This window comes from Burkholderia sp. B21-005 (assembly GCF_020843965.1).
In the GTDB taxonomy this organism is placed as follows: domain Bacteria; phylum Pseudomonadota; class Gammaproteobacteria; order Burkholderiales; family Burkholderiaceae; genus Burkholderia; species Burkholderia ambifaria.
Map to the genome: position 1 here is coordinate 973,561 of NZ_CP086303.1, position 57,671 is coordinate 1,031,231.

The 57,671-nt window shown below is 65.2% G+C and carries 46 protein-coding genes, 2 tRNA genes, 2 rRNA genes and 1 pseudogene (2 of these 51 only partly in view); 36 read left to right on the top strand and 15 right to left on the bottom strand.

Annotated elements, in window-relative coordinates:
• Together LMA02_RS34865 and LMA02_RS34870 are read left to right on the top strand one after the other, a co-directional pair.
• Positions 1–862, top strand: the 3' portion of a protein-coding gene (locus LMA02_RS34865) for an AMP-binding protein (protein WP_228910398.1). 791 nt of this gene lie to the left of the window's left edge; only the last 862 of its 1,653 coding nucleotides appear in the window; the start codon falls outside the window, past its left edge; it ends in the stop codon at positions 860–862.
• A gap of 392 nt (positions 863–1,254) precedes the next feature.
• Positions 1,255–2,187, top strand: a complete 933-nt coding sequence (locus LMA02_RS34870; protein ID WP_228910399.1) for an MBL fold metallo-hydrolase — start codon at positions 1,255–1,257, stop codon at positions 2,185–2,187.
• Between the two features lie 207 nt (positions 2,188–2,394).
• Here LMA02_RS34870 and LMA02_RS34875 read toward each other — a convergent pair.
• A pseudogene (locus tag LMA02_RS34875) lies at positions 2,395–2,622 on the bottom strand (PLP-dependent aminotransferase family protein); the annotation flags it as partial.
• A gap of 427 nt (positions 2,623–3,049) precedes the next feature.
• Between LMA02_RS34875 and LMA02_RS34880 the strand changes: the two are divergent.
• From LMA02_RS34880 to LMA02_RS34915, 8 genes are all read left to right on the top strand, one after another.
• On the top strand, positions 3,050–3,529 hold the full coding sequence (locus LMA02_RS34880) for a MarR family winged helix-turn-helix transcriptional regulator (protein WP_006755464.1): 480 nt from the start codon (positions 3,050–3,052) through the stop codon (positions 3,527–3,529).
• A complete protein-coding gene (locus LMA02_RS34885) occupies positions 3,526–5,685 on the top strand; it encodes an FUSC family protein (RefSeq protein ID WP_228910400.1) in 2,160 nt (719 codons plus the stop codon). Before LMA02_RS34880 ends, LMA02_RS34885 begins: the two co-directional genes overlap by 4 nt.
• Positions 5,686–5,719: 34 nt before the next feature.
• Positions 5,720–5,932 carry a DUF1656 domain-containing protein gene (locus LMA02_RS34890; RefSeq protein WP_006755496.1) on the top strand — a complete coding sequence of 71 codons (213 nt, stop codon included), beginning with the start codon at positions 5,720–5,722 and terminating at the stop codon, positions 5,930–5,932.
• A 2-nt stretch (positions 5,933–5,934) separates the two neighbouring features.
• Entirely contained in the window at positions 5,935–6,918 is a 984-nt protein-coding gene (locus LMA02_RS34895) for an HlyD family secretion protein (protein ID WP_228910401.1), read from the top strand.
• On the top strand, positions 6,915–8,414 hold the full coding sequence (locus tag LMA02_RS34900) for an efflux transporter outer membrane subunit (protein ID WP_228910402.1): 1,500 nt from the start codon (positions 6,915–6,917) through the stop codon (positions 8,412–8,414). The genes LMA02_RS34895 and LMA02_RS34900 overlap by 4 nt, the downstream gene beginning before the upstream one ends.
• Before the next feature lie 183 nt (positions 8,415–8,597).
• Positions 8,598–9,023 carry a TOBE domain-containing protein gene (locus LMA02_RS34905; protein WP_228910403.1) on the top strand — a complete coding sequence of 142 codons (426 nt, stop codon included), beginning with the start codon at positions 8,598–8,600 and terminating at the stop codon, positions 9,021–9,023.
• Positions 9,024–9,116: 93 nt separating this feature from the next.
• Positions 9,117–9,707, top strand: a complete 591-nt coding sequence (locus LMA02_RS34910; protein WP_228910404.1) for a nitrogen fixation protein NifQ — start codon at positions 9,117–9,119, stop codon at positions 9,705–9,707.
• A 117-nt stretch (positions 9,708–9,824) separates the two neighbouring features.
• Positions 9,825–10,190 carry a bleomycin resistance protein gene (locus tag LMA02_RS34915; protein WP_228910964.1) on the top strand — a complete coding sequence of 122 codons (366 nt, stop codon included), beginning with the start codon at positions 9,825–9,827 and terminating at the stop codon, positions 10,188–10,190.
• A gap of 100 nt (positions 10,191–10,290) precedes the next feature.
• Here the strand turns inward: LMA02_RS34915 and LMA02_RS34920 are convergent, their stop codons facing one another.
• Positions 10,291–11,352 (bottom strand): DMT family transporter, encoded by a 1,062-nt coding sequence (locus tag LMA02_RS34920; RefSeq protein WP_228910405.1) that lies wholly within the window; start codon positions 11,350–11,352, stop codon positions 10,291–10,293.
• Between the two features lie 670 nt (positions 11,353–12,022).
• Positions 12,023–12,682, bottom strand: a complete 660-nt coding sequence (locus tag LMA02_RS34925) for a ProQ/FinO family protein (protein WP_228910965.1) — start codon at positions 12,680–12,682, stop codon at positions 12,023–12,025.
• A 672-nt stretch (positions 12,683–13,354) separates the two neighbouring features.
• Here LMA02_RS34925 and LMA02_RS34930 point away from each other — a divergent pair.
• A complete protein-coding gene (locus LMA02_RS34930; RefSeq protein ID WP_228910406.1) occupies positions 13,355–13,939 on the top strand; it encodes a DUF2889 domain-containing protein in 585 nt (194 codons plus the stop codon).
• A 178-nt stretch (positions 13,940–14,117) separates the two neighbouring features.
• Here the strand turns inward: LMA02_RS34930 and LMA02_RS34935 are convergent, their stop codons facing one another.
• Positions 14,118–14,609: a flavodoxin family protein gene (locus LMA02_RS34935; RefSeq protein ID WP_228910407.1), complete on the bottom strand. Its 492-nt coding sequence runs from the start codon at positions 14,607–14,609 to the stop codon at positions 14,118–14,120.
• Between the two features lie 202 nt (positions 14,610–14,811).
• The gene (locus tag LMA02_RS34940) at positions 14,812–15,465 is read right to left on the bottom strand and encodes a TetR/AcrR family transcriptional regulator (RefSeq protein WP_228910408.1); all 654 of its coding nucleotides are present in this window, start codon (positions 15,463–15,465) and stop codon (positions 14,812–14,814) included.
• 83 nt (positions 15,466–15,548) lie between these two features.
• Here LMA02_RS34940 and LMA02_RS34945 point away from each other — a divergent pair, with 83 nt between their 5' ends.
• On the top strand, positions 15,549–16,673 hold the full coding sequence (locus tag LMA02_RS34945) for an MBL fold metallo-hydrolase (RefSeq protein WP_228910966.1): 1,125 nt from the start codon (positions 15,549–15,551) through the stop codon (positions 16,671–16,673).
• Between the two features lie 1,252 nt (positions 16,674–17,925).
• On the opposite strand, the gene LMA02_RS34950 is transcribed toward LMA02_RS34945, so the two are convergent.
• A complete protein-coding gene (locus LMA02_RS34950) occupies positions 17,926–18,126 on the bottom strand; it encodes a hypothetical protein (RefSeq protein WP_228910409.1) in 201 nt (66 codons plus the stop codon).
• Positions 18,127–18,615: 489 nt separating this feature from the next.
• On the opposite strand from LMA02_RS34950, the gene LMA02_RS34955 reads away from it, so the two are divergent.
• Together LMA02_RS34955 and LMA02_RS34960 are read left to right on the top strand one after the other, a co-directional pair.
• Positions 18,616–19,311, top strand: a complete 696-nt coding sequence (locus LMA02_RS34955) for a ParA family protein (protein WP_228910410.1) — start codon at positions 18,616–18,618, stop codon at positions 19,309–19,311.
• Positions 19,304–20,335, top strand: coding sequence for a ParB/RepB/Spo0J family partition protein (locus LMA02_RS34960; protein WP_228910411.1), 1,032 nt, complete (start codon positions 19,304–19,306; stop codon positions 20,333–20,335). Before LMA02_RS34955 ends, LMA02_RS34960 begins: the two co-directional genes overlap by 8 nt.
• Before the next feature lie 92 nt (positions 20,336–20,427).
• Here LMA02_RS34960 and LMA02_RS34965 read toward each other — a convergent pair whose 3' ends face one another.
• Complete coding sequence (locus tag LMA02_RS34965) at positions 20,428–21,744, bottom strand: replication initiation protein (protein ID WP_006759641.1); 1,317 nt, start codon at positions 21,742–21,744, stop codon at positions 20,428–20,430.
• A gap of 2,488 nt (positions 21,745–24,232) precedes the next feature.
• Here LMA02_RS34965 and LMA02_RS34970 point away from each other — a divergent pair.
• The gene (locus LMA02_RS34970; RefSeq protein ID WP_228910412.1) at positions 24,233–24,553 is read left to right on the top strand and encodes a DUF4148 domain-containing protein; all 321 of its coding nucleotides are present in this window, start codon (positions 24,233–24,235) and stop codon (positions 24,551–24,553) included.
• A 248-nt stretch (positions 24,554–24,801) separates the two neighbouring features.
• Here the strand turns inward: LMA02_RS34970 and gcvA are convergent, their stop codons facing one another.
• Positions 24,802–25,704: a transcriptional regulator GcvA gene (gene gcvA, locus LMA02_RS34975; RefSeq protein WP_228910413.1), complete on the bottom strand. Its 903-nt coding sequence runs from the start codon at positions 25,702–25,704 to the stop codon at positions 24,802–24,804.
• 140 nt (positions 25,705–25,844) lie between these two features.
• Between gcvA and LMA02_RS34980 the strand changes: the two genes are divergently transcribed.
• From LMA02_RS34980 to LMA02_RS34990, 3 genes are all read left to right on the top strand, one after another.
• On the top strand, positions 25,845–27,134 hold the full coding sequence (locus LMA02_RS34980) for an adenylosuccinate synthase (RefSeq protein WP_228910414.1): 1,290 nt from the start codon (positions 25,845–25,847) through the stop codon (positions 27,132–27,134).
• A 237-nt stretch (positions 27,135–27,371) separates the two neighbouring features.
• Positions 27,372–28,313, top strand: a complete 942-nt coding sequence (locus tag LMA02_RS34985) for a LysR family transcriptional regulator (protein ID WP_228910415.1) — start codon at positions 27,372–27,374, stop codon at positions 28,311–28,313.
• 273 nt (positions 28,314–28,586) lie between these two features.
• Positions 28,587–29,558 (top strand): aliphatic sulfonate ABC transporter substrate-binding protein, encoded by a 972-nt coding sequence (locus LMA02_RS34990; protein WP_228910416.1) that lies wholly within the window; start codon positions 28,587–28,589, stop codon positions 29,556–29,558.
• A gap of 100 nt (positions 29,559–29,658) precedes the next feature.
• On the opposite strand, the gene LMA02_RS34995 is transcribed toward LMA02_RS34990, so the two are convergent.
• From LMA02_RS34995 to LMA02_RS35005, 3 genes are all read right to left on the bottom strand, one after another.
• Positions 29,659–30,372 (bottom strand): dienelactone hydrolase family protein, encoded by a 714-nt coding sequence (locus tag LMA02_RS34995; RefSeq protein WP_228910417.1) that lies wholly within the window; start codon positions 30,370–30,372, stop codon positions 29,659–29,661.
• A 310-nt stretch (positions 30,373–30,682) separates the two neighbouring features.
• Positions 30,683–30,994, bottom strand: coding sequence for a DUF4148 domain-containing protein (locus tag LMA02_RS35000; protein ID WP_011660879.1), 312 nt, complete (start codon positions 30,992–30,994; stop codon positions 30,683–30,685).
• A gap of 420 nt (positions 30,995–31,414) precedes the next feature.
• The gene (locus LMA02_RS35005) at positions 31,415–32,380 is read right to left on the bottom strand and encodes a GlxA family transcriptional regulator (protein ID WP_228910418.1); all 966 of its coding nucleotides are present in this window, start codon (positions 32,378–32,380) and stop codon (positions 31,415–31,417) included.
• A gap of 224 nt (positions 32,381–32,604) precedes the next feature.
• On the opposite strand from LMA02_RS35005, the gene LMA02_RS35010 reads away from it, so the two are divergent.
• The 5 genes from LMA02_RS35010 to LMA02_RS35035 all read left to right on the top strand — a co-directional run bounded on the left by LMA02_RS35010 (position 32,605) and on the right by LMA02_RS35035 (position 36,997).
• The gene (locus LMA02_RS35010) at positions 32,605–33,246 is read left to right on the top strand and encodes an HD domain-containing protein (protein ID WP_228910419.1); all 642 of its coding nucleotides are present in this window, start codon (positions 32,605–32,607) and stop codon (positions 33,244–33,246) included.
• 332 nt (positions 33,247–33,578) lie between these two features.
• Positions 33,579–34,034 (top strand): antitoxin Xre/MbcA/ParS toxin-binding domain-containing protein, encoded by a 456-nt coding sequence (locus LMA02_RS35015; protein WP_006753033.1) that lies wholly within the window; start codon positions 33,579–33,581, stop codon positions 34,032–34,034.
• On the top strand, positions 34,031–34,510 hold the full coding sequence (locus tag LMA02_RS35020; protein ID WP_166723524.1) for an RES family NAD+ phosphorylase: 480 nt from the start codon (positions 34,031–34,033) through the stop codon (positions 34,508–34,510). The genes LMA02_RS35015 and LMA02_RS35020 overlap by 4 nt, the downstream gene beginning before the upstream one ends.
• A gap of 331 nt (positions 34,511–34,841) precedes the next feature.
• Positions 34,842–35,519 (top strand): heavy metal response regulator transcription factor, encoded by a 678-nt coding sequence (locus tag LMA02_RS35030; RefSeq protein ID WP_006759651.1) that lies wholly within the window; start codon positions 34,842–34,844, stop codon positions 35,517–35,519.
• Complete coding sequence (locus tag LMA02_RS35035) at positions 35,516–36,997, top strand: heavy metal sensor histidine kinase (protein WP_228910420.1); 1,482 nt, start codon at positions 35,516–35,518, stop codon at positions 36,995–36,997. Before LMA02_RS35030 ends, LMA02_RS35035 begins: the two co-directional genes overlap by 4 nt.
• Here LMA02_RS35035 and LMA02_RS35040 read toward each other — a convergent pair.
• Genes LMA02_RS35040 through LMA02_RS35050 form a run of 3 tightly spaced genes read right to left on the bottom strand, consistent with a single transcriptional unit; the run spans position 36,978 to position 43,149 of the window.
• Positions 36,978–38,471 (bottom strand): efflux transporter outer membrane subunit, encoded by a 1,494-nt coding sequence (locus LMA02_RS35040; protein ID WP_228910421.1) that lies wholly within the window; start codon positions 38,469–38,471, stop codon positions 36,978–36,980. The genes LMA02_RS35035 and LMA02_RS35040 overlap by 20 nt on opposite strands.
• Positions 38,472–38,501: 30 nt before the next feature.
• Positions 38,502–39,869 (bottom strand): efflux RND transporter periplasmic adaptor subunit, encoded by a 1,368-nt coding sequence (locus LMA02_RS35045; RefSeq protein WP_228910422.1) that lies wholly within the window; start codon positions 39,867–39,869, stop codon positions 38,502–38,504.
• Between the two features lie 49 nt (positions 39,870–39,918).
• The gene (locus LMA02_RS35050; RefSeq protein WP_228910423.1) at positions 39,919–43,149 is read right to left on the bottom strand and encodes an efflux RND transporter permease subunit; all 3,231 of its coding nucleotides are present in this window, start codon (positions 43,147–43,149) and stop codon (positions 39,919–39,921) included.
• 269 nt (positions 43,150–43,418) lie between these two features.
• Here LMA02_RS35050 and LMA02_RS35055 point away from each other — a divergent pair, with 269 nt between their 5' ends.
• From LMA02_RS35055 to LMA02_RS35090, 9 genes are all read left to right on the top strand, one after another.
• Positions 43,419–43,700 (top strand): DUF4148 domain-containing protein, encoded by a 282-nt coding sequence (locus tag LMA02_RS35055; protein ID WP_228910424.1) that lies wholly within the window; start codon positions 43,419–43,421, stop codon positions 43,698–43,700.
• Between the two features lie 707 nt (positions 43,701–44,407).
• Positions 44,408–46,396 (top strand): gamma-glutamyltransferase family protein, encoded by a 1,989-nt coding sequence (locus tag LMA02_RS35060; protein ID WP_228910425.1) that lies wholly within the window; start codon positions 44,408–44,410, stop codon positions 46,394–46,396.
• Positions 46,397–46,490: 94 nt separating this feature from the next.
• Positions 46,491–46,913, top strand: a complete 423-nt coding sequence (locus LMA02_RS35065; RefSeq protein ID WP_228910426.1) for a hypothetical protein — start codon at positions 46,491–46,493, stop codon at positions 46,911–46,913.
• Between the two features lie 245 nt (positions 46,914–47,158).
• Positions 47,159–47,698, top strand: a complete 540-nt coding sequence (locus tag LMA02_RS35070) for a hypothetical protein (RefSeq protein ID WP_228910427.1) — start codon at positions 47,159–47,161, stop codon at positions 47,696–47,698.
• A 245-nt stretch (positions 47,699–47,943) separates the two neighbouring features.
• Positions 47,944–48,066 carry a hypothetical protein gene (locus tag LMA02_RS35370; RefSeq protein WP_267479001.1) on the top strand — a complete coding sequence of 41 codons (123 nt, stop codon included), beginning with the start codon at positions 47,944–47,946 and terminating at the stop codon, positions 48,064–48,066.
• Positions 48,067–48,233: 167 nt separating this feature from the next.
• A complete protein-coding gene (locus LMA02_RS35075) occupies positions 48,234–49,484 on the top strand; it encodes a metallophosphoesterase family protein (protein ID WP_228910428.1) in 1,251 nt (416 codons plus the stop codon).
• 3 nt (positions 49,485–49,487) lie between these two features.
• The gene (locus tag LMA02_RS35080; protein WP_228910429.1) at positions 49,488–52,958 is read left to right on the top strand and encodes a YhaN family protein; all 3,471 of its coding nucleotides are present in this window, start codon (positions 49,488–49,490) and stop codon (positions 52,956–52,958) included.
• Between the two features lie 121 nt (positions 52,959–53,079).
• Positions 53,080–53,604, top strand: coding sequence for an HD domain-containing protein (locus LMA02_RS35085; RefSeq protein ID WP_228910430.1), 525 nt, complete (start codon positions 53,080–53,082; stop codon positions 53,602–53,604).
• Positions 53,605–53,613: 9 nt separating this feature from the next.
• On the top strand, positions 53,614–54,297 hold the full coding sequence (locus LMA02_RS35090) for a DUF429 domain-containing protein (protein ID WP_228910431.1): 684 nt from the start codon (positions 53,614–53,616) through the stop codon (positions 54,295–54,297).
• A gap of 183 nt (positions 54,298–54,480) precedes the next feature.
• Here LMA02_RS35090 and LMA02_RS35095 read toward each other — a convergent pair whose 3' ends face one another.
• Positions 54,481–54,918, bottom strand: a complete 438-nt coding sequence (locus LMA02_RS35095) for an ATPase (protein WP_228910432.1) — start codon at positions 54,916–54,918, stop codon at positions 54,481–54,483.
• A gap of 688 nt (positions 54,919–55,606) precedes the next feature.
• On the opposite strand from LMA02_RS35095, the gene LMA02_RS35100 reads away from it, so the two are divergent.
• From LMA02_RS35100 to LMA02_RS35115, 4 genes are all read left to right on the top strand, one after another.
• A 16S ribosomal RNA gene (locus LMA02_RS35100) occupies positions 55,607–57,139 on the top strand.
• 62 nt (positions 57,140–57,201) lie between these two features.
• Positions 57,202–57,278: transfer RNA gene (locus LMA02_RS35105), tRNA-Ile, on the top strand.
• A 39-nt stretch (positions 57,279–57,317) separates the two neighbouring features.
• Positions 57,318–57,393: transfer RNA gene (locus LMA02_RS35110), tRNA-Ala, on the top strand.
• A 277-nt stretch (positions 57,394–57,670) separates the two neighbouring features.
• Position 57,671 (top strand): 23S ribosomal RNA (locus LMA02_RS35115); it runs 2,881 nt beyond the window's last position.
• Together the 16S and 23S rRNA genes with 2 tRNA genes alongside form the textbook arrangement of a ribosomal RNA operon.

Consider the following 57,671-nt stretch of genomic DNA (forward strand, 5'->3'; position numbering starts at 1 on the left):
CTCCGCCATCGCCGACCACGGCGTCGATCATTTTTGTGCGGCACCGATTGTCCTCGCAGGCATCGCAAGCGTGCCCCCGTCCGAACTACAGCCGTTACCTCGTCGTGTGCGGGTCCTGACCGCCGGCTCGCCGGCGCCAGCAGCGGTGCTGGAGGCCGTCGGCGCGATGGGTTTCGACGTCGACCACGTCTTTGGCATTACCGAGATCGCCGGCACGCCGATCAGCTGTGCATGGCACGACGAGTGGGATACGTTGCCGTCGGAGCAGCAAGGGAGATTGAAAGCGCGACAAGGTGTACGCGCGGCCGCGTTCGAGAACTTGTCGGTCGCCGATCTCGCGACGCTCGAAGCGGTCCCCGCCGATAGCACGTCTTGCGGCGAAGTTCTGGTCCGGGGGAATACGGTCATGATGGGATACTTCAAGAATGCCGACGCAACGGCACAAGCTTTCGCCGGCGGCTGGTTTCATACCGGCGATCTTGCGGTCGTTCATCCCGACGGCTATATCCAGATCACCGACCGCTCCAAGGACGTCATCATCTCGGGTGGAGAAAACATTTCGTCCGTGGAGGTGGAGGAGGTCATTTATCGCATGTCCGGCGTGCTCAACGCGGCCGTGGTCGCTCAGCCGGATGACAAATGGGGCGAGACGCCTTGTGCGTTCATCGAACTGAAACCGGATGCCTGTCACATCACCGAGCAGGATGTGATCCTGTTCTGTCGCGAGCGACTGGCGCATTTCAAATGCCCGCGTCGGGTGATTTTCGGCGAATTGCCCAAGACCGCTACAGGCAAGATCCAGAAGTTCCGTCTCCGGGAGCAAGCGGGCAGCCAGGTAGCGATCACGAGGTTGGCGGGATAGCGCTGTTGGTCCGCTTGGCGCCCCTGCGGTGCCTCACTGGACGACGGTGCGGGCTGGTCCTGTGGACACGGGCGCGCCTCGCTGCGGCGGGACACCGTGCCGGGTAAAGCACCCTGACGCATCAAGGACATCGACCGCATCGCCCGCCGCCCGGCAACGGACGGCGGGCGATGTGCATTCCCGTGCACAGCACGGCCGGCGACCGATTGTTGTCGCCCGGACAACACGATGTGCGCACACGCGGTGCTACTGGCATCCGTCGCCGTTTCTTACAATCGTTCACACGCTCGATCGACATGCGAGCGAAGCGAAGTGCGCGACATTCACGGTCGCGCCCGCGAACCGCGCTGCGCAGTGCGGCTTACCCCACTTGATCAACAGGACGATTGACCATGAACAAATCAATCCGCAACGTACAGCCGGTTACCACCCGCCTCGGCAACGAAGATTCGGGCGAACTCGTCTCTTCCCGCTATGCCGTGCGCATTGGCGACGTCGATGTCGTGCTGATCAGCGACGGCGTGCTGCCGCTGCCGACCTCCACCATGTCCACCAACGTAAGCGAAGCGGACCGCAACGAATGGTTCGACGGCCGTTTCCTGCAACGCGACATGTTCGACTGGGCGCTGAATATCGCGCTCGTGCGCAGCGGCGAGCGCCTGATCCTGATCGACTCGGGCGTGGGCGACGGTTTCGAATACTTCACGCGCGCCGGGCGGTCGGTCATGCGTCTGGAATCGGCCGGCATCGACCTGGCTGCGATCACCGATATCGTGATCACGCACATGCACATGGACCACGTCGGCGGGCTGAACACCGACGGCGTCAAGGCCCGGCTGAGCCCGGACGTGCGCATTCACGTATCGGCCGCGGAAGTCGCGTTCTGGAAGAATCCGGATTTCAGCAAGACGGTGATGCCGGAAACCGTTCCGCCCGCGCTGCGCAAGGCGGCCGCGAAGTTCGTCGAACTCTACGGCGAAAACATCGTGCAGTTCGACCGGACCGTGGAAGTCGCGCCGGGCGTGTCGGCGCGCGTGACGGGCGGACACACGCCGGGACACTGCGTGGTGGACATCGCGTCGAAGGGTGAAAAGCTGACGTTCGTCGGCGACGCGGTCTTCGAAGTCAACTTCGACAATCCTGACTGGCAAAACGGCTTCGAGCATGATCCGGAAGCAGCGGTCGACGTGCGTATCGCGCTGTTCAACGAAGCCGCCGAAACCGGCGCGCTGCTGGCCGCGGCGCATGTGGCGTTCCCGTCCATCGGGCATGTTGCAAGGAACGGCGAAGGTTTCCGCTTCGCTCCCGTTACGTGGGACTACTGATTGATGATCGGCTGACGACGGACGACGTTTCCCGAATCGGCACCCATCAATAGGAAAGCGCCGCCGCACTCCCCTGCGACGGCGTCATCTCGCGCAGCAACGCTGCACATCAGGACCGCATGGCACTCACGCGACGGTCGAAATATTCCGTTCCGCGACCTCGTCCACGGCGTCCTTCACGATACCGGCGATCCCGCCCGCTTCCTCGCGCGCGATCGAGAAATCGACCATTTCGCGCTCGGCCGTATCGAGCATGTCGTTCGACATCGATTCGGTCACGCGCGCGGCCACGAAGCTGCCGCGCACGACTTCGCAACGGCTCAGGCCCTGCCTTTCAGGTTCCTTGTAGGCATGGGCGACGGTCTGCACGCTAACGCAGAGGCTCGACGCCACGTCGCGCTGCGGCGCGAGCCGCGCGCCCGGTGTCAGCGCGCCGATATCTCGGCCCGTCCCCTCTCGATGTCTCCGTCGTTGCTTTCGCATGGTCGCTCAGAAAGACACCCGGAAATTACTGTCCTGGTGCAATCGCGTGCGTAAGCAGGACGGTGCGGAATGCATGATGCGCTCCATTCATTCCGCGTGACCGGTGCGCGGCCGTCCAGGGCGCGCGGCGCGTCGGGCCTACAACGCCCGACACCCCCACACGGATCGACCAACCGCCGGCGGCGATGCCGGTCGCCACAGTCGGGCCGATAGGGTCTGGGTCGATCCGCCGCGAATTCACAAGCTTACAGCTCGACCAGCCGCGTGCCTGCTGCCTGAATTGCTCGTTGCAGGCTGGCGCCGCGGCGTGCGGCAATGACACCGAGGTGACAAAACCGATAGTTTGCTATCGAATATTATTACCTCTATCATCTCCCCCATGACCAATCTGCACGACCTTCGCCTCGCTGTCAGCAGCCTGCTGGTGCTCACCGCGCGCAAGTGGCGCCGCACGAGCGACGCCGTGCTGACCGCGTACAACGTGTCCGAAGCCTGCGCGACCCCGCTGCTGATCGCCGGCCGTCTCGGTGAAGGCGTGCGCCAGGGCACGCTCGCCGAGCACGTCGGCATCGAGGGGCCGTCCCTCGTGCGCCTGCTCGACCAGTTGTGCGCGGCCGGCCTCGCACGCCGCGACGAGGATCCGCACGACCGCCGTGCGAAGACGATTTCGCTGACGGCCGCCGGCCGCGCGGTCACCGCGAAGATGGAAGAAGACCTTCGCGTGCTGCGCGCGCAGGTGCTCAAGGGCGTCACGCGCGCCGATCTCGAAGCGACGCTGCGCGTCCTGAACGCATTCGGCGCGGCCGATGCGCAGCACCCGGCGTCACGTCCGTCCCATCCCGCCGATTCCGCGTCATGACCTATCCGAGCCTTCGCGACTGGCTGTTCTCGGGCAAGACGTTCGCCGCGTCGATGCTGGCGCTGTACCTCGGCCTGTATTTCCAGCTGCCGCGTCCGTACTGGGCGATGGCGAGCGTCTACATCGTGTCGAACCCGTTCGTCGGCGCGACGCGCTCGAAGGCGCTGTATCGCGCGCTCGGCACCGCGCTCGGCGCGGCCGCCGCGATCCTGTTCGTGCCGCCGTTCGTCGAGACGCCGCTCCTGTTCAGCATCATCGTCGCGACGTGGTGCGGCACGCTGCTCTACCTCGCGATCTCCGACCGCACCGCGCGCAGCTACGTGTTCATGCTCGCCGGCTACACGATGCCGCTGGTCGCGCTGCCCACCGTGACCGATCCGTCGACGATCTTCGACGTCGCGATCGCGCGCACCGAGGAAATCGTGCTCGGCATCGTGTGCGCGAGCGTGGTCGGCAGCGCCGTGTTCCCGAACCGGCTCGCGCCGACGCTGATCGAGCGCACCGACGCGTGGTTCAAGGACGCCGCGTTCTACGGCCGCGAAACGCTGTCCGGGCACCTCGCGGGCAAGGCGCTGTCCGCGTGCCGGCAGCGCCTCGCCGCGACCATCACCGGCCTCGAATTCCTGCTGAGCCAGTTGAGCTACGACCACGCGCACCCGCACGTGCTCGCCCGCACGCAGGCGCTCGCGGGCCGGATGCAGCTGTTCCTGCCGCTGATGTCGTCGCTCGCCGATCCGCTGATCGCGCTGATGCGCGACCTGCACGTGCGCCCTCCCGCGCTCGACGCGCTGCTCGCCGACGCCGCGAAGTGGTTCGACGCACCGCTGCCCGCCTTGAAGGCCGGCACCGACGGCGCGATGGCCGACGACCCGGTCGCGGACAACCTGCGCGCGCGCATCGCGTCGCTGCAGCCACCCGACAGCGCGCTGACGAGCTGGGACGGCGCGCTGCTGTCGAACGCGCTGTGGCGGTTGCGCCAGGTCATCGACATCTGGCAAGACTGCCGCTCGCTGCGCGCGCTGATCGCGAACGAGTCGGGTGTCTGGCAGCCGCGTTACCGGCACTGGCGGCTCGGCGGCACCGAGCGCTTCTTCGATCGCGGGATGATGCTGTTCTCGACGCTGACCGTGGTCGGCGCGATCGTGTTCGCGTGCTGGCTGTGGATCCAGTCCGGCTGGCACGACGGCGCCGGCGCCGTCACGCTCGTCGCCGTCGCGTGCAGCTTCTTCGCGGCGCTCGACGAGCCCGCGCCGCTGGTGTTCAAGTTCTTCCTGGCCACCACCGCGAGCGTCGTGTTCGCGGGCCTGTACCTGTTCGCCGTGCTGCCGCACGTGCACGACTTCGCGATGCTCGTGCTGATGTTCGCCGGCCCGTTCATCCTGATCGGCACGCTGCTGCCGCGTCCGCAGTTCAACATGGTGACGATGCTCGTCGCGGTGAACACCGCGACCTTCATCAGCATCCAGAGCGCGTACGAGGCCGACTTCTTCGTGTTCCTGAACAGCAACCTCGCGGGCGTCGCCGGGCTGCTGTTCGCATACGTATGGACGCGGGCGACGCGGCCGTTCGGCGCGGAACTCGCGGTGCGGCGACTGCTGCGCTCGGGCTGGGAGGACGTCGCCCGCTCCGCATCGACGCAGCCGCTCGACGACCAGCGCAACCATGCGTCGCGCATGCTCGATCGCGTCACGCAACTGCTGCCGCGCCTCGGTGCGTCCGACGATCACCGCCATCCGTCGATCGAGAGCTTCCGCGACCTGCGCATCGCGCTGAACGCGCTCGACCTGCGCCGCTCGCGCCGCAAGCTGTCGGGCGACGTGCCCGACGCGATCGACCGCGTGCTGGCCGGCGTCACCGATCACTACACGCGCTGCGCGGCCGCGAACGTGCGCCAGCCCGCGCCGCCGGCGCTGCTCGCGTCGATCGACGATGCGTTGCAGCGCGTGGCGGGCCGCAACCTGCCGGGCGCTGTAGCCGCACCGGCGGACGACGGCACGACGCCCGCGGCCCCAGCAGCCCCCGCGGCGCCGGCCACGCCCGCGACGCACCGCCGGCTGCGCGATACGCTGCACGCGCTCGTCGGCCTGCGGCTGTCGCTGTACCCGGGTGCGTCCGCGCAGCCGCCCCAAGCCGCGCCGGACGGAGCACGCGCATGATCCTGCTTTCCAACCTGTCTTTCCGACCGCGACCATGATCGGCGAAATCGACATCTTCGGCGTATTCGTGCCGGCTCCGCTCGTGCTGATGCTGATCGCCTACCTGATCAACATCGTCGTGCGCGCCCTGCTCGAGCGCGTCGGCTTTTACCGCCTCGTCTGGCACCGTTCGATCTTCGACCTCGGCATCTACGTGTTCGTGTTTGCCGCCGTCGTCATCGTGTCTCACCATCTCGTGGCTAGCTAACCGTGAAAAAAACCTGGCTCTCGGCAGGGCAGATCCTGCTCACCCTGATCGTCGTCGTCGTGGCCGCCCTCGTGCTGTGGCGGATCATCAACTACTACATGTTCTCGCCGTGGACACGCGACGGGCACGTGCGCGCCGACGTGATCCAGGTCGCGCCCGACGTGTCGGGGCTCATCACCGCGGTGCAGGTCGCCGACAACCAGGAGGTCAAGCGCGGGCAGGTGCTGTTCGTGATCGACCAGGCGCGCTACACGCTCACGGAACGGCTGGCCGAAGCGACGCTCGCGCAGCGCCGCGCGACGCTCGCTCAGGCGAAGCGCGAATACGCGCGCAACCTGCAGCTCGGCAACCTGGTCGCCAGCGAACAGGTCGAGGAAAGCCGCACACGTGTCGAGCAGGGCGAAGCTGCCGTCGCCGATGCGCAGGTGTCGCTCGACACCGCGAAACTGAACCTGCAGCGCACGACGATCGTGAGCCCCGTCGACGGCTACCTGAACGACCGCGCGCCGCGCGTCGGCGAATACGTGCCGGCCGGCCGCGCGGTGCTGTCGGTCGTCGACCGCAATTCGTTCCGCGTCGACGGCTACTTCGAGGAAACCAAGCTCCGCGGCATCCACATCGGCCAGCCGGTCGACATCGTCGTGATGGGCGAGCCGCATCCGCTGCGCGGCCACGTGCAGAGCATCGTCGCCGCGATCGAGGATCGCGACCGCACGCAGGGCGCGAACCTGCTGCCGAACGTGAACCCGGCATTCAGCTGGGTGCGGCTCGCGCAGCGCGTGCCGGTGCGGGTCGTGCTCGACGAGGTGCCCGACGACTTCCGGATGATCGCCGGCCGCACCGCGACCGTCGCGGTGCGCACCGACACGCGCCGCGACGACAAGACGAAGCCGGCTGCCGGCGCTTCCGCGGCAGCCGTGCCGCCTGCTTCGTCGCCCGCGGCAGCCGCACCCGCGGCCGTCAGCGCGACGGGAGCATCGCAATGAAGCGGCACGGCCTGCGCCTCGCGGCGGCACTCGCGCCGCTCGCGCTCGCACTCGGCGCGTGCAAGTCCGTCGGCCCCGATTACACGCTGCCGCAGCAGGCGTACGTGAATGCGCCGCTCGCGAACCATGCGCTCGACGACGCGAACGGCACGCTCGTATCGCGCAATGCCGTGCCCGGCAACTGGTGGCAGCTGTACGACGATCCCGTGCTCGACGACCTCGTGCGTAGCGCGCTGAAATCGAACACCGACCTGCGCGTCGCCGCGGCCAACCTCGCGCGTTCGCGCGCGGCGCTGGAAGTCGCAAACGAACAGGGCGGCTTCTCCGGCAGCGCGGAAGCAGCCGTTCAGCGCGCGCAGGAATCGGCCGAGCAGTATCTGCTCGAAAACAAGCTGCCGGTCGTCAACGAAGGCACGGTCGGCATCAGCGTGTCGTATGAGCTCGATCTGTTCGGCAAGCTGCGGCGCGGCGTCGAGGCCGCGCGCGCGGATAGCGAAGCCGTGCAGGCGGCCGCCGACCTGGCGCGCATCACGGTCGTCGCGGACGTCGTGCGTGCCTACGTCGAATCGTGCTCCGCCGGCGACGAGCTCGCGATCGCGAAGCAGTCGCTCGCGCTGCAGCAGCAGCGCGTGAAGCTGTCACAGCGGCTGCGCGATGCGGGGCGCGGCAACCAGACCGACGTGACGCGTGGCGTCACGCAGGTGCGCACGCTGTCCGCCGACATCCCGCGTTTCGAAGGTCGCCGCAAGATCGCGCAATACCAGCTCGCCGCGCTGCTCGCACGCTCGCCGGCCGACCTGCCGAAGGCGGTCGCCGAATGCGAGCGCCTGCCGAAGCTGCGCCAGCCGATTCCGATCGGCGACGGCGCCGCGCTGCTGCGACGTCGCCCCGACGTTCGCGAAGCCGAGCGCCAGCTCGCCGCCGCGACCGCACGGATCGGCGTCGCGACCGCCGCGCTGTATCCGTCGATCAGCATCGGCGCGTCGGCCGGCTCGGTCGGCGTCGCCGCCGACCTGTTCTCGTCCACCACGAATCGCTGGTCGTTCGGACCACTGATCAGCTGGTCGTTCCCGGTCAACGGCCAGCGCGCACGCGTGCGCGAAGCCGAAGCCGCGAGCGGCGGCGCACTCGCGCACTTCGACGGCGTCGTGCTGAACGCGCTGCGCGAAACGCAGTCGAGTCTCGCGACCTACGCGGCCGATGTGCAACGCACCGATGCGCTGCGCACGGCCTACGAATCGGCGCGCAATTCCGCTGACGAAACGCACCGGCTCTATATGGCCGGCCGCGAATCGTTCATCTCCGATCTCGATGCGACGCGCACGCTCACGAGTGTGCGCGCACAGGTCGCCGCGGCCGAAGGGCAAGTCGCCGCCGACCAGGTGAAGCTGTTCCTCGCGCTCGGCGGCGGATGGGAACGCGACGCAGCGCCCGCTGTGTCGCAGCAGACGTCGGCGGCCGGTGCGCCGGCTGCTGCGTCGGCCCCGGCCAGGTAATCGCGTGCGGTGCGGGACGGCGTGCGTGACACGCGTGCCGTCCCGCATCACCGTGCGCGGTCTCGCATGTCCGGTATATCGATGCGGACGGCGCGCGTCACCGGCATTGCCGGTAAACTCGTCCGCGGTTTCCATCATTCGCTCGCCGCCCGCCCCGGGCGGCCCATGTTCCGGAGGATCATCATGCGAAGCAGTGCCCGTAATCAGTTCGCCGGCCAGATTAGCGCCGTCAAGCCCGGTGCCGTCAACGACGAAATCACGCTGCGTACCCAGGACGGCCTCGACATCGTCGCCGTGATCACGCACGGCAGCGTCGCCTCGCTCGATCTCGCGGCCGGCACGAAGGCGTTCGCGCTCGTCAAGGCATCGTCGGTGATCGTGATGGTCGACGTTGACAGCAGCAAGGTGTCTGCCCGCAACTGCATCGCGGGCAACGTGTCGTCGATCGCGAAGGGTGCAGTCAATTCGGAAGTCGTGATCCAGGCCGCGGGCGGCGCGGAAATCGTCGCGATCGTCACCAACGACAGCGTCGATCGTCTCGGCCTCGCGAGCGGCACGCCTGCGTCGGCGATCTTCAAGGCGTCGAGCGTGATCGTCGGGGTCGAGTGATCGCCTGATCGACTGACCGATTGCGATGACGCCCCATCGTTCGCCGCACCTGCAAACGGCGCGCAACGCTCGACCGGCGTGCGGGCGCACACGATGACGTCCGCGCTCGAGCGCGCGCATCGGCGCGTATTGCAATCGCTGCTGTCCGCGGCGACCGACGCCGCGTCCCCGGATGCATGTCTGTTCGGCGCACTCGTCGCGGCACGCGCATGCCGCAACGAACTCGCGCTGCTCGGCCTGTCTCCTGCCCAGTTGAGCAGCCTGCTTGCCCGCCAGTTTCCGCGCCTGCGTTCCACCGATGCCGCCGCGCTCGTGCCGACCGAAACCATCGCTGCGCTGCCGGCCGCGCACGCGCAGTTCGTCGCGACGCTGCACGCGCTGCTGATGCGGGATGCGCATCCCGCCGTCGCGCGCGACGATGCCGACTGCGTCGCGGCAATCATCGCGCATGCGTGCCTGCGCCCCGATCACCTGTGGCGCGATCTCGGCCTTGACGGACGCAATGCGGTTTCGGCGATGCTCGACCGCTATTTCCCCGCGCTCGCCGCGCGCAATGTCGCGCAGTTGCGCTGGAAGAAATTTCTCGCGCAGGAAGTGGCCGCATCGCTCGGCCTGACGCCCGGGCCCGCGCCCGGATGTCCGGGCTGCGAGGATTTCGGATTCTGCTTTCCCCGGCAACGATAGTCACGACGTCGCCCTGCGTGGCTTGTCGATACGCAGCGTTTGCCGATCATGCACGACATCCATCCGCGCGCTTTCCCGCGCGTTCGTTCGATCGCAACGCCCACCGGAGGAACAGCCTTGACCGACTTAGCGACGCCCAATCTGCCGTCACGCGATTTCGAAGCCACATCGCAGTTCTACGCGAAACTCGGCTTCGTCGAAACCTGGCGCGACGACAACTGGATGATCCTGAGGCGCGGCGACCTGCTGCTGGAATTCTTTCCGCATCCCGGCCTCGATCCGGCCACGAGCTGGTTCAGCTGCTGTTTCCGGCTCGCCGACGTCGGCGCGTTTTTCGATGAGGTGCTCGCGGCCGGCATTCCGGAGCAGACGACCGGCTGGCCGCGTGCGCATCGGCCGAAACGCGAGCCATGGGGCGGTACCCTCGGCGCGCTGATCGACCTGGACGGTTCATTGATTCGACTGATTCAGACGGACGACTGAATCGATGGGTGTCGAAGGGGCACGGCGGGCAAGAAACGACCCCCATAAACGGTTACCTTGCGATACGCGTTGCGCGCGTCTTTGTCCGTGGGGCGCGCGGTCAGTGTCGATGGCGGTGGTGAATGTCCGGGAAATGCGCGTGACTGTGCGTGATCGGCAGATGCACGTGCGGATGCGTGTGCGGTTCATCGCCATCGTACGGAAAGTCGTGCGTGTGCTGATGATGTTCGTCATGCCGATGCCGGTGCGTATGCGCGAGCCGCTCGTGCGCATGTTCGTGTTCGTGCCGTTCGCGCACATGCAGCCAGATGCCGAGCGCCATCAACGCGGCCGCGATCCAGAACGTGACGGACGGCAGTGCCGGCCAGATCAGCAGCGACAGCACGACGCCGAACAGCGGCGCCACGGAAAAATACGCGCCCGTGCGCGCACTGCCGAGATGACGCAGCGCGACGACGAACAACACGAGACTGATCCCGTAGCCGCCGAGGCCGGTCAGCATCGCGGCGACCGTGGCCGGAACGGCGGGAAGCGCCGCGCCGGCCGCGAGCGCGATGCCGATATTCACGGGCCCGGCGACCAGGCCTTTCACGCACGCGATGACCATCGCATCGTTCGCGGCGACCTTGCGGGTCAGGTTGTTGTCGATCGCCCAGCACAGGCACGCGGCGGCGATCAGCAGCGCACCGACCGGCACGCCCGCGCGCCCCGGCACCCACGACAGCAGCGTGCCGCCGGTGACGATTGCGACCATGCCGAGAAACACCTGGAGATCCACGTTCTCGCGAAACACGACCCACGCGATGACGGCCGTCAGCACGCCTTCGAGATTGAGCAGCAGCGCACTCGTCGCGGCCGGCGTGCTCGACAGCCCGAGCATCAACAGCGCCGGGCCCGCGACGCCGCCGGCCGCGATCGCGCCGGCAAGCCACGGCAGGTCCGCGCGTTGCAGCGGTGCGGCATTCCCGGCCGGCGCGCGGCGGCGGCGCAACCCGTGAAGCAGGATCCCGATGGCGAGACCGACCCCGCTGCCGAGATAGAACAGGCCCGCGACCATGAACGGCGACATTGCGCCGAGCAGTGCCTTGGCGAGCGGCGTCGCGGCACCGAACAGCGCGGCGGCGATGAGCGCGACGAGAATCGCGGAATGTCTCGGGTTCATGATGCGATCTTTGCGTAAGGCGTTGGGCGTAGGGCGTCGGCAGGCTTCATGCGATGCGGTGGCGCGGATGGTTTTCCTTGGGGATTGCCGGGCAGCTCGCGTCGGCTTTCAGGCACCTGTCACGTCATACGTGGTCGGCAATGTGTATCGGCCCGGCGTTCCCGGCTGCGGAGATTATCGGCGTTTGTGTCGCGGGTCGCCAACCAATGGGCTGGCGGCCGCTGCGGTGGCGGCGCGTCCGGACATCACACGTCGGTCCCGCGACTAGGGCTGTACTTCGCGCCCGACAACGACTGACGCGAGACATATTGGCGTGAGTGCGAATCGGACACTTGATCTGCGCTCGCTCCGCATACTTTAGGAAAACGAACTATTGTGACGCGACGTGAGCGGATTCGTGATGCACACCGTCCTTGTTTCGATATCCGGTCGCCATGCTCGTTCAACACGAACGATGCATTGCGCAAGCTGCGTTCGCCGATGCGCTTTCATCGCCGGTTTGATTGGTAGTTCGATGCTGATGGGTGGACGGCTAGCTGACTGGCGATGTCGCCAGCGGAGGCAGTCCCGACCTGCCCCGAGCGGGGACAGGCCGGTCTGTCACGTGATGCGCTGCACGCGCGGTGCAGGCGGGCCGTCACCGCGCGATCGCGCGGCGACGCATTGCGCGTTACTCGCTCGCGGTCGTTTGCTGCTCGGCCTGCGGTGCTGCGTCGGCTGATGCTTCCGCGGTCGCCGGCTGCGGCGCGGCGGCGTCGGCCTGCGGTTCCGCCTTCGGCTGCTGCGGTGCGCCCTTTGCTGCTTGAGCGCCGCCCTTGTTGCCCGGACGACGCGACTTCAACCGGCGCGCACGCGCCGCGTCGTCGTGCGTCACGCGCCCGGCTTCGTTACCTTGCAGATCGACCCGCACCGCGTCTTCGACGAGACACGACCAGTAACGATTGCCGCGGCACCACGTGGACATCGCCTCGCGCAGCTCTGCTTCAGTCAGGCCGACGGCCTGCGCCTCGCGGGCGAGGTCGTCCCAGATGCCGACCTTCAGCGGCACCTTCGGTGCCGGATTCTTCGGGAACGCGCGCGGGAACCGGCGCTGCAGTTTGCCGATCGCGACGATGACCGGATCGACCGGGGTCGACGGCTTCGCCGAAGCGGGCTTGGCACCGGACGGCGCTTTGGCCCCGGCACCCGATTTGGCCCCACGAGCGGGCCGGTCGCCGGACTTCGGCTTCGCGCCGGCGTCCGGTTGCGCAGCCGGTCGCTTCGCGTTGCGCTCCTGCTTGGCCTTGGCTGCGAGCTGCGCCCGCAATTCGGCAAGTTGTTCAAAACCCATAAATTCAATCCACCAGGAATATAAGGTGTGGTTCGTGCTGCCATTCCGCACATCGGCGTTTTGCCGCATTGCCTGCGGCTTCTGCCACCGATGCGGAACATTGCGGGGCCGCATCGCCACAACCGCTGTTTTCAGGCACCCGGCCACGATGCCGGATAAAGGCAGGAGTGGAAGTATACCGGTACGCGCGGCTGTCGGCTGACTCACCGGTTCGCATTTGACGGATCCGAGGGGCGCGCAATGCATCCACGCGGTCACGTTGCGCATTATCGCGGCGTTTTAACCGGTCGCGATACACGCGTTACGTAGTGCCGCTTTCGGTACTTTCGGTTTCGGTTCGGGGCTCACGCATCGCGTCAGTCATTCCACACTACGGAATGGCGAGCGATGGTACGGACGCCCAAGACGCCCGGCGCCTGCGGACTCACGTGGTCCGAAACACCTGGCTTTCGCGTACGGTCCGCGCGGCGTGGCGGCGTTCGCGTCGATCGCTGCCGGTATTCAATTAGTTGCGTACGCATCGATCGTCGATCGTACGGCGGCACCGGAAAGTGCGTAGTATGGCCGGATCGACATCGTCGGCGGCCTGTGGTGGTTTCACTACGCACCGATCAGTCAACGCCATCGCTGTCGAACGCAAAGAGACCCGGTTGTCCGAAACGGAGCGGTTACATGAATCCCCGACACGACCTCCCGCACGACGGCATTACGCGCGAAGAAATTCACCATCGGCAGATCGACATGCGCGGCTATCGCCGCAGCGACGGCCTGTTCGAAGTCACGGCCTGCCTCGCGGACCGCAAAACGAGCGATTTCACCCCGCCGGGCGGCACGCGCACGTTCGCGGCACTGGCCCCGATTCACGACCTCGGCGTGACGCTGGTCTTCGACGTCGACATGATCGTGCGCGCGGTATCCACGTTCATCAGGTCGCATCCTTATGCGCAGTGTCCGGGCGGCGGCGACACGCTGCAGGCGCTCGTCGGACTGCGCATCGGCGCCGGTTGGAACAGCGAGGTCCGCAAACGCCTGCCGTCCTGCGACACGTGCACCCATCTGAAGGAAATTCTCGGTCCGGTCGCGACCGCGGCCTATCAGACGATGGTCGGCGTGCGACCGTCCTCGCTGAATTACCGCGACGACAACGGAAAGCCGCTCAAGATCGACAGTTGCTATGCGTATGGCGCTTCGCGCGATCTCGTGAAGAGCCTGTGGCCCGAATATCATCAGCCGACCGCGTCGACCCAGGGTGACTAGGGCATCGATACGCGATCGGTGCCGCTGCGGCGAACGGCGATGCGAGTCGCAGCCGCCGTGTCCCGCGAAAAGTACGCGTCGCTTGAACTCGGTGCGATTGGAGACAACACGGCAGGCGTCGCGCGGCGGTCCTTGCGTGCGGCTGCGGCACCGGTTCGACCCGGTTGATCGCCGATGATCAGAACACGCCAAGCGCGAGCCCCGCAGCAAGACCCGCGCCGACCTCCGCGCAGCGCGCGAGATCCTCGGCGTCGATCGTCTTCGGCGCGAGGATCCGCTCCGGCGTCTGCGCATGGGTGCAGACGATCAGGCCTGGCGCCACATTCCTGAGCCGCCACCCGGTCGCGATCCGGTCAATCTGGCGCAGCGCGTTCTGTCCGTCGCTGCCCGCGCAGATCATTGCCGCATACGGGCGACCGTTCACGCGATCGAGCGCCGCGTAGTAGCAGCGATCGAAGAAATCCTTCATCAGCCCGGACATCGCGGCGAGATTTTCCGGCGTCGCGAACAGATAGGCGTCGGCGGCGAGCACGTCGTCCGCGCTCGTCGCATCCGCACGCTGCAACCTGACGTCGACACCGGGCTGCTCGCGCGCGGCATCCGCGGCCGCTTCGGCCATCTGCTGCGTGCCGCCGGTCATCGTGTGATAGACGATCAACAGCGTCTTCATCGGTGTTCGCTCGTGTTGGGTTTCATATGCGTCGGTCACACGCGTCGGTACGGTTCATGCGGCTCAAACATGCGACCTCGATGTGTATGCCCGGTCCTGCGTTCGCCCCTGGTCGCATGACGCTTTCTTTCAGGTGGCGGATGCAGCGCACATCGAGTCAGTCGACGCGCCTGTTGCACTTCGCGCGTCGCATGACGCGCGTTCAGCCCTGTCCTGCACTTGACGCACCGCCGTGATCCGGACGCGCGTAGTACGCAAGAAACATGTCGGTGGCCGTTTCCGCGACCTTCTGCTGTTCCTGCGCGCCCAGCGGCGGCTGCCCCATCGTCACCTGCGGCCAGAACGCGAACGCTTTCACGAGCCCGTGCAGCTGATGTGCAGCGAATACAGGATCGGTCGCCGCCAGCCGGCCAGCCGCCGCGGCCGCACGAATCCAGACCGTCACGTCCTCTTCACGCTCGCCCATGCGTTCGACCATGTCGCGCGCGCGTTCCGGCGAGTGGATGGCCGCGCCGATCGCGACGCGAGCGAGCGCGAGAAAAGCTTCGTCGTTCAACAGCCGCAATTTGCGGCCCAGCAGTGCGAGCAATTGATCACGCAGCGGCACGTCGGCGCAGTAGGCCGGCGCGCCGGCGGTCAGCGTCGCGTCCCACAGCTGGTGCAGGATCGCTGCGAACAATGCTTCCTTGCCGGGGAAGTGGTTGTAGACCGTACGCTTCGACACGTCCGCGCGCGCGGCGATGCGATCCATGCTGGTCGCGTCGTAGCCGGCCGCGCGAAATTCCTCGATCGCCGCGGCGAGAATTGCCGCGCGCTTTCGATCGGTCAGGCGCTGGGGGGAAGTGCTCGTATCCATGCAAAAATTTTACACCGCTGAGTTTACTGTTCCCAGGGATAAACTACACTGCTCAGTGTACTTTTATTTCCGGACGGATCGACATGGCTTCGCCTCTCGTTTTTCTTCATCGCGTACTGGGTTTCGCCGCCGCCAGGCGTGGCCGCACACTGTCCGACGAGTCGCCGCAGCACAATGGCGAACGCTTCAGCAATGTCACGCCGCGGCCCGTCGAAGGCTTAGGCAAGACCCTCGGCATTGCATGGAACATGCTGGTCAACAAGCCACGCAACACGGTTCCGACAGGGGCACTGCCGATCGATTCGCTGACTCGCGAGCAACTCGACGCGGCCCCTGACCGCAGCCTGTATCGGCTCGGGCATTCGACGCTGCTGTTGAAGCTGCGCGGTGAGTTCTGGCTGACCGATCCGGTATTTGCCGAACGTGCATCGCCGTTTCGACGCGTCGGCCCCAAGCGCTTCCATGCGCCGCCGATTGCGCTCGAGGATCTCCCGCCGTTGCGCGGCGTAATCCTGTCGCACGATCACTACGATCACCTCGACCGCGACACCGTGCTCGCGCTTGCGGCCACGACCGGCGTGTTCGTCACGACGCTGGGCGTCGGCGACCGCCTGATCGAATGGGGTATCGACGCGACGAAGGTACGCCAACTCGACTGGTGGCAAAGCATCGACATCGACGGCCTGACGCTGACCGCAACGCCTGCGCAGCACTTCTCCGGGCGCAGCCTGTTTGACGGCAACAGCACGCTGTGGGCGTCCTGGGTCATCGTCGCCGACGATCTGCGCGTGTTCTTCAGCGGCGACACCGGCTACTTCAACGGTTTCCGGACAATCGGCGAACGTCTTGGGCCCTTCGATGTGACGCTGATCGAGACCGGAGCATACGACCCGCAATGGCCCTACGTGCACATGCAGCCGGAAGAAACCGTGCAGGCGCACATCGACCTGCGCGGACGCACGCTGATACCGATTCACAACGGCACGTTCGATCTGGCGATGCATCGTTGGCAGGAGCCGTTCGAGCGCGTCACGGCGCTGGCAATGGTGCGTGGCGTCGAGCTAGCGACGCCCAGGATGGGCGAGCGGCTCGATCTGAATGAGCCGCATCGCGGTGAACGGTGGTGGCGAACCGTCGATGACGCAGAAAAGGCACCGGCAGCGAAGCCGCGCCGGTGGCAGCTATGCGCATCGCAGACGACGAAGTAGGTTTGCTGGCCGCGGCGCTTCTGGTCTGGAGCGTCGCGCTGCGGCGGCGGTTTTTCGTTACGGCGCGAGGCTTGGCGGCGGACTCTTCAATTGAGTGTCGATGACGCTGATCGGCCGGCCGGAAAAACAGACGTTCGGCATCGGCCGAGATCTATTCGGTCGGCCGACGATGCCGACGCGCTTCGTCTCCCTGATGCAGATTCTCTAGATTCCGGATTGGCCCGCCGCGCCACGATAGACACGTCGATCATTTCAGGCTGTCTACAGAATCACATGTCGCTCGACCCGCCTTGGCGCGCACTGTAGAGTCAACATAGCCAGCCCCGAGCTTTGGCTTCTCCCGACATCCCGGCAGTTCGAGATCCTGCACGCTCGTTGTCACGTGACAACTGGCGATCGAGAGGAAACCACATCGACTGAATTTTCCCCTCCGGCTGTTCAGCGCGCTGCATCAGGTCGCCGGTATGTCGATCGGATTGCACTTCTCTGCGGAACGTATTTTTCACCACGAAACACGTATCATACGATACGATTTCGCACCAACCATCATTGCTCGCAGCCAATCTCCCGCGCGGAATTCATGCGCCCCCATTTTGCCGGCAGATCACGTGTATTTTGCGTGAAACAACATGAAGAAAGTGGCGCAACTCATTGCCAGACAAGGGTTTACGAAGACACCCCGTTTTTCCGAAATGTTTCACGACCCCACGGATCCACGTCGCCTCATGTCGCCGGACATGTGAATTTACCTTCAAAGAGGAATCGTCACGCGAGGCTACGTGGCAGGATGCCGATGTCGGCCTCCATCAAATCAATCGCTGATACAACAAGCTCGGAATATCTGCCCCTCCCCTGCCCCAAGGTTGTTGCTTCGTGGATGCTGAACTGGTCAATTTATTGGGGTCATATCGTAGCCCCTAAGAATCCAGGCCGGCATGCACTGCCGAGAGCCCGCGCCATTGAAGGATGCCAGGAGAAGGCGCCAGCTGACCTGACTAGTTGAACGGTATATAGACGCATACGCCCAAGCTCGCATAGCGCGCCTCTTCCAAGACCGAGTGCGTGCCACGCCGCTATCACGCTGGTCATTCCCGGATAGAACCGCACCGGTTGTCACGTGACAACCGCTCGCCTACATCGAACGCCGATCAGCGACCGGACCCAACTGACCAACATCGCTTCGCGTCTCCCCCAGATTCCTTCGCGGTAGCGATCTCTACCGTGGCTGCGCTCGGGCAGAAGACGTCCGTCCTCAATCGCCAGTGGGGAGGTTGTCACGTAACAACCCACCCACCCGTCGCAGTCGCAGTCGCAGTCGCAGTCGCAGTCGCAGTCGCAGTCGCAGTCGCAGTCGCACGAGCACGAGCACGAGCACGAGCACGAGCACGAGCACCAGCACCAGCACCAGCAACAGCACCAGCAACAGCACCAGCACCAGCACCAGCACCAGCACCAGCGGCCATATCCGAGCGCAGATTGCATCAAAGCGGTAAATGGATTTACCGGGATCATCTCGGCACGTCGATTCGCGTGCCGCCCCGTTGACCCATATTTGAATGCGTTGGTCAGCCGTATCGACTTGTCACGTGACAACTGCAGATTCCGGCGCCGCTCAGGCTCGCAAGTCGTTGGCAAAACCGCATCAGCACTTCCAGAACAAGAACGGACCCATGCGCCGAATCACCATTGCGATCTTTTGCCGCTCTCGACGCTAAAGACCCCAGCACTTCATGTGCGCCTCTTAGCGCATCCCATCTCGAACGAAATTTTCATCAGTTTTTATTTTTCATTCGATTTCAAACCCCCAATAACTTCCTAGCCACTTGGCTGGCTTGTCACGTAACAACTACATCGATCATCAAATTCATCTCTTCATCTAACACTTTTCTGGACTTTTGAACAATATCTGCATATATTACGCAAAACTCCTTGGAGGAATTTAATGGCTTTCAAGATCGCCGTCAGCAATCAAAAGGGTGGTACTGGAAAGACGACCATCTCCGTCAATATCGCGGCAGCCTTCGAGGCCGGCGGCAACAAGGTCGCCTTGATAGATGCCGACCCTCAAGGCACGTCGGTCAGATGGGTGACGAGCGGCGAAAATACGCTCCCGATGACGGTGCTGTCGCTGGCCCCCGCCGGGCGCGGTATCGGCGGCGAGATCAAGAAGCAGGATGCGAATTTCGATGTAATCGTCGTCGACTGCCCGGGCAACCTCGAAGATCCGCGCATCGCATCCGTGCTCGAAGTGGCCGATTTCTGCCTCGTGCCGCTGTCGCCGTCGCCGGCCGACCTGTACAGCACGGTCGCGATGATTCGCATGATCGAGTCGATGCGTGCCGTTCGTAACCCGCATTTGTCTTCCGCGTTGATGCTGAATAGCGTCAATGGAAAAACTAAAATGCGTGAAGAAATTTTAAAAATTCTAAGAGCAGAAGAAATAGGGGAGCATCTGTTGGACAGCCAGATCGCGCAGCGCGAGGTTTACCGGCAGACGTTCGCCCTCGGCACCACGATCCATCATCACAATCGATATCTGAAGGGGCTGAAGGAAGCCCGCGCGGAAATTGAGAGACTGGTCACTGAAATGGCCCAATACATCGCGTCGACTCGCGCTACGGGAGCCGCTCATGGCTAAGGAAACATCGAAAGACAAGAAGCCGACCGGCAACCTGCATCTCGCTGCCGGCCTGCTGCGCGGGCTCGCGCAGGAAAACGCGGCGCTGGAAACGCGCCTGCCCGAGCCGACGCCGGCATCGAATCCCGCAGTCGAAGCCGCAACCCCCGCGGCCCCGAGCGCGGCCACGCCCGCCGACGCGCACGATCTTGGCGCGCCGCAGAGGGTCGCGGTCAAGGACTGCATCCCGAACCCGTTCAACCCGCGTGTGTTCTATTCGGAGTCGAGCCTGCACGAACTCGCGCTGACGCTGAAGCGGGAAGGACAGATCGAGCCGATCAAGGTCACGCGGCTCCCGGAATTTCCGGGCAAGCTCGTCGTGATCGACGGGCAACGGCGCTTGCGTGCGACGAGCATCAACGGCGACGAGACGATCAACGCGACGTTCCGCACGGATCACACGCCCGAGCAGCTCTATACGATCGCGTATCGCGCCAACCACGACCACGAACGCCAGACGATCTTCGACGACGCGGTCGCGTGGAAGCGTCTTCTCGACGAAAAGGTCTTCCCCGACCAGAACACGCTCGCGGAGAAGATCGGCAAGGACAAGGCATCGATCAGCAAGACGCTGTCGCTGAACGCGCTACCGAACACGCTGCTCGAACGGATGGCCAGCGCGAACGACGTGGTCGGCCTGCAGGCAGCGTACTTCCTTAAGCTGATCTTCGAGCGCCTGGGCGAACCGGCTGCCGACCGTCTGCTCACGGCGGTGATCGATCGGAAAAAGTCGGTACGCGACCTCGAGAATTTCCTGCGCGCGCAGAGCGACGGCAACAAGAAGACGGGGCGCACGCGCTACAGCGTTCGTCACGATTTCGCGCTCGAATCGCGCGCGATCGGTCAACTGAAGACCTATCCGGACGGGCGCCTGGATCTGCAACTGAAGGGCGTCGATGCGTCCCACCAGGAATCGCTCGCCGACCGGCTCAAGACCGTGATCGATGCATACGTCGCCGAACTGGCGGTAGCGGCGCAAAAGTAAGCGCCCCAGCCAAGGGCCTCGCACCTGCACGGCTCCGTGCAGCCGGACGAAGTCCGGCGCACGACGCATGCCGGGCGCGAGGCCTCGAACAATCAGTTGGTCGCGAGGCTGCTTTTCAGCAGGAATTCCAGCAAGTCGTCCGAGGTCGGTTCGCCCCAGGTATCGAGCGCCAGCCACCGGAAGAAACTGGTTTGCGCCAGCTTGCTCGCCTTCTTCTTCGGCGAGAGCGTGAGATCCTTCGAACCGGCCACCGTCTCGTTGTAGCGCTCGATCAGCTTGGTCTGGTCGTCGATCTCCAGTTCGCGGAAATACGCACCGGCTTCATCTACCTTCGCGGCCAGATATTTGTCGCGAATCTGTTCCTGCTTGCTCTGCGCGGATTCTTTCGCCGGCGCGGCCGTTTCGGTCCCCTGCCCGTCAGCCAGCGTATAGCCGTGCGTCAGCGCCTTGCGGAAATACGCGGCCACATTGTCGATGGGCGCCGCGTTCTTCTTCGTAGTCCGATTGAGCGTATAGGCGATTGCCGCCTTGATGCGCTGCACGCCGTACTGCGTGATCAACCGCCGCGCTTCCGAACGCGGGATGCCGAACTTGGCGACCTCGTCGACGAGCGCTTCGTTCTTGACATCACCTTCCTCGACCGTATCCGCGCTCTGCTTGCGCGTCACCTTGAATTGCACGGCCTCCACGCTGCGACCTGACTTGTGTTCGATCAGCTCGAGCGTGTGGTCGGAAACTTCGTTCACCTCCTGAATGCAGGGCACCAGGACCTTGCTCTTGAAGAGCTTGTACTCCTTGTACGACTGCGATGCCTTGTCCTGACCGAGAATGAGATCGCGGAATTTCGGCAGCGGAATCTTCGCCGTGATGCCGATTCCCTCGTAGCGCACCGTGTTCTCCCACAGCGCGAGCGAGTGCGAGCGCCGAAACTCGCGCGCGATCCGCATATCGATGAGCGCGTAGATCTCCGGATTAAGCAGCTCGCTGCGAATCTGGTCGGAGAAGCTGTACTTCAGCACCGATTGCTCGAGCTCGGCGCCGGCGAGCAGGCCCGACGCCTTCCACACCGTCGAACGGTCCGCGGCAAGGTAGTCCCAATTGACGACGGTACTGATCAGCGAGTTGACCGTGTCCTTCACGTACTTCGTGTTGTTGCTGTTCAACCCGCTCTCGTGCGAGAGCGCCGCGATCGAGATCGAGAAGCTCGTCCGGCCGGGCTCGAACGCTTCCTGACGGAGGGCGTTCTTGATCAGCGAGCTGAACATCTTGCGCTGCTGCAGACCGATCTTTCCGGACTTCGGAGCGATATGAATTGCCTGGACCGCCTTGCGCAGCAGATCGGGAGGCTCGGGCGTCTGAAATAGCGAAACCTGCTTGTCGGAGCCTTTGATTGCGGGCTTGCGCGGCATCGTGATGTCCGGAGAAGGTGACCGTGTTGATGGCGGACTTTATACCTTTTCAAGCCGTCGAGCAACGTCTCTTTCTCCAGTATCACTTTCACTATCGCTTCTAACTTATTGTTATAAAAGGAAAATACACTGTTTTTAGAGCTGTACGATGCCCCATATCCATATACCTTTCCGCCAAAAATAGCTCCCAAATCCTGCTACCTGTGCAGTTCGCCATCAGGATCCGGCACGAGACTTGCCCAACCGAAGGTACCCATTCATGGGAAACAATTCACCGGAACGGGATTTGCGAACCGGATTCGTGGTGCCCCGCAACACGATCCGCGCGCTCCCATAACACGCTACCTTTAATGCGTCCCATGAATGGGTACCTGTCGCGAACCGTCGGTTTAGCGTTTTGTCTTCAACCGTGTCCGGCGGGCGAAAATCACCCCCATGGATGGCTACCTTGCGAATCCCCCACAGAAGGTAACCTTTCCATCTCCCTCATCCTGTCTATGGGACTCCACATCCCGAGGGCAGAGCAAAACGAGATAACCCGCTCTGTGCAGCCCCCCCATAACCGGCTACCTGAAGTCCATCCCATAAACGGCAGCCTCACATAAAATGCTGTGCCGGGGGCCGCCGACGGATCTGCAACAATGCACCATAAGTGGCTACCAATGGATTCCCCCATAGAGGGCTACCTGAAGCATTTCCGGACGGAAATCCCATAACAGGCTACGCGTGCCCCATATCCACAACCCCCATTTCCCACAACTCGGTACCCGATTCCCCAAATCCACAGACCTTAAGCCCCATACTCTTCCGCCTGTGCTCCCATAAATGTGTACCGAACACCCGTCAAACCCTTGCCAGACAAGGCTCTGAGCCGTCTAAAAGTAGTTAAAGAAGTAAACGTTGTTTACAAAAGATGTAAACACACGTGTGCCCGTGCAGAAACACAACCCCCATAAACCGCTACCAAAACAAGTCTGCAGGGCTGGACAGGCACAGCAATCCGGGTCTTCGGCCTGTGCAACCCTTGATATCTGTCCTCACTCTGCAAGCCTCCCAGGCCCAACAAGGCTTTCCAAGAAGGTGAGTACCCACTCACAAGCACTCAAACGTAGAAACTTATGGGAGGAAATCGTCGGTTGCGGGACATAGGTACCCGCGTATGGGACCAAAAAATGTGCGCCGCGGCCTGTCTTTCATCCGGGATTACCCGCAGTGAGCGATTCTTGGGCCTCACGGGGGAACATCGCCAGTTTCCCTCCCGACAGTGAGAAATCGCCGAAATCCAGTCGCAAGTGGATTTTTTGTCGTTTGTGCCAGGGCTTCCGTGGATAAGTCTTCGGCTATCGCATGTCGGTCGGCCCGGCACTTTTCCAATCGCTGACCTGTGCACCGACGAAAATGCCCGGCGTCTCCGCAAGCGTCCGGCCTCATAGTTTTCTACCTTTGGACGGTACCGGAATCGGTCCTGTGTTGCGATCGGCAAGATAGCGACCGCGGGCGGCTCAGTGCCCCCAACGTGAGGCGATCGCCATCAACGAAGCTCACCCTCATCGGATCCGCGCTCGGATCCCGAATATCCTCACCGTCGGAAAAGGTCGTGTCCTGTAAAAGCTCACCGACAAAGTATTCCTCGGATTGGCAAACCGAGTGCGCGATGCCTCCGCGCGAGATGCGCCCAACCAACGGAAAAGCTGTGACGCAGACGCGCAGCGCAGGACGTACCGGCATCCTCGTCGCACAGGCTCGAGACTCGTCGCGACGCCAGTGCGGTGGCGAACCTTTCGCGTTCGCACCGCAAACGCATCGTGCAATGCCTCCGCGCAATCGTGAACGAATGTCGATCGACGCGTTCACCGCATGCGGCGATGACGTCTCGGTCCGCAAACGTCATCTCCCACAAGTGGTAACGAAGAGCGCCGAACAGGTAGCCATGCGTGCAGCGAGCGGTTACCCGATCGTTCGCTTTGGCTCGTATGGACGTGCAGGGGATCGCGTCGGACTCGGCACCGAACGAAGCGTGGCCGTTTATGGGATGAACCGCCGTTCGCGCGACCGCGAATCACAACCAGGCACACGGGCCTGCAGTTCGGTAGGAGATCCCGTTCATGAAGCGACGCTCACGTTGCGCGCGCGGCAAATTCCACGGGTGAAGCAATCAGCCTCATACGAGTGGAGTGCACGACATGCGGAAACGGATCTCGTCCTCATCGGCAATCGGCATCGTATCGGCGGAATAATCCGGTTCGTCATATGGTTGCCGCGGTCATGGACATCGCGTGGTCCCCGCGCCCGATGCATCGTTGTGGTGCCGGCGACACGACCTATCCCATACGTGTATCCCCCAACATTGTCCTCACGATGACGCCACATTTTTCGCAACGCGGTTATGATGCAAAGGCCCTGATCGCAACATGAAGACCGATCAGGGGCAGGGGCGGTATCTCGATGCATTTTCATTCCGTGACCAATCAGAAAAGAGAGCTCAGCGATGCGAATCCAGATCAGAAAACTCACGCTGGCTGCTACGGCAGCAGCGTTCCTCTTCGGCTCCGCAGCTCCGGTGTTCGCGCAGGCTGACGCCAGTAGCGCACCGGTCGCCCAGGATGCGAAGGCCGCGAAGCGTGAGGCGCGCAAGTCAGCACGGGCACAACGCAAAGCCGAACACAAGGCTGCGCGCGCGAAGAACACCGCCGAACTGAAGAAACTCGAAGACGCTGGTTACAAGCCGGCGGCCAACGATCCGAACTATCCGCAGAACCTGCAGAACGCCGAGAAGAAGGCGGGCGCAGCCGCTGGCGCCAGCCAGTAAGCGCCGTTCGCAACAAGGACCCCGGCTCGAGCCGGGGTTTGTCGTTTGTGCTGCACAAATACGCTGCGCGTCCTGGCAACGCATCCGTATTAATTGATTCGATATCCTCTGTATCTTGGTCGAGCGAGTCGACATCCATCGAACCTTGTCGCTCTCCGTGAATGAGCGCGACGCCCAGCATGTTCATATACGGGCCGGCGCAACGGCGCTCGAAACCCGCACCTGCTGATCCACCGCAGCCGGCATAGTCAGTGCCGCGCGTCCGCCGCCGCGTTCCCCGTCGTTTTCAGCCAGTCCTTGAATGCCCGCACGGCTTCGTCCTCCGCGCGCGCGGCCGGCACGTAGGTGAAATAGCGCCACGGCGGCAGTGCCGGTTCGCTGAACGGTTGCACCAGCCGCCCTTCGGCAATGTCGTCCGCGACGAGCGCGATCGGTCCCATCGCGACGCCGAGGCCGTCGAGCGCGCCTTGCAGCGTCAGGTAGAAATGCTCGAGCGTGAGCGAGTGCCGCGGCACCAGATTCGCGTGCCCGGCCGCCGCGAGCCATTCAGGCCACATGCCGGGATAGGTCGCCGCATGCAGCAGCGTGAAGCCGGCGAGATCGGCCGGTGTACGCAACGGCCGGCCCTCGAGCAGCTTCGGCGCGCAGACGGGCAACCGGACTTCGGACAGGAATTCCTCGGCGACGTACCCGTCGATCGCCTGCGGTCCGCCGCGGACGATCAGGTCGACCTTGTCGCGCAACTTCTCGATCGGCTCGTTCGACGTCGACAGCCGCACCTCGATGGCCGGATGGGCAACCTGGAACGACGACAGCTTCGGCACGAGCCAGCGCAGCGAAAACGTCGCGGGCGCGCTGACGCGCAGCACGCGTTGCTGCCCCTGGCCGAAATGCTGGGCGGTGGCGAGCGCGATCCGGTCGAACGATGCGCCGACCTCGGCGAGGTACGCGCGACCGGCATCGGTCAGCTCGACCCGCCGGTTGTGCCGTTCGAACAGCGGCCGGCCGAGCCATGCCTCCAGTTGCTGGACATGCCGGCTGATCGCGCCATGCGTCACGCACAGCTCGTCGGCGGCAAGCGTGAAACTGCCGAGCCGGGCCGCGGCTTCGAACGCGCGCAGCGAATTCAAGGGAGGGAGTCGTCGGGCCATTTATCGTTTCGCGTGAATTTTACTCACGCGAAGGCTCAGATTTAATCGTTTGATCGGGCGATCCTGCTCCGCCAATATGGCACACAAACGGCCGATGTGGCCGCAATACGTGTCTGGATTTCTCACATGGAGTATGGAGCATGCCGAACGTGGTGGTGGTGGGCGCCCAATGGGGTGACGAAGGCAAGGGGCGCGTCGTGGACTGGCTGGCGGCGCAGGCCGATCTCGTCGCCCGCTACAACGGCGGCCACAACGCGGGCCATACACTGGTCGTCGGCGACAAGACATACAAGCTCGCGCTGCTGCCGAGCGGGATCGTGCGCGGCAAGCGCGGCGTGATCGGCAACGGCGTGGCGCTCGATCCCGAAGCGCTGCTGGCCGAGATCGGGCGGATGGCCGAGCTTGGGCTGTCGGTGACGCCCGACAATCTGTCGATCGCGGAGAACGCCACGCTGGTCCTGCCGATTCACCGCGCGATCGACCAGGCGCAGGAGCGTCTGCGTCGCGAACCCATCGGCACCACGCTGCGCGGGATCGGCCCGGCCTATGAGGACAAAGTCGGGCGCCGCGGGTTGCGGGTCGCCGATCTGGCGGAACCGGGCCGGCTTGCCGACAAGCTCGACGTGCTGGTCGATTATCACAATGCATGGTTTCGCGGCCTGGGGCTCGAACCGTGCTCGCGCGACGCGATGCTGGCAACGCTGGTCGACATCGCGCCGAAGATCCTGCCGTTCGTGCGTCCCGTGTGGGCCGACCTCAACGACGCGAACGACCGCGGCGAGCGCATCCTGTTCGAGGGCTCGCAGGCCGTGATGCTCGACATCGACTGGGGCACGTATCCGTTCGTGACGTCGTCGGGCACCGTTGCATCGGCCGCGGCGGCCGGCACGGGGCTCGGCGCGTCGAAACTCGGCCACGTGCTGGGCGTGACCAAGGCGTACGCGACGCGCGTCGGCGGCGGCCCGTTCCTCACCGAACTGACCGACGCCACCGGCGAAACGCTGCGCACGCGCGGGCAGGAATTCGGCGTCAACACCGGCCGGCCGCGCCGCTGCGGATGGCTCGATGCCGCGCAGTTGCGGCAGGCCGTCCGGATCTCGGGGATCGATTCGCTTGCGCTCACCAAGCTCGACGTGCTCGACGGCTTCGCGTCGATCGAGCTGTGCGTCGGCTACGAGCTCGATGGCGCACGCGTCGACCATCTGCCCGCGAGTCTCGACGCGCAGGCGCGTGCGATGCCCATCTACGAAACGTTCGCCGGGTGGGACGGCACCGTGAAGGGCGTGCGCGAGCGTGCGGCGTTGCCGCGTGCCGCGCAGGATTTCATCGCGCGCGTCGAGGCGGTCGCGGGCGCGCCCGTGTCGATGATCACGACCGGCGCCGAGCGCGACGACACGATCGTGCTGAGCAACCCGTTCGAGCAGGCCTGAGCGCGACGCGGCACGTGCAATGCGTGCCCGGCAGGCCGCCGCCGTGCGGCCTGCACCGATCCGATGCCGGTCGTCCTTCGACAGGGGGTGTCGTGCGAACGAGGGTCCGCCGTAGCGGCGCACGGCAAACTGGACACGCCTGCACCGCTGCGGTACTGTTCCGCACAATTCGCGCCAGACCGGGTTGTGCCGGGGCGGGCGCCGCCGCGAAGCGATTTCAATCCCGGGGACCTGTCGATGGACACGTTACAGATGATGCGCATTTTCGTCCGGGTGGCGGAGGAGGGCCGCTTCACGAGCGCGGCCCAGCGCCTGGACATCACCACCGCCTATGCGTCGCGTTCGGTCGCGCAACTCGAAACGCATCTGCGCACGCGCCTGCTCAACCGGAGTACGCGCCGCATCGCATTGACCGATGCCGGGCAGCGTTATCTCGACCGGTGCCAGCGCATCCTCGGCTATATCGACGAAGCGGAAGCCGAGGCGGCGGACGCGCAGGCGAAGCCGTCGGGACGCCTGCATGTGCATGCAACCACTAGTTTCGGCCAGGCCTACGTGGTGCCCGCGGTCGTGCGATACCGGCAGCGCTATCCGTCGGTGGCGGTCGAACTGACGCTGTCGCAACACGTGCCCGACATCATCGACGAAGGTTACGACGTGTCGCTGCAACTGAGCTCGGCGGAGCTGCCCGACTCGGGTCTGGTGTCGCAGCGGCTCGGCGATGTTCACAGCGTGCTGTGCGCGTCGCCCGCTTACCTGAAGGAGCGCGGCACGCCGCGCACCGTGCGCGATCTCGAAGCGCATTCATGCCTGCAGATCGTCACGCCGATCTTTCCGCGCGACCGCTGGCATCTCGACGGCCCCGACGGTCGCGAGACATTCGAGCTGCCGCTGCCGGACTTCCAGGTGAACATCGCCGACGCGCTCGGCGCCGCGCTGCGCGCCGGCCTCGGGATCGGCTCGTTGCCGATGTCGAGCGCGGTGCCCGCCCTGGCGAGTGGCGCGCTGGTTCGCGTGTTGCCCGAGTACCGGCTGCAGAAGCTGACGGTCTACACGCTGTATGCGTCGCGCCAGTACCTCGACGCGAAGATCCGGACCTTCGTCGATTTCCTGCGGGAATGCGTGCCCGAAATGCTGGCCGCCGACGAGGCCGCGCTGCGCGGTTCCTGCGAGTCCTGAGCGAAAGTGGGCGACGTGTGCCCGGTTGAATGACGCGGCACACGTTACGCAGTCCATAGATCGACGTTGGTCCGCGCCAGATAATTCGCATAACGAAGTTGATGGCGAAGACGAATCGGCGCGACGTCTCCGATCGGTTGCATCGCGCGATGCACGCCTTTATGAAAGCACCTGCTTTCGATATCGGACTTCGTTGGTTCGGTGCGAAGCGTCGAACCCCTAGAATCGATTCGACTCGCGCTTGCGCTCCCTTCCCATCGAACCCAGGACATCATGGCAGATCGACTATCCAGATCCCGCCGCCGGCTCATCCAGGCCGGTCTGGCGCTCGCGGCGGGCGCTGCCGCCCAGCCGCGCTTCGCGCTCGCTGCCGCGGCCGGCGCACGCACGCTGCGCATCGGCTACCAGAAAGGGCCGCTCAGCCTGCTGAAGGCGAGAGGCACGCTGCAGGACAAGCTCGCGACGCTCGGTGTGAACGTGACATGGACCGAGTTCCCGTCGGGGCCGCCGCAGCTCGAGGCGCTCAACGCAGACTCGATCGACTTCGGCGATGTCGGCGAGGCGCCGCCGATTTTTGCGCTCGCGGCGGGTGCGCCGCTCGTCTACTACGCGCAGACGCCGGCAGGGCCCTCGACCGAGGCCGTGATCGTCGCGAAGGACTCGCCGGTCAGGACCTTCGCGGATCTGCGCGGCAAGCGCATCGCGCTGGTGAAGGGATCCAACACGCACTTCCTGCTGGTCCGCTTGCTGCAGGCCGCGAAGCTCGACCCTGCGGACGTCAAGCCGGTCTGGCTGTCTCCGTCCGATGCGCGCGCCGCGTTCGAGAACCGCTCGGTCGACGCGTGGATCATCTGGGATCCGTTTCTCGCCGTCGTCCAGCAGGCTTTGGGCGCGCGCATCGTCGCGGATGGCACGGGGCTCGTCGAGAACCGCAGTTACTACTTCACGTCGCGCACCTATGCGCAGCGCAATGCCGACGTGCTGGGTGTGGTCGTGTCCGAGCTGACGACGGTCCAGCGATGGCTCGATGCGAATCGCGCGCAGGGTGCGGCCGAGTTCTCGAAACTGTGGGGCATTCCGGAGCCGGCCGTGGCGCTCGCGTTCCGCCGTGCGCGCTTCGGCGTCGAACCCGTGACGCGCGAGACACTTGCGTACCAGCAGCACATCGCGGACGTGTTCTATCAGGCGGGCATCCTGCCGAAACGCGTGGACGTTAGCCAGGCGGCGCCGCCCACGCTCGCGTGACGAATTCGTAGCCACAAACGACAACGCCACGGATGCAGGTCCGTGGCGTTTCGCTTTACGTGCGTCGCTGCACGGCAGCAGGCCGATGCCTGCTGCGGTATTACTGCTGCTTGCCCCAGAGCGTGCGCCCGAAGAACGTGAGCGTGCGATCCCACGCGATCTGCGACCACACCGGATCGAACTGCGTGCCGCCGATGCGGCCGGGGCCGACGGCCGTTTCGTTCGCGAACGCGTGATGCGCGAGATAGCGGTGGAATTCGATGCCGACCTTCGCATCGGTCAGCTTCTTCTCCAGCGCATCGACCTGGTCGATCGCGAAGAACGCATCCTGGGTACCCCAGTGACCCATCAGCGGCACCTTGAGCTTCGACGGATCGAGGTAGTCGAGCGGAGGGAAGCCGTACCACGTGACACCGGCATCCGCATCGGCGAACTGCAGCGACAGCAGCGTGAGTGCGCCGCCCATGCAGAAGCCGGTGACCGCCACGCGCGACGCGCGCGTCTTCAGATATTGCACTGCGCCCGGGATGTCCTGCGACGCGGCGTCGCCGAAATCGAGGCCGGTCATCAGGTGGTGCGCTTCTTCCTCTTCGACCGTCGACTTGCCGCGATACAGGTCGGGCACGAGCGCGAAGTAGCCGCAGCGCGCGAGGCGATCGGCAACGCCGCGGATCTGGTCGTTCAGGCCCCACCACTCCTGGATGACGACGACCGCGGGTGCACCTTCGGTCTTTTCCGGCGTCGCGAGGTAGCCCTGCAGTTCCTGGCCGTCGGGGCGGCGAAACGTGATCATGGAACCGGATGTTTGAGACATGAAACCGCTCCTTTTCGAAAAATGCGATGAGTGCGGCATCGGGTCGGCCAGCGAGTGCGTATGCCCGATGACTCGAGGTTTCGCTCGCGTTCGCTTCGGCCGGCGCCGACCACGCGGCCATTCTATGCGCAAACGCCGGCCGTCTGCGTGAACGGCGCGGGGCAGCGGCCGAGCCGCGCTTGCACATCGATCGTGCGTCGTTCAGACCGCAGGTCGGAGGTACGAAAACGAAACACCCCGCCCCGATGAACGGGAGCGGGGTGTTGCGTCGGCAGCGCGCGTATCGAGGTACGCGCCGCGTGCGTCGGTCTTACTGACCGAAATAGACCGAGTCGCGAGCGGTTTGCTTGACCGCGATCGCGCGGCCGGTACGCACGCCGGCGGCGGCTTGTGCGCCGTAACCCGTTGCGTCGCTGTTCGTCACGCGTGCCTGCGCGGTTTGCAGCGCATTCGGATAGTGGGCGTCGGACGCTTCCGGCTTGTAACCGGCTTGCTCGAGCTGCACGAGTTCCGCGCGGACCTGGGCGCGCGTCAGTTCGCCCGACGGGTTCGACTGGGCGAATGCGCCAACGGATGCGGTAAGGGCGGTGGCAGCGGCGACTGCGTAGATGAACGACTTCATGGTGACCTCCGGTTTTCGTAGATTTCGCGCTTCGCTTGTTGCGTTCAGCGGTTGATTGCATCGTAGCGATCGCGATACCGGTCGGAAATAGGCGTTCCAGCGAATAATTATTGCAACTGGGTAAACGATTCGCGGGGAAAGACGGATTTTGTCTGATGATTATTGGCGTGCCGGCGTGCATTCGCGGGGTGCGATTGGGGGCGCTGAACCAGGAACTGGCGCGATCCGGGACAGAGGCGTATTGCAACCGCACGCCGACCGCTGCCGATGGAAGATCAATTAAATCGGATAACGAATCATTGGTCGCGGGCAAGGAAGCGCGTTCGCCCCATCGCTGTGCAATTCGGACCGGCCCTACCTTCTCGTGCATCGACGGAAGTTTTAACGCCGCATCGTCGCGCGTACCGCATCACGCGTCACTCACGCCTCGACAACCGCCTGTCGTTTCCGGTATTCGGCGGGCGTGATCCCGACGTGCCTGGCGAACGACCGTCGGAGCGTATCGACATTCGCGAAACCGCATTTCGCGGCGACCTGCTTCGGCGTGTCATGTCCGTTTTCGAGCAACTGCCGGGCCGCGGAGATGCGGGTCGCTTCGACCCACGCGGCCGGCGTCATGCCGACCTCCGCGCGAAAGAGCCGCGCGAAGTGGCGCGGGCTCATGCCCGCATGCTTCGCGAGTGCCGCCACCGAATGTTCGAGTTCAGGATGGCTGGCGATCCAGCGCTGGACTTCCTGCAGCACGGAGCGCCCGGCCGGCCGTGCCTCGCCGCTGCGGCTGAACTGAAGCTGCCCGCCCGGGCGCTTGAAGAACATGACCAGTTGCGCGGCGACGCGCCGCGCGATTTCCCGGCCGAGATCTTCCTCGACCAGCGCGAGCGCGAGATCGAGTCCGGCTGTGACGCCCGCTCCGGTGCGCAGCTTGCCGTCGCGTACATACAGCGCGTCCGCTTCGACCGTGAGCGATGGATACGCATCGGCGAGCGCGTCGGCGGCGGCCCAGTGCGTCGTCAGGCGTCGTCCTTTCAGCAGGCCGGTCGCCGCGAGGATGAAGGCGCCGGTGCAGATCGAGCCATACCGCTTGCTTTGCACGGCGGCCGAGCGCAGCCATGCGAGAACGTCGGTTCGCAGCGCGACCTGGGCGGCACCCGGCGCACCGGCGACGAGCAGCGTGTCGAGGCGATCGGGAATGGCGGGAGCGATCCAGTCGGCCAGCAATTGCGCGCCCGATGACGTGCGGATCGGCCCGGACTCGCTCGCGATGATCCGCAGCGTATAGAACGGCTTGCCGCATTCGGCGTTGGCCTGGGCGAATACGTCGAGCGGTGCGGAGACGTCGAGCAGTTGCACGCCCGGTACCGCGAAAATTCCCACGACCTTCGGCATGTTCGGTTGCGTGTTGTATCGATGTGTCGAACGTGACGCGTAGCAGTATAGACGCGCAATGCGAGGCGACGAGCGGAGCACCGGCGCACTTCGCGGGTGCGATGCGAGGGTTGCGGCGGCGATGGCCGTCGATCGAGCGAAATGGCAGGATTTGTCGTAATCCGTCGATTGATGCCAAACCCGGGCATCCGGAGAATGGTTGCTGTCTTCAATGGAGGTCGATCATGACTGTGAACGTCGCCGGCATCACCGTTCCCGATAGCCAACTCGCTCGCGAGATCACCGAACTCGTACGGGATACCGAGTCCGAGTTGCTGTTTCATCACTCCAGCCGCGTCTACTACTTCGGCGCGCTTGCGGGGCAGCACCGCGGGCTCCGCTACGATCCCGAGCTGCTCTATTGCGGCTGCATGTTTCATGACATGGGGCTCACGCATCGGCACAGCAGCGCGTGCGAACGATTCGAAGTGGACGGCGCCAATGCCGCTCGCGATTTCCTGAAGAGCAAGGGCATTTCGCAGCAGGACATCGACGTCGTATGGACTGCGATCGCGCTGCACACCACACCCGGCATTCCGCGGCACATGCATCCGGTCGTCGCGCTCGTCACCGCGGGTGTCGAGATGGACGTGCTGGGCCTCACGTATCCGGCGTACAGCGACGTCGAACGAGACGCCGTCGTCCGTGCGCATCCACGCACGCCGCATTTCAAGGAAGACATCATCCAGGCGTTCTACGACGGCATCCGGCACAAGCCGGACACGACGTTCGGCAACGTGAAGGCCGATGTGCTGGCCGACAAGGATCCGCATTTCCATGCAGGTAATTTCTGCAGCGTGATCCGATCGTCGGCATGGGGCGGTTGATCGGCGTTGGCGTCGGCGCTGGCGGGGCGTCGGAGGGAGGGCGCCAAGGGCGTCGCGCCTCGCGCCTGCCGATCGTTATTCCTTAGAAAAGTTGTTACGTGACAACCACATGACGCCAGTACAGCCCTTCATATCCTGAATTTCACTGCCTCCGCTCCCGCGCGAACCGTCGATTGCGCGCCCGCGACAGCATGTAATGGGGCCGGAGCAAGGCGTCGAAAGCCCGGTCCGACGACCCCCGTGACGATGCGCGATCGAACCGCTGACGACAAGAATCTGCCCGTCTTCGGCAAAACGCCTATAATGTTTGGGCAAATTGCCGGAGAAGAATCATGAGCACGATCGCGTTTCACCCTTCGGGCGTCGCGCACCCGCGCCAGGCCGAATTCACGATACTCGAGCAACTGCTCGCGATTCGCGTGCGCTCGGGCGCCGATCTCGCCGAGCTGGCGAGCGCGCGCGTCGACGTCGCGGTGATCGATCGGCTGTCGGAGCGCGGCCTGAAGTCGGACGAACTCGCCTTCATCATCCCGCGGCGCACGTTGAGCCATCGCCGCCAGGCGCACGAGCGCCTGTCGCCGGAGGAATCCGACAAGGCGATCCGGCTTGCGCGCATCGTCGCGCAGGCGACGGCCACGTTCGGCGACCAGGACAAGGCAATGGCGTGGTTGCGCAACGGGCTTCAGCGCTTCGGCGGCCGCACGTCGCTCGACATGTCGAGCACCGAGCACGGCGCACGACTCGTCGAAGAGGCGCTCACGCAGATCGACGAGGGGTATTTCGCTTGACGACGCTGTGGCGGATCAGCAATTACGCCGATCTGAAAGGCATCGGCGGCTTGCGGGCCGGCGGGCGCTGGCATTTTGCCGGGCAGCCCGTCGTCTATCTCGCCGAGCATCCGGCGCTCGCGCTGCTCGAGACGCTCGTCCACTTCGAAATGGCCACCGTTGCGCAATTGCCGAGCGGATACCAGTTGCTGCGCGTCGAGGTGTCTGAATCGGTGGACGTTGCGGAGATCGCGGAAGGCGATGCGCCGGCCGACTGGCGGGAGAACGTCGACTGGACCCGCAGCGCCGGCACCGAGTGGCTGCACACGCAGCCGAGCGCACTGCTGCGCGTACCGAGCGTCGTCGTGCCGCACGCGCACAACTTCCTGTTGAACCCGCTGCACCCGGCCGCATCCGACATCCGCATTGCGGAAGTCATGCAGTCGCCGTACGACAGCCGGATTCTGCGGCTGGTGCAGTCGAACAAGAGCGAATAGGGCGCACCGCGCACCGCGCACGGCAAGCAACAGGAACATGTCGTTCATTGCGCCGCCGCCGCGTGGTGCACGAAACGGCAGTGCCGATGCGGGTGCATCCACCGAGATCGACCGCCATCCGATCAGCAGCCGTTAATACGCTGGAAGCGAACCGCGGTATGGCAAAGCGCCGACGCGTCGTCACGACGTGCGCAATGCCGCGACCGTCAACGCGCTGACCCGCTGATTACATTTTCGTAATCGAGCCATGCCGCCGGTCGGCGAAGCCTTTCGCCCGCCGGTTTACCGGTAACATCGCCGCATATTCCAACCGAATGCGATGGAGCCGAGCATGCGCATCCTGATAGTCGAAGACGAACCGAAGACGGCCGCGTATCTGAAGAAAGGGCTCGAGGAATCCGGCTTCAGTATCGATCTCGCAAAGGACGGCGCGGAAGGGCTGATGCTCGCGCAGGAAGAGAACTACGACGTGATCGTGCTCGACGTGATGCTGCCCGTGCTCGACGGGTGGGGCGTGCTCAAGCGCCTGCGCGATACCCATACCACGCCCGTGCTGTTCCTGACCGCGCGCGATGATGTGCAGGACCGCGTGCACGGTCTCGAACTGGGCGCCGATGATTACCTCGTGAAGCCGTTCGCATTCGTCGAACTGCTCGCTCGCATCCGCACGCTTGCGCGCCGCGGGCCACCACGCGAGACGGAGCGCATCGTGGTCGGTGACCTGGAAATCGACGTCGTGCGCCGCCGCGTGAAGCGCGGCACGGTGCGGATCGACCTGACGCCACGCGAGTTCTCGCTGCTGCAGTTGCTCGCGCGTCGGCAAGGCGAAGTATTGAGCCGCACGCAGATCGCGTCGTATGTCTGGGACATGAACTTCGATAGCGACACCAACGTCGTCGAAGTCGCCATCCGACGACTGCGCGCGAAGATCGACGATGCGTTTCCGGTCAAGCTGATCCATACGGTGCGCGGCGTAGGTTACGTGCTCGAACCGAAGGACGGTGCATGACGCTCGGTCGATCGCTTGGCGCGACGCTCGCGCTCGCGTTCGGTGCGACGATGCTCGCGGTCTTCGCGCTCGTCGGCACGTACGTGTATACCGGCCTCGAGCGGCAAGTGAGGACGCAGGACGATCTGGACATCGTGCTGGCCGCACGACACACGCGCCGGCTCGCGGGCGAACTCGATTCGCTCGACGCCGTGCGCGCGCACGCGGACCGGCTGACGAGCCAGGTGCTCGGCAACACGGCACTCTCGATGGCCGTGGTCGACGATCGGGACAACGTGCTCGCGCGGCACAACGTCAGGCGCAACGAGCGCGAGGATCTGCCGACGGCTGCGTCGGGCACGGCATCGCCCGCCCCGTCTGCGTTGCCCGATGCCGAGCTGTTTCCTCGCCACGCGACGCCGGTGCCGGCGGCCGACCGGATCACGGTCGACCGGATCGCGACATGGCGCGCCGACGGCGGCACGCCCGTGCGCGGTGTCGTTGCCGGCGCCATGCTGCGCGACGGTACGCAGATCCGCATCGCGATCGCGCGCGACATGAGCGATCGCGCCGAACTGCTCGACGGCTATCGCAACAAGCTGAAGATCGCTGGCGGGCTGGGCGCGCTGTGCGCGATGCTGCTCAGCTACTGGCTGATCCGCACGGCGCTCGCCCCGCTGCGCGAGATCGTCGCGAACACCGGGCGGATTACCGTCGACAAGCTCGACGCGCGGCTCGACACCGCGCGTGCGCCGCGCGAACTGCGCGCGCTCGTCGATGCGCAGAACGCGATGCTCGGCCGGCTGCAGCAAGCTTTCGGACATCTGTCGCAATTCAGCGCCGATCTCGCGCACGACCTGCGCACGCCGCTGAACAACATGCGCGGCGCGACCGAGGTGGCGCTTGCGCGGCCGCGTTCGCCCGGCGAATACCAGGCGCTGCTCGAATCGAATCTCGAGGAATACGACCGTCTCGCGCGGATGATCGAGAACGTGCTGTTTCTCGCGCGCGCCGAACATCCGACCTTCGTGACGCGGCAGCGCGCATTTGACGTGCATGACGAGCTGACGCGCATCGCCGAATACTTCGAAGGGCTCGCCGATGAAGCGGGTTCGACGCTGCGCGTCGAAGGGCACGGCCAGCTGACTGCCGATGTCGAACTGTTTCGCCGCGCGGTCGGCAACCTGCTCGCGAATGCGCTGCGCTATACGCCTGCAGGCGGCGTCATCGCGCTGAGCGTCGACGAAACGGCGGACGCGGTACGCGTCGTCGTCGAGAATCCGGGCGAGCCGATCGATCCCGCGTTGCTGCCGCGCATCTTCGACCGATTCGTGCGCGGCGACCCCGCGCGCAGCGGCGGCGTGCCGGGCGGCACGGCCGGGCTCGGGCTCGCGATCGTGCGCTCGGTGATGGAGCTGCACGGCGGCACCGCGCGGGTCGAAAGCGACGCTGCGGGCACGCGGTTCATCCTCATCTTCGTCAGGAACCTTGCGTCTTGATCGCCGTGCCCGACCCGGCGGCGGAAGCGGCGATATCCGCGCCCGCGTGCCAGCCGCCGCCCAGCGCCTTCAGCAATCCGACCGAAGCTTCCATCCGGCGCGCGGCGATCTGGTCGGCCTGGCGCCGATTGGTCAGCGCGATCGTCTGCGCGGTCACCACGTCCAGATAGCTGACGGCGCCGGCATTGAAGCGATTCGTCGTCAGCCGCAGCGACAGGTCGGCGGCGTCGGTCGCGCGCCGCTGACTGGTGGCTTCGGACGCGAGTGCATCGAGCGCGGACAATTGATCCTCCACCTGCTGGAATGCGCCCAGCACGGTCTGCCGATAGTCGGCGACCTCGCCATCGTACTGCGCGTGCGCGCCGCGCAACGTCGCGCTGCGCCGGCCGCCGTCGAACAGCGTGCCGACGAGTTGCGGGCCGAGCGACCAGAACAGGCTTGGCGCGGTCAGCCACGGCATGAAGAACCCGCTTTCGAGCCCCGCGCTCGCCGACAGCACGAGGTCGGGGAAGAACGCGGCGTGCGCTTCGCCGATCTGCGCGTTCGCGGCCGCGACGCGACGCTCGGCAGCCGCGATGTCAGGCCGTCGTTCGAGCAGTTGCGATGGCACGCCAGCCGGAATGGCCGGCACGTCGAACGCTTGAACGCGCGGCGGCAGGGCGAACGTCGATGCGCTTTCGCCGACGAGCGTCGCGATCGCATGCTGGAGCTGCGCACGCGACGCGTCGATGTCGGTGTCCTGCGTGCGCGTCGCTTCCAGTTGCGTTTCGGCTTGTGCGACGGCGGACGCATCGATCGCGCCGGCCGCGAGCTGCTGTTGCAGCAGCTTCAGCGCATCCGCATACGCGCGCACCGTGTCGTCGAGCAGCTGCTTTTGCGTGTCGAGCGAGCGCAGCGCGAAATAGTCGGTCGCGAGTTCGGCCGTGACCGACAGTTTGACGGCTTGCAGATCGGCCGCACTTGCGTCCGCGTTCGCCTGCGCACCTGCCACTGCATCGCGCACGCGGCCGAACACGTCGGGTTCCCAGCTTGCAGTCACGCCGACCTGATGGTCGGGTGTCGTCTTGCCGGCGAGGGACGAACCCAGCTTGTTCTGCGATATGCGTGAACGGCTTTGCGCCACGCCCGCGGTCACTGTCGGCAGAAAGCCCGCATGCTGGTAGTTGACCGTCGCGCGCGCTTGCTCGAGGTCGGCAACGGCTTTCTTCACGGTCTGATTCGACACGTCGACGCGCGCTTCGAGCGCGTTCAGATCTGCGTCGTTGAACACGGTCCACCACGCGCCGCGCGACGCGGCATCGGCCGGCGCCGCGACATGCCAGCCCGGTTGCGCGGCCGGTGCGCCCGCATAGTGCGTGGGCACGGCGACGGTCGGCGGCGAATAGGGCGGCAGCGTCGAGCAAGCGGCCAACGCGGTGACAACGCCGAGCGCGACGACGCGGCGGGCGAACGGGAGCGGGTGAGGAAGACGCATGGCGGGAATCTCACGGGTAGGCATGGCGGGTCAGGTGCGGGCGTTCGAGGTAGGCGCAACGGGCGCGGAGGCGGGCAGGGACGTCGCCGCGCGTGGCGCTGACGGCACGCCGCTTGCCGTGCCGGGTTGCGCTGCCGGCGAAGCGGCTGGCACCGCGCCGTGCTCGACCGACACGATCTTCACGGTTTCGCCGCTTGCGATCGAATCGCCCGGGTTGTCGATCACGCGATCGGTCGCGCCGATCCCCGCGACGATCTCGACATGCGTGCCGAAATCGCGCCCGATCTGCACGGTCTTCAGCGCCGTGCGTCCATTCGCGTCGACCGTTGCAACCGTCACGCCGTTCGACCGGTACAGCAGTGCACTGACCGACAGCTCGAACGCAGGCGCCGCGCTCGGCACGAGCAGGTGCGCCTGCGCATACGCGCCGGGCAGCAACGCGCCATCGCGATTGTCGACGTCGATCTCGACACGCAGCGTGCGCGTGACCGGGTCGATCGCGCCCGCGCTGCGGGCGACGTGCGCGGCGAAGCGCCGCCCCGGATACTGCTGCGTGGTCAGGTAGACGGCCGTGCCGGTGGAGACGCCGGTCGCGCTGTCCTGCGGCACGTCGACGAACACGCGCAGCGTGTCGGTCTGCTCCAGATGGAACAGTTCGCCCGACAGCCCGGGGCTGCCCGGCGTGCCGCCCGCCGTCACGAGCGTGCCGACGTCGACGTTGCGCGCGGTAATCACGCCGTCGAACGGCGCGCTCACCGATTCGAACGATACGAGCTCGTTCAGATGGGCGGTATTGGCCTGCGCGGATGAGAGCATCGCGCGCTTCGCGTTCATGTCGGCAACCTTCGTGTCGGTGTCCTGCTGCGACACCGATTGCGTCTTCAGCATGTCCTGCCAGCGCTGCGCGGTCGATTTCGCATAGTCGTAGTTCGCTTGCGCCGTCGCCGCGTCCGCGCGCGCCTGGCGCAGCTGCGCGTCGAGGTCGGGCGCCGTGATCTGCGCGAGCGTTTGCCCGGCCTTCACATGCGTGCCGATGTCCGCGCTCCAGTGTGCGATGTAGCCGCTCGTGCGCGCGTAGATCGACGCTTCCGCATACGGCGTCACGGCACCCGGCAGCGTGAGCGTCTGGTCGGCCGGTGCGGCGCCGGGCTGGATCACGGTCACCGGCAGCGCCTGCTGCGCAGCCACCTGGTGGCGCTGCGCGGCGCGCGCGTCGATGCGCGGCACGATGCCGATCGCGAGCAGCGCGGCGGCGACGGCAATCGCGGCAAGCGGGACGGCCAGCTTGCGCCCGCGCCGGGGCGGCGGTGTTTCCGGCGCTGCGCCGCGCGCGGCAGGCGGCATCGTTTCCGGTTCGGCAGCCGGCGGCGGGGTGAGAGGTTCGGTCGTGTCGTTCATGATGAGCTCGATGTCGGGCGAGTCGAAGGGAATCGGGATGCGTTCGCGATCAGCGCACCACCGGCATGTCCTGCACGCGGCGGGCGGCGGCCGCTTCGCGGCGTCGGTCGAGCCACGCGTGAATGAAGCCGAACAGCACAGGTACGAACAGCAGTGTGGACAGCGTGCCGAACGCCAGCCCGCCGATCACGGCACGGCCAAGCGGGGCATTTTGTTCGCCGCCGTCGCCGAGGCCGAGCGCCATCGGCAACATGCCGATCAGCATCGCGAGTGCGGTCATCACGACCGGACGGAAGCGGCTGAATCCGGCGTCGAGCGCGGCCTGCCACGGTGGTGTGCCGCTCGCGATCAGCTCGCGCGCCGCGTTGACGACGAGGATGCTGTTCGCGGTCGCGATGCCGATGCACAGGATCGTGCCGGTCAGCGCGGGCACCGACAGCGTGGTGCGCGTGACGAACAGCATCCACGCGATACCGGCGAGCGATGCGGGCAGGCCGCCAACGATCACGAGCGGATCCAGCCACGACTGGAAGTTGACGACCATCAGCAAGTAGACGAGCGCGATCGCGATCGCGAGCCCGCCGAGCAGCCCGGCAAACGATTCGTGCATCGCCTGCACCTGGCCGCGCAGCACGATCGACGAACCGGGCGGCAGTTGCGCGCGCGCATCGTCGACGAGCTTCGTCACGTCGGCCGTGACGCCACCCAGATCGCGCCCCTGCACCGACGCGAAGATGTCGAGCACGGGCTGCACGTTGTAATGCGACACCACGGCCTGCTGCGTCGCGCGTGAGAACGCGCCCAATGCGCCGAGCAGGTTCTGTGCGGGCGCGCCTGCGGCCGGACCGCCGACGGGCGTCTGCGGCGGGCGCGCGGCGCCCGTCGGCAGCGGTATGTTCGCCAGCGCCTGCAGCGAATCGACGGAATACTGCGGGGCCTGCACGATCAACGGGTAGCTGACGCCGTTGCGCGGATCCAGCCAGAAGTTCGGCGTCGTCTGCGAACTGCCCGACAACGCGATCAGCAGGTTCTGCGCGACGTCGCGTTGTTCGAGGCCGGCCTGAATCGCCTTCGTGCGGTCCACGTCGACGTTGATCGCCGGCTCGTCGCCGGGCTGCTGGATGCGCGTATCGACGAGGCCGCGCACGCCGCGCAGCTTGGCAAGCAGCGCATTCGCCACCGCGCGGTTCTGGTCCAGCTTGTTGCCGACGATCTGGATGTCGACCGGCGCGGGCAGTCCGAAATTGAGAATCTGGCTGACGATGTCGGCCGGCAGGAACGCGAACGTGACGCCCGGGAATGATTGGGCGAGCAGGTTGCGCAGCTTCGCGACATACGCTGCCGTCGGCGCGTGGTTCGGCTTCAGCGTGATGTTCACGTCCGCATCCTCGGTGCCGATCGGGTCGGACGAGTCGTACGTGAGGTTGATCCCGCTCACCGGCACGCCGATGTTGTCGAGCATGCCGGCCAGTTGGTTCGCCGGAATCACGGTCCGGACGCGCGCTTCCACTTCGTCGGTGAGGCGTGCGGTTTCCTCGATCCGCGTGCCGGTCGGTGCGCGCAGATGCAGACGGATCTCGCCCGTGTCGACCGACGGGAAGAAATCCTGGCCGGCGAATGCGAACAGGCCGGTCGATGCGGCGCACGCAAGCAGAAACGCGGCCGCGAAACGGCGGCGATTCGAGATCGCCGCGGACAGCAGCGCGCGATAGCGCAGCCGGACCGTCTCGAAGCGACGTTCGAACGCGGCCTGGAATCGTGCGATGCGCGCGAACACGCCACGCGGCGGGCGGCCTTGCCCCTTCGCGCGCATCAGGACCGTGGCGAGCGTCGGCACCAGCGTACGCGAGAAGAAATACGACGCGACCATCGCGAAGATCACCGCTTCGGCCAACGGCACGAACAGGTAGCGCGCGACGCCCGTGAGCATGAACATCGGCACGAACACGATGCAGATCGACAGCGTCGACACGAAGGTCGGCACGGCAATTTCGCCCGAGCCGGTCAGAATGGCGTCTTCCAGCGGCGCGCCGCGTTCGAGATGATGCGTGATGTTCTCGATCGCGACGGTCGCGTCGTCGACGAGTATCCCGACCGCGAGCGCGAGCCCACCGAGCGTCATGATGTTGATGGTCTGGCCGAGCGCGCCCAGCGCGAGCAGCGACGTGAGCACGGCAAGCGGAATCGATACGGCGATGATCAACGTCGCGCGCCAACTGCCGAGGAACAACAGGATCATCAGCGCGGTCAGGCAGGCGGCGATCAGCGCTTCGCGCACGACGCCCTGGACCGCCGCCTTCACGAACACCGACTGATCGCCGAGCGCGGAGATGTGCAGCGCTTTCGGCAAGCCGGCGGCGATCTTCGGCAGCATCGCCTTGACCTGGTCGATGATCGTCAGTGTCGACGCGCTGCCGGTTTTCTCGACGGTCAGCAACGCCGCGCGCTTGCCGTCGACCCGCACGATGTTGGTCTGCGGGGCGTAACCGTCGCGAACGTGCGCGACGTCGTGCACATAGACCACATTGCCGTCGATCGTCTTGACAGGCAGATTGTTCAGCGCGGCGACCGTCTGGGTGCTGCCGTTCATCTGCACGTTGTACTCGCGCGTGCCGATCTTCGCGGTGCCGCCCGGCAGGATCAGGTTCTGCGCGTTGATCGCGTTCACCACGTCGATGGGCGCGAGCCCCTTCGCCTGCAGCGCGCGCGTGTCGAGGTCGACGACGATCTGGCGAATCTTGCCGCCGAACGGCAGCGGCACCGCCGCGCCCTGCACGGTCGCGAGCTGCGTGCGGATGAAGCTGTTGCCGAGGTCGTACAGTTGCTGTTCGGCAAGCGTGTTGCTCGACAGTCCGAGCTGCAGGATCGGCACCGTCGACGCGTTGTACGTGATGATGTTCGGCGGCAACGTGCCGGGCGGCAGGATCCGCAGGATCGACGCGGAATTGCTCGCGGCTTCCGCGATCGCGCGATTGATGTCCGCGCCGGGGTGGAAGAAGATCTTCACGACCGACACCCCGTTCAGCGACTGCGATTCGATGTGCTCGATGTCGTCGACGTCCGACGTCAGCGCGCGCTCGTAGTTGGACGTGATTCGCTTGGCCATGTCTTCGGCGGAAAAGCCGTTGTACGACCAGACGATGCTGACGACCGGAATGTCGATGTTCGGGAAGATGTCGGTCGGCATGCGCAGGATCGCGAGCGGTCCCGCGATGAAGATCAGCAATGCGAGTACGACGAAGGTATAGGGTCTGCGCAACGCCAGCCGGACGATCCACATGATTTTGTTCCTCGAAGCAGGGCATGGGTGCCGCATTCGATGCGGTGAGCTTGCAGTCTGCTGGCGCGGCGTTGACCCGATGCTGACCTGAACATTACGAAACTGTTATCCGGGCGCGGGCGACGGATTTCAAAGTTGTCATCTGCCGGTCAGCGTGGGGTACGGGTCGATCGCCAGAATGGACGTGTCAGGCGGCGAATCGCGATTGCGGTCACGCCGGCGGCGCATCGACGATGCGTCTTCATTGAACCGTTCTCGGGAGTTTCATCATGAATCGCAAACTGATCGCAGCCGCACTGCTCGCCGTCGTCGTCGGAACGCCGGTGGCCGCCTTCGCACAAACTTCGTCGTCCGGCGTGACCCGTGCCGAGGTGATTTCCGATCTCGTTCAGGCAGAACGCGACGGCATCGTGCCCACTTCGAACTCCGACTATCCGCCGAGCGCGGCGACGGTCGCACGCAACCGCGAGCTCTACGCGATCGCGCACGGTGAACAGCGCACCGCGATGGCCGCCGCGGCAACGACCGTATCGACCGCGAGCGCGCAATGAAGCGGGGGAACGTGACAAGGCTCCGTTCCCGGATGGTGGTCGCCGCGCTGCTCGCGGCGACGGCCATGCCGGCCTTTGCGCGCGGGCAGCCGGAATTGCCGAGCGACGACGGCGGCCGTGCGAGTGTGCTGCGCGAGCTCAATCCGACCCGGGCGTCGGATGACACGCGGTCGCGCACGGCATCCGCCTCCTCGAATGGCGGCGGCAACGCACCCAGGACTGCCGCGACCTGGCGGGTCCGAGCCTCGTCGAGCCCGCAGGGGTGATCCGGGGTGGCGGCTCGAGATCCTTTTCACGCACGTACGTCGAAGTCGGCGCGACAGTGAATCCCGACGGTGTCACCCTGTCGCGCGTCGTCTATCACGCAGGCGATCGAGGCGCTCGCATCGCCAGTTTCACCCACCTTGTCTGAGTCCCGATACCGAATCGGTACGCACGGCCACGCATTTGGAGCCCGAATGCCGGCCCCGGACGATGGTGTCAAAAAGGTGTCGTGCGGATTGGCACGGGAGACCGGCGGCGCAACCGCCGGCGCCGTCAAGCAAGCCCGTGCCTGCTGCGCCGCCGATGCGCCGGTCACATCGCATCAATTCCTTATTGCGCAAAAAAATCCGGTCATGGGACTATCGATCGCGTTGTCCGCCCGCCGAGGGGCGGCGCCGTCAGTGTGACGAACGCGCAACGAACGACGAGAATCCCGAGAGACCATGAACAGAACCGCGCTTTTCCCGTACGCGTCCGCACTGGTCGCCGCCGTCCTGATGACGGCGTGCGGCAGTGACGAAATCGAAAACAACGCGGGTGCCACGTCGCCGCCCGTGTCCGACACGAGCTGCCTCGCGATCGACAGCAGCGGCTCGACGGTCGTCGTGGGCTCGAACCAGCCCGGCGATCCGTCGCTGCCGGAAGCCTCGTCGGGCTACCGCACCGGCATGAAGCCCGTCTATGCAAAGAAGTACCTCGTGGCCACCTCGAACGCGTATGCAAGTGCGGCCGGTTGCGCAGTGCTGAAGCGGGGCGGCACGGCCGCCGATGCGGCGGTCGCCGTGCAGGCCGTGCTCGGCCTGACGGTGCCCGAGGCGACCGGCCTCGGCTCCGGCGGCGTGTTGCTCTACTACGATGCGCGCGGCAAGACGCTGCAGGCGTACGACGGGCGCGAAACGGCGCCGGCGGCGGCAACGGAGAACTACCTGCGCTATGTCGACGACCAGAACGACCGGTCTGCGCCGCAACCGAACGCGCGTGCAAGCGGCCGTTCGATCGGCACGATCGGCGTACCGAGGCTCATCGAGGCGTTGCAGCAGGATCACGGCAAGCTGCCGTGGCAGGGGCTGTTCGGCGACGCGATCACGCTCGCGACCAACGGCTTCCCGATCGGCGGCCGGCTGGCCGATGCGATCGCGTTGAACGCCGCGAACCTGAAGCGCGATCCCGAGGCCGCCGCGTATTTCCTGAAGGCGGACGGCACGCCGAAAACGCTCGGCACCGTGCTGAAGAACCCGGCTTACGCGCACACGCTGACGCTGATGGCGCAGTCCGGCGCGACTGCGCTGTACACGGGGCAGATCGCGCAGGACATCGTCGCGAAGATCGCGACGACGCAGGGCGCCGACGGCTCGACGATCACGCCGGGCAAGACGACTGTCGCCGATCTGGCCGCGTACCAGGCGAAGCGTCGCGACCCCGTGTGCACGACCTATCGCAGCTACTGGGTATGCGGGATGCCGCCGCCGTCGTCGGGCGGTATCGCGGTCGCGTCGGCGCTCGGCATTCTCGAGAACTTCGACCTGAAGTCGCTGAAGCCGACGGCGATCGATCTCGAAGGCGGCAAGCCGACCGTCGCCGGCGTGCACCTGATCACCGAAGCCGAGCGGCTCGCGTATGCCGATCGCGACAAGTACGTGGCCGATACGGATTTCGTGCCGCTGCCGGGCGGCACGTGGGACACGCTGCTGAACAAGCCGTACCTGAAGTCGCGTGCCGCATTGATCGACACGAACCACAGCATGGGCACCGCGCAGCCCGGCAATTTCGGCGCAGTGCCGCTCGGCGTCGACACGACGCTGATCGAACACGGCACGAACCAGTTCACGATCGTCGACGCGGACGGCAGCGTGCTGAGCGCGACGACGACCGTCGAGTCGAGCATGGGCTCGTTCCACATGACCAACGGCTTCCTGCTGAACAACCAGCTGACCGATTTCTCGGCGAACCCGCTCGACAGTGCCGGCAATCCGGTGGCGAACCGCGTGCAGCCGGGCAAGCGGCCGCGCAGCTCGATGGCGCCGACGATCGTGTTCGGCACGGCCGCGGACGGCTCGCGCGGCGATTTCGTGATGGCTACCGGTTCGCCGGGCGGCGGTACGATTCCGCAATACGTGGTGAAGACGCTCGTCGGCGCGCTCGACTGGGGGCTCGATGCGCAGCAGTCCGCGGGCCTCGTCGACTTCGGCGCGAGCAACAGCCCGACGACGAACATCGGCGGCGAGCATCCGAACATCAATGCGTCGAACAACGGCGCGAACGATCCGCTGATCGCGGGCCTCGTCGCGCTCGGGCACAAGGTATCGACATCCGCGCAGGCGAGCGGCGTCAACACCGTGATGCGCGTGACGGTCGGACAGTCGCCCGCGCTGCAGGGCGGTACCGATCCACGTCGCGAAGGCGTCGTGCTCGGCGACACGTTCAGGCCGTAAGCGGGCGGTAGCGGAGAATGGCGTGCGGCTCCCGTCTGCCGGTCGCGGCGGATACGGGGCTGCGCGTCGCCGATGCCGAACGTGAAAGCGGCGCATGGCGGCAACGATCGATGAACAGAACGGCCACGCATCGTGGCAAGGGGCCGCCGTGACGAACGCGCATCTGCTTGAAATGGACGCCATCCTGTCGGCCCCGGGGTTTTTCGATTTCCTCGGCGACGTCGATTGCGATCGCGCGCTGGCCAGCCGCGACGCGGAGCCGTTCGACGCGCGCTGGATGACGGCGTTCGACGAAGTCGACGGCGAACCGGGTGCCCCGCTCGACAAGCAGGCGGTGGACGCGCTCAGGGAAAAGGCGTTCAGGCTGGCGTTCCGCGCATCGGGGAATGCCGACATCGCGGCGTGCGTATCCGACGACATCGAGCTGATCGCGCGAAGCCGTTCGTCGGGCCGCACCGACGGCTGGCCGACCGAGATCCTTTGGGATGCCTACAGGAATGGCCGCTTTCCCTGCTAACCGCGCGTTGTGCCCGGCGCACCGATGCATGCCATCGGACGGCGCCAATCACGGGCCGATTTCGATGTTTGTCAAACAGTGTGAGTCAATCGTCAGCATTTGCAACTGAAGTAACAGTCCCCGCAATTCGACGGTTTTGGACGTTGGCGCCGCTACATTAGCTCCACCTGCCGCACGTCGCGGTGAGGCATGCGACCAGCCGCGGAACGCGGCCCGCAGCAACAACGTCTTTGGGGAGAATGACCATGAACAAGATTCGCACGATTCTGCTTGGCGCCGCGCTGACGGCAATCGCATCGGCGGCTTTCGCACAAACGGCCCAGACGGGCGCTGAGGGTTCCGCCGGCGTCGGCGCGCAAGTCCAGACGCCGCTGCTCGGTGGCGGCGTGGGCGTGCAGGCTGGCGCGGGCGCGAATGCCGCGGGCTCGGGTTCGGGCGCAGGCAACGTCGTCGGCGGTGCGCTGAACGGCGTGGGCAAGACGGTCGGTAGCGTCGGCTCGGCGGCCGGCAACACGGTCGGTGGCGCGACGCAGGCAGTCGGCTCGGCCGCCGGTTCGGCGAAGGACGCGGCGGTATCGGCCACGCACGCGACGAAGTCGCACGTGAAGCACGTCGCGAGCTCGGCGAAGAACCATGCGCAAGGCGCGGTGTCGACGGCGGGCGATGTCGCCGGCGGCGCGAAGGCGAAGGCCGGCGAAGCGCTCGAGGGCGCGACGAACTCGGTGCAGGGCGGCGCATCGGTCGGCGTGAAGGGTTCGGCGTCGGCGCAAGGCGGCGCGCTGTAAGCGACCCGCTTCCCGCGCAAGCCCGGCCCGCTTCGATGCGGGCCGGGCTTTTTTTATTGATGCGCCGTGCATCGTGACCGGAAGTGTGCGCCGCGGACCGAAACAGGCGCTCCGTGTACGCTCTGCCCATTGCCTGCACGCCATGCTTAAATAGCGGGGCTCCCGGCTGCCGGGCGTCCTAGCGTGGTCGGGTAACATGCCGAGGCATCACGAATTCGAAGTACGGCGAGACGGCGAACGTCGGTGTGATCGGCGTCGCATTGTTCGCGCAGAAGGAAAGCGACGAGGAAGCGCTGCGTCGCAACGCGAATCCGTTCCCGGGCAACGACAACGGTTTTGCACCGCCGCCCGTGCCGCGCGGCGAGTGACGCGGCGGGACGAACTCGCCGTCGTCGGGTTGCCGGGCCGTGCGCCTGCGCGGTGTCCGCTTTCAGGTACCATCCCGACCCGCTGGCGACGGGCGGCCGTGCCCGGCGTTCGATATCGTACGATGCCGGTCGACATCGCCCCTTCGTCATGAAACAGAGGAATCTTCGTGAAGTTCATCCACGCGGCAGACATTCACCTTGACAGTCCGTTGCACGGCCTGAGCGCGTATCCCGACGCGCCGGCCGCGCAGTTGCGCAACGCGTCGCGCGAGGCGCTGCGGCAACTCGTGGATCGTGCGATCGAAGAGGAAGTTGCGTTCCTCGTGATCGCCGGCGACCTGTACGACGGCGACTGGAAGGACCACAACACCGGCATTTTCTTCGGCCAGCAAATGGGCCGCCTGCGCAAGGCCGGCATTCGCGCATTCGTGCTCGGCGGCAATCACGATGCCGAAAGCGAAATGACGAAGAAGCTCACCTTGCCCGACAACGTCACCGTGTTCGGCCACCGCAAGCCGGAAACCCACCGGCTGCCGGAATTCGACGTGGCGCTGCATGGGCAGAGCTTCAAGGACAAGGCCGTCGTCGACAATCTCGCGATCGGCTATCCGGACCCGGTGCCGGGTTACTACAACATCGGCGTGCTGCACACCGCGCTCGAAGGCTATGCCGCGCATGCGAACTATGCGCCGTGCACGCTGGCGGAGCTGCACGCGAAAGGCTACGACTACTGGGCGCTCGGCCACGTGCACGAGTTCCAGCAATGGTCGGGGCCGTCGACCGTCGTGTTTCCCGGCAACCTGCAGGGCCGCCATATTCGCGAGACGGGCCGCCGCGGCGCAGTGCTCGTGACGATCGAGCAGGGACGCACGCACATCGAACGTCTGTACCTCGACGTGCTGCGCTGGGAAGCCGTGTCGGTCGACGCGTCCGACTGCTTGACGGTCGCCGACCTGTCGAGAAAGATCGGCCAGTCGCTGGAGGCGCTGCTGAACGTCGATGGCCACGTGCCGCGCGCGGTGCGCGTGACGGTCACGGGGCGTACACCCGCGCACGGCCTCTTTTTCGGGCGCGCGCCGCAACTGCGCGCGGAGGTGCTGAACCAGATCGGCATCATCGGCAACGAACGGCTGTGGCTGGAGAAGGTCCGGCTCGTGACGTCCGCGCCCGAGCAGCCGCAAGGCGAGAGCGAGCAACTCGAGGCGCTGGAGGATCTCAAGCAGATCCTGGCAGACGCCGCGCACGATCCGGATTTCCTCGCGCTGCTCGAGCGCGACCTGAAGCCGTTCATCGGCAAGGTGCGCAGCGACGTGAAGGAAGAGGTGCCGCTACTGACGATGGCGCGCGCCGGCGAACTCACGGCGCTGGTCGAGCAGGTCGGCCCCGCGTTGCTCGCGCGGCTGGCGAGGGGGGAATAAGCGATGCGCATCAGCCAACTCGATCTGATCAAGTACGGCAAGTTCACCGACGAGACGCTGCGCTTTCCGTCGGCCGGCCAGGATTTCCACGTGATCGTGGGGCCGAACGAGGCCGGCAAGTCGACGATCCGGACGGCCGTGTCGGAACTGCTGTTCGGGATGAAGCTGCAGACGCCGCTCGACTTCCTGCATACGACGCCCGAACTGCGGATCGGCGGCATGCTGGAGAGCGGCACCGGCGCGCTCGCCTTTCATCGTGCCCGCGGGCGCAGCCCGCTGCGCACACCCGACGACGACAAACTGCCGGACGACTATCTGAACGCCATCCTCGACGGCGCGACGCGCGAATTCTTCGAGCAGATGTTCGGGCTCGACCACGGTCGGCTCGTCGACGGCGGCCGGAGCATACTCGACGCGTCCGACAAACTCGGCCAGGTACTGTTCGAATCGGCGGCGGGCGTCGGCACGCTCGGGCCCGTGCGCGAGGAACTCGACGTGCGGGCGGGCGAGCTGTGGGCGCCGCGACGCAGCGGCAGCGCATTCGCGCAGGCGGAGGCGTTGTTCAACGAAGCGGTCGGCGAACTGAAGGCCGTCCAGGTGCGCACGCGCGACTGGGTCGATCGCAAGGAAGCGCGCGATGCGGTCGAGCAGGAGATCGAGCAGGCGCGCACGGAGCAGCGCCGCCTTGAAGCGCTGCGCTCGAAGCTCGAGCGCGTGCGGCGATTGGCGCCGTACCTGAAGGAATTGACGATCAAGGAAGCGGCGCTTGCCGAACTGGGCGCTGTCGTCGAGTTGCCGCCGACCGCATACGCAGACCTGCTGAAAGCGCAAGGCGATCTCGCGGCCGAACAGAAGGTGCTCGAGGAGCGCCGTGCGGACCTGCTCGCGAAACGGCAGGCGCGCGATGCGATCGATCCGGATGCCGACGCGCTGGCGCTCGAAGGCGACATCGAAGCACTCGACCGGTTGCGCGGCGCATGCATGAATCACGCACAGGATCTGCTGTTGCTCGGCGCGGACGTCGAGCGGCATCTGTCCGCCGCCGGTTCCGCCGCGGCTCAGCTCGGCTGGCCGACCGACGAGGCGTCGCTGCGGGCGTCGCTGCCGACCGCGCTGTCGCTGAAGACGGTCGCGAACCTGTTGCGGGATCACGGCGCGCTGCATCAGGCGCTGGCCGGCGCGCGCGAATCGCTCGACGAGCGCACGCAGGAACTCGCGCAGGCGCAGGAACAACTGGCGCGCCTGTCCACGGTCGATGTGCCGGAAGTGCTTCGAGCGGCGCTCGCCGACGCGCAGGGTTTTCGCAGCAGCGGCCAGCGCGAACAGGCGCTCGAACGCGACATCGCCGCCGCGGAGCGCTCGCTCGCTGATGCGCTCGATGCGCTCGGCCAGTGGCGCAAGCCGGTCGACGCGCTGCGTGTGCTCGATGTGCCGTCGGCGACGCGGCTCGGCGCGCTGCTCAACGAAGCAAGCGAGCGCGCGAGCGCGGCGGCCGCCGCACGCGATGCGCGCGACGGCGCGCAGGAGGAACTCGAGCGGCTCGAATTGCAGGAGAAGCATTTCGCCGAAACCCACAAGGTCGTCACGACCGCCGAGGTGCTGGCGGCGCGCGCACGCCGCGACGGTGCGTGGGGCGACATCCGCAGCGGCGCGGTCGATCTTGCAACGGGTGCGCCGGCCGTCGACGATGCAATTCGCCTCGCCGACGAACTCGTCGATGCGCAGCTCGGCGCCACGCAAGCGGCGGCGACGTTGCAATCGCTGCGTCAGCAGGTTGAGTCCGCCCGCGCTGTATTGACGCGCCGGCAGGCGACAGTCAACGAGCGTGAGCGCGAGCTGGCCGCGCACCGCGACGCATGGTCCGACCTCGCGGCGACGGCCGGCGTGCCTGGCATGCCGCTGGCGGCGATGGGCGACTGGCTCGCGAAGCGCGACATGGTGTTTGCCGCGCAACTCGACCTTGACCGCCAGCGCCGCGAATTCGAGACGATCCGCGAAGCGCGGGCCGGCGCGGAAGCTGCGTTGCGTGCGGCGCTGCGCCTGGTGTCGCGCGGCAGCGACGCCGACGGGCTGGCGGCGCTCATCGCGATCGCCGAGACGTTCGTGCAATCGGCCGAGAAGACGCTCGCGCAGAAGGACAGCCTGGAGGATCGCGCGCGCGAAGCCGAACGCGGATGCGCGACGGCCCGTTCACGCGCCGGCCAGGCCCAGGCGGCCTACGATGCGTGGCAAGCACAATGGCGCGATGCGCTCGCCGACGCGAAGCTGTCAGCGAATGCGGTGACGCTGGCTGCAGCGGAAGGGGCGCTCGGGCTCGCGAATGCGGTGACGGCCGAATTGGCCGGCGCCGATGCGCCGCGCAACCGGATGGCCGCGATCCGTGCGGAGCTGGCCGCGCTCGAGGCCGGCGCACGTCGGCTGGCTGAAGCGCTCGAGCCCGCATGGCTGGCGAGCGGCGACTGGCTGGACGTTGCGCGCCGGTTGACGATGCGCGTGGCGGCCGCACGGGAAACCGCGCGTGCGATCGATCGTGCCGACGACGCGGTGCGGCAGGCCGACGGCAAGGTCGCCGATGCGGCTGCTGCGGTGGCGGGTGCGGATGCACGCATTCAGCCGTTGCTGCAACTGGCCGGCGTCGCGTCGATCGACGCGGCGCTGCCGCTGGCCGAGCGATCGGATCGACAGCGCCAGCTTCGGCAGGCTGTCGATGCCGCGAAGGAGGCGCTGGTGCGCGATGGCGACGGGTTGTCCCAGGCGGCCGTCGAGGCCGAGGTCGCGGAACAGGACATCGCCGACGTGCCCGCGCATCTCGAAGCAGTGAAGCAGTCGCTCGGCGACGTCGGCAAGCGCCTGAACGCGCTCGCGCAACAACAGGTCGTCGCCCAGCAGGCATTCGGCGCGATCGACGGCCAGGCGAGCGCGGCCGTGGCCGAGGCGAAGCGACAGGAAGCGCTGGCCGCGATGGGCGATGCGGCCGAACAGTATCTGGAAGCGGCGACCGCGAGCCGTTTGCTGAAGTGGGCGACCGATCGCTATCGCGACCAGAAGCAGGGGCCGATGCTGCGCCGGGCGGGCGAGATTTTCGCGGGGCTCACGCTCGGCGAATTCGCACGGCTGACCGTCGACACCGAACGGACGCCGCCCGCGCTGTACGCGCGGCGCACGAAGGGCACGTCGGTCGAGGTTGCCGGCCTGAGCGAAGGGACGCGCGATCAGTTGTTCCTCGCGCTGCGGATCGCGGCGCTCGAACTGCAGCTCGCCAGCCGGACCGCGTTGCCGTTCGTTGCCGACGATCTGTTCATCAACTTCGACGATGCGCGTGCGAAGGCGGGGCTCGAGGCGCTGCGCGATCTGTCGACGCGAACCCAGGTGCTGTTCCTGACGCACCACGATCACCTGCTGCCGCTCGTGCGGGACGTGTTCGGCGCGCAGGTCAACGTGGTCGGGCTGCAGCGCGAGACGGCCGGCGCATGACGTCGGGCGGCTCGATGTTCCCGATACGTGGGAATGATCATCGCGTACAGGTAGTATGTGCGGTTCCGAAACGGACGCGACCGGTTCTGCCGGCCGTAGTCCGGCCACACGAGGGGTCAATATGAACAAGCTGGTAGCTGCCATCGCATTCGCGGCGGACAAGCATCGCAATCAGCGGCGCAAGGACGACGAGGCATCGCCGTACATCAACCATCCGATCGCGCTGGCCGATGTGCTGGCCAACGAAGCCGGCATCGAGGACGAGCGCGTGATCGTCGCGGCTGTGTTGCACGACACGATCGAGGATACGGAGACAACCGAGCAGGAACTGCTGCGGCTGTTCGGCAAGGACGTCGCGGACATCGTGATGGAAGTCACCGACGACAAGTCGTTGCCGAAGGACGAGCGCAAGCGCCTTCAGGTCGAGCATGCGGCGAGCATCAGCCGACGCGCGAAGCTCGTGAAGCTGGCCGACAAGATCTGCAACCTGCGCGACATCGCGCGGCATCCGCCCGCGGACTGGTCGCTCGAGCGCAAGCAGGCGTACTTCGATTGGGCGAAGTCGGTCGTCGACCGGATGCGCGGCGTGCATCCCGGCCTGGAAGGGATCTTCGATGCCGCGTATGACGCGCGGCCGGCGGACTGACGCGCAGCCGTGCCGGCGGCCCGATCCCGATCCGTCGCGTGGTCATCGCCTGCGGTGGCGGGTGTCGACGTGGGCGGCGACAAGAAGCAATGCGATCTCGTGATCCTGCGCGGCTCGACGATCGTCTGCCGTGAGGCGCGAATCGCGCCCGAAGCGCTGCCTTCGCTGTGTATCGAGCATGACGTGGTGGCCGTCGGCGTCGATGCGCCGAGCCTGTGGTGGACGGGAAGCGGGCGCCGCGCGGCCGAGCAGGCGCTCGCGCGTGAGCGGATCTCGTGCTTTCCGACGCCGTCGCGCGAACAGGCCGTGACCAGTGCGTCGGGCTTCTTCGACTGGATGTTCATGGGCGAGCGCGTGTACCGCGCGCTGGCGCAGGCCTATCCGCTGCTTACCGACGCACGATATGCCGGCGGAAACGTGAGCTTCGAGACCTATCCGTACGCGATTACCTGCGCGATGCTCGGCAAGGCGATTGCGTCGGCGAAGCAGAAACGCAACCAGCGCCGGCAATTGCTCGCGCAAGTCGGGATCGACGTGTCGACACTGCGCTCGGTCGACGCGCGGGACGCCACGCTATGCGCATTGACCGCGCAATACGTGATCGACGGAAACGCGCACGCGTATGGCGACGCGGAGGGCGGGTATATCCGTGTGCCGATCGTCCGCGAGACGATCGTGCTCGATATGCTCTAGTCACTCACGGGCCGCGGCTGGCTGGTACCCGTGAGCCCGTGACGGCAAGGTGAGCTTTTGCGGGGAACGTATCGGACTGTCGACGTCAAGGTGTCGAGCAGTGACAGCCGGTCGGCAGGTGCGCAGCCGGTGGCATGCGCAACATGTTCAGGCGATGCGCCGTACGCCTCCCGGCCGTGATGCTCAGTCTTCGAGAATGGACTTCGGCACGCTGGAGAGATCGCAAGCGTCCGCTTGCTCGAAATAGGCTTGCGCATCGTCGATCATCACGACCGCGACGTCGATCAGTTCGTCGAGTCGCTGCAGCAGCGATTCGCGCCACTCGATGTCCTCGTCGCGCTCGGGCGTCTTGTCGAGCTGCTCGATGATCGAGTCGGCCGTCTGCAGGAACGGGATCGCCTGCTGATAGTTTTCGATCGAGACCATCGCGGCGTTGCGTGCGCCGACGAGCCGTTCGCGATGCTCGTCCGCCAGTTCGGACTCGCCGCTGATACGCGGCAGGAGATCCGAGATGCGTTGCAGAAGCGGCGGGACCTGTTCTTCCAGCATGACGGCGCGCTCGCGCAGCGCGGCATATTCGTCGCGAAGATCGGCGTCGCCGGATTGAGTGGTGCTGTCCATCGTCGTTATGAGTGCGTTGTTCGATCGCGGGATGATACTCGACGGCGCGTACCCCTTTGTTTGTTCCGCGGCATGGTGACTGACACGAGGTACATACGGGATGCTGTCGGCCTCTTATATATAGGACGAAAGAAGGACGCGCGCAGGATCCTTCGCGGGCGCCTGGCGAAGCTGTATTTAGAGCGCCATGCACCAAGCCCCCGTGCGCGGCAGCGCACGGGGGCTTTTTCAAAATATTTTCACAAAGGGGCTTGTGGAGACGGGGTGGGGTGCTTAGAATCACGCCTCTTTCGCGCTAACGGAAACGCGGCGCGGGAGGGAAGGGAAGCGGTGCTGTCGAGGGTAGGTTGTAGGAGCCCCGGCGCACACGAAGTTGAACCTCCGCCGTCGCAACGAAGCAGTTCAGAAAGTTGTTGACGAGCGAAGAAAGACGGTTCATAATCTCGCTTCTCTGCTGCTGAAAACGCAGCGCTGCTGAGAAACAGAAGGTTTCTCGCAGAAATGCTCTTTAAAAATTAACAGCCGATAAGTGTGGGCGCTTGATGGAAGCGAGCTGATCCTCGGATCAGATAGCGAAAGTATCAAGAGTCTCACACTAAAGTAAGTCAGGTTTATGAAGCAATTCATATTCCTGTCAGCTTTGAGTGAGCGACCGGTTCTTAACCGAACCGAAAACAGTAACAGGTTTAAACTGAAGAGTTTGATCCTGGCTCAGATTGAACGCTGGCGGCATGCCTTACACATGCAAGTCGAACGGCAGCACGGGTGCTTGCACCTGGTGGCGAGTGGCGAACGGGTGAGTAATACATCGGAACATGTCCTGTAGTGGGGGATAGCCCGGCGAAAGCCGGATTAATACCGCATACGATCTACGGATGAAAGCGGGGGACCTTCGGGCCTCGCGCTATAGGGTTGGCCGATGGCTGATTAGCTAGTTGGTGGGGTAAAGGCCTACCAAGGCGACGATCAGTAGCTGGTCTGAGAGGACGACCAGCCACACTGGGACTGAGACACGGCCCAGACTCCTACGGGAGGCAGCAGTGGGGAATTTTGGACAATGGGCGAAAGCCTGATCCAGCAATGCCGCGTGTGTGAAGAAGGCCTTCGGGTTGTAAAGCACTTTTGTCCGGAAAGAAATCCTTGGTTCTAATATAACCGGGGGATGACGGTACCGGAAGAATAAGCACCGGCTAACTACGTGCCAGCAGCCGCGGTAATACGTAGGGTGCGAGCGTTAATCGGAATTACTGGGCGTAAAGCGTGCGCAGGCGGTTTGTTAAGACCGATGTGAAATCCCCGGGCTCAACCTGGGAACTGCATTGGTGACTGGCAAGCTAGAGTATGGCAGAGGGGGGTAGAATTCCACGTGTAGCAGTGAAATGCGTAGAGATGTGGAGGAATACCGATGGCGAAGGCAGCCCCCTGGGCCAATACTGACGCTCATGCACGAAAGCGTGGGGAGCAAACAGGATTAGATACCCTGGTAGTCCACGCCCTAAACGATGTCAACTAGTTGTTGGGGATTCATTTCCTTAGTAACGTAGCTAACGCGTGAAGTTGACCGCCTGGGGAGTACGGTCGCAAGATTAAAACTCAAAGGAATTGACGGGGACCCGCACAAGCGGTGGATGATGTGGATTAATTCGATGCAACGCGAAAAACCTTACCTACCCTTGACATGGTCGGAATCCTGCTGAGAGGTGGGAGTGCTCGAAAGAGAACCGGCGCACAGGTGCTGCATGGCTGTCGTCAGCTCGTGTCGTGAGATGTTGGGTTAAGTCCCGCAACGAGCGCAACCCTTGTCCTTAGTTGCTACGCAAGAGCACTCTAAGGAGACTGCCGGTGACAAACCGGAGGAAGGTGGGGATGACGTCAAGTCCTCATGGCCCTTATGGGTAGGGCTTCACACGTCATACAATGGTCGGAACAGAGGGTTGCCAACCCGCGAGGGGGAGCTAATCCCAGAAAACCGATCGTAGTCCGGATTGCACTCTGCAACTCGAGTGCATGAAGCTGGAATCGCTAGTAATCGCGGATCAGCATGCCGCGGTGAATACGTTCCCGGGTCTTGTACACACCGCCCGTCACACCATGGGAGTGGGTTTTACCAGAAGTGGCTAGTCTAACCGCAAGGAGGACGGTCACCACGGTAGGATTCATGACTGGGGTGAAGTCGTAACAAGGTAGCCGTATCGGAAGGTGCGGCTGGATCACCTCCTTTCCAGAGCTTCTCGCAAAGTTGAGCGCTCACGCTTATCGGCTGTAAATTAAAGACAGACTCAGGGGTCTGTAGCTCAGTCGGTTAGAGCACCGTCTTGATAAGGCGGGGGTCGTTGGTTCGAATCCAACCAGACCCACCATTGTCTGGCGGTAGGTACATCCTGAGGTCATCTGTACATGGGGGCATAGCTCAGCTGGGAGAGCACCTGCTTTGCAAGCAGGGGGTCGTCGGTTCGATCCCGTCTGCCTCCACCAATCTTCAATGACAAGCGTTCGACGTAGTCGAATTTTTGTCATTGGCGATTGAGCCAGTCAGAGTGATATGAGTAACACCATATCGGCTGTCGTTCTTTAACAATCTGGAAGAAGTAAGTAATTTGGATAGCGGAAGCGTCTATGAGATGGACGTGAAAGTTATCCGGGTTGTGATTGTATCGATGTATCTCAAGATGATTCGAACTCTATGTTCGACTTAAATTGGAATACGGCACAACGCGAGAACTCAACCTATAACGAGACAGACTCGTTATAGG

Bases quoted from the DNA above. Each gene is read 5' to 3' on its own strand.
- LMA02_RS34945 (WP_228910966.1), top strand. From the start codon at position 15,549: ATGGCTTCGCCTCTCGTTTTTCTTCATCGCGTACTGGGTTTCGCCGCC.
- LMA02_RS34925 (WP_228910965.1), bottom strand. From the start codon at position 12,682: ATGGGTTTTGAACAACTTGCCGAATTGCGGGCGCAGCTCGCAGCCAAG.
- LMA02_RS35000 (WP_011660879.1), bottom strand. From the start codon at position 30,994: ATGAAGTCGTTCATCTACGCAGTCGCCGCTGCCACCGCCCTTACCGCA.
- LMA02_RS34940 (WP_228910408.1), bottom strand. From the start codon at position 15,465: ATGGATACGAGCACTTCCCCCCAGCGCCTGACCGATCGAAAGCGCGCG.
- LMA02_RS35085 (WP_228910430.1), top strand. From the start codon at position 53,080: ATGAACAAGCTGGTAGCTGCCATCGCATTCGCGGCGGACAAGCATCGC.
- LMA02_RS34980 (WP_228910414.1), top strand. From the start codon at position 25,845: ATGCCGAACGTGGTGGTGGTGGGCGCCCAATGGGGTGACGAAGGCAAG.
- LMA02_RS34985 (WP_228910415.1), top strand. From the start codon at position 27,372: ATGGACACGTTACAGATGATGCGCATTTTCGTCCGGGTGGCGGAGGAG.
- LMA02_RS34935 (WP_228910407.1), bottom strand. From the start codon at position 14,609: ATGAAGACGCTGTTGATCGTCTATCACACGATGACCGGCGGCACGCAG.
- LMA02_RS35030 (WP_006759651.1), top strand. From the start codon at position 34,842: ATGCGCATCCTGATAGTCGAAGACGAACCGAAGACGGCCGCGTATCTG.
- LMA02_RS34870 (WP_228910399.1), top strand. From the start codon at position 1,255: ATGAACAAATCAATCCGCAACGTACAGCCGGTTACCACCCGCCTCGGC.
- LMA02_RS35035 (WP_228910420.1), top strand. From the start codon at position 35,516: ATGACGCTCGGTCGATCGCTTGGCGCGACGCTCGCGCTCGCGTTCGGT.
- LMA02_RS34960 (WP_228910411.1), top strand. From the start codon at position 19,304: ATGGCTAAGGAAACATCGAAAGACAAGAAGCCGACCGGCAACCTGCAT.
- LMA02_RS35095 (WP_228910432.1), bottom strand. From the start codon at position 54,918: ATGGACAGCACCACTCAATCCGGCGACGCCGATCTTCGCGACGAATAT.
- LMA02_RS34910 (WP_228910404.1), top strand. From the start codon at position 9,117: ATGACGTCCGCGCTCGAGCGCGCGCATCGGCGCGTATTGCAATCGCTG.
- LMA02_RS34995 (WP_228910417.1), bottom strand. From the start codon at position 30,372: ATGTCTCAAACATCCGGTTCCATGATCACGTTTCGCCGCCCCGACGGC.
- LMA02_RS35080 (WP_228910429.1), top strand. From the start codon at position 49,488: ATGCGCATCAGCCAACTCGATCTGATCAAGTACGGCAAGTTCACCGAC.
- LMA02_RS34880 (WP_006755464.1), top strand. From the start codon at position 3,050: ATGACCAATCTGCACGACCTTCGCCTCGCTGTCAGCAGCCTGCTGGTG.
- LMA02_RS34885 (WP_228910400.1), top strand. From the start codon at position 3,526: ATGACCTATCCGAGCCTTCGCGACTGGCTGTTCTCGGGCAAGACGTTC.
- LMA02_RS35045 (WP_228910422.1), bottom strand. From the start codon at position 39,869: ATGAACGACACGACCGAACCTCTCACCCCGCCGCCGGCTGCCGAACCG.
- LMA02_RS35040 (WP_228910421.1), bottom strand. From the start codon at position 38,471: ATGCGTCTTCCTCACCCGCTCCCGTTCGCCCGCCGCGTCGTCGCGCTC.
- LMA02_RS35010 (WP_228910419.1), top strand. From the start codon at position 32,605: ATGACTGTGAACGTCGCCGGCATCACCGTTCCCGATAGCCAACTCGCT.
- LMA02_RS34890 (WP_006755496.1), top strand. From the start codon at position 5,720: ATGATCGGCGAAATCGACATCTTCGGCGTATTCGTGCCGGCTCCGCTC.
- LMA02_RS35015 (WP_006753033.1), top strand. From the start codon at position 33,579: ATGAGCACGATCGCGTTTCACCCTTCGGGCGTCGCGCACCCGCGCCAG.
- LMA02_RS34965 (WP_006759641.1), bottom strand. From the start codon at position 21,744: ATGCCGCGCAAGCCCGCAATCAAAGGCTCCGACAAGCAGGTTTCGCTA.
- LMA02_RS35055 (WP_228910424.1), top strand. From the start codon at position 43,419: ATGAATCGCAAACTGATCGCAGCCGCACTGCTCGCCGTCGTCGTCGGA.
- LMA02_RS34930 (WP_228910406.1), top strand. From the start codon at position 13,355: ATGAATCCCCGACACGACCTCCCGCACGACGGCATTACGCGCGAAGAA.
- LMA02_RS34905 (WP_228910403.1), top strand. From the start codon at position 8,598: ATGCGAAGCAGTGCCCGTAATCAGTTCGCCGGCCAGATTAGCGCCGTC.
- LMA02_RS35050 (WP_228910423.1), bottom strand. From the start codon at position 43,149: ATGTGGATCGTCCGGCTGGCGTTGCGCAGACCCTATACCTTCGTCGTA.
- LMA02_RS34970 (WP_228910412.1), top strand. From the start codon at position 24,233: ATGCGAATCCAGATCAGAAAACTCACGCTGGCTGCTACGGCAGCAGCG.
- LMA02_RS34920 (WP_228910405.1), bottom strand. From the start codon at position 11,352: ATGAACCCGAGACATTCCGCGATTCTCGTCGCGCTCATCGCCGCCGCG.
- LMA02_RS35060 (WP_228910425.1), top strand. From the start codon at position 44,408: ATGAACAGAACCGCGCTTTTCCCGTACGCGTCCGCACTGGTCGCCGCC.
- LMA02_RS34990 (WP_228910416.1), top strand. From the start codon at position 28,587: ATGGCAGATCGACTATCCAGATCCCGCCGCCGGCTCATCCAGGCCGGT.
- LMA02_RS35065 (WP_228910426.1), top strand. From the start codon at position 46,491: ATGGCGGCAACGATCGATGAACAGAACGGCCACGCATCGTGGCAAGGG.
- LMA02_RS34955 (WP_228910410.1), top strand. From the start codon at position 18,616: ATGGCTTTCAAGATCGCCGTCAGCAATCAAAAGGGTGGTACTGGAAAG.
- LMA02_RS35070 (WP_228910427.1), top strand. From the start codon at position 47,159: ATGAACAAGATTCGCACGATTCTGCTTGGCGCCGCGCTGACGGCAATC.
- LMA02_RS35005 (WP_228910418.1), bottom strand. From the start codon at position 32,380: ATGCCGAAGGTCGTGGGAATTTTCGCGGTACCGGGCGTGCAACTGCTC.
- LMA02_RS34900 (WP_228910402.1), top strand. From the start codon at position 6,915: ATGAAGCGGCACGGCCTGCGCCTCGCGGCGGCACTCGCGCCGCTCGCG.
- gcvA (WP_228910413.1), bottom strand. From the start codon at position 25,704: ATGGCCCGACGACTCCCTCCCTTGAATTCGCTGCGCGCGTTCGAAGCC.